Origin of the sequence: Vibrio sp. 10N.247.311.13, from assembly GCF_041467595.1 — a bacterium.
GTDB lineage: Bacteria > Pseudomonadota > Gammaproteobacteria > Enterobacterales > Vibrionaceae > Vibrio > Vibrio crassostreae_C.
The window spans coordinates 1-40,577 of record NZ_JBFSUX010000044.1; the positions used below are offsets into that span (position 1 = coordinate 1).

Sequence of the window (40,577 nt, forward strand, 5' to 3'; positions counted from 1 at the left end):
TCCAGCTAAATATCCGTTTAGATTCAAACAGTAATGCTTATCCGAACGGCATTGAACGATATCGTTGGGCTTCATTTATAAAACTTTAACCTTCAAAGTGTTACTCATCTGGCTGCTTGGTTCTAAGGTCTACATACGGCCAATAATGATGTCCAACACGAATCAACAATGTTGCCGCGGCCAAGATAAATGCCGCTAAAGATAACCAAACGATCAATACCGCATCGAGTTCTTTCATGCCCAAAGTGATGTAACGAGCAATCGCCATCATCGCGATATAGATTGGGTATCGCACTGGGATCTTACCGTTCATCACAAACTGCTGAACCATCGCCAACACTTCTAAATAGATAAACATCAGCAGAATGTCGGTCAATTGCACTCGGCGTTCAGCGAAGACATGCATGAACTCTTCGACCATCGCAAACAAGGTCGCGAGCGTGATCGCCACCAGCAATACCGCTTCCATAATGTGGAATACTTTTAAAAACGGCTTACTAAAAGATTTAGGTAAGTGAGAAGGCATAGTCATCTTCAAAAAATAATTAATCCAGTCTCTACAATAGCATGCATCAATATAAGTCGCGTACTGTCAAAGCACCGACTTTAGGCTAACGCCATCAACTCATCGGTAACCAACATTAAGAAGCAACGGTAAAAAGCAACAAATACAAAAATGGCCCCGCATTCACTGCAGAGCCATCTGTTTGTCTTTTACTTAGCGACTTCTTAGTGACTAATTAGCCTTAAAGCAGAATCAGGTAAGTTAAGAACACCACACACAGTCCGTAGATAAGCGGGTGTACTTCTTTGCGCTTACCTGCCACAACCATTGTGAATGCGTAGCTGATGAAGCCCATCGCCATACCGTTCGCTGGAGAGAAGCTTAGCACTGTGAACATGATGGTAAAGAAGGCTGCAATGCGTGACTCTTTCTTTTCCCAGTTGATCTGACCAAGACGACCTACCATGTAGATGCCGACTACTACCATCGCCGGTGCAACCATTGCAGCCGAGAAGATAGAGAAGATTGGGTATAGGAATAGCGAGATTAGGAACAGACCAGCCACCATGACTGCTGCCAAACCCGTTTTTGCACCTTGAGAAGAAGCGATGCCAGACTCAGAGAATGCAGTGATCGATGTGGTACCAAGAATTGAACCAATCACAGTACCGCCCGCATCTGCTACTAGAGCCGATTTCGCGTTTGGCACCTTGCCGTCTTTATCGATGATACCCGCATCACGGCCAACGCCGACAATGGTGCTCAAGCCATCAAAGAAATCGACAATCAAGAAGATAAGTACGATGAACAGTAAGTCGAACATTTTCTCTGGCGTGAAAGCAGAGAAATCGAAGATAGCGCCGAAGCTGCCAGCCATGCTTGGTGGCATAGCAATGAACTGCTCTGGGATTGGTGCGTTTGAAGTACCCATGAAGACGTCAGCAAGAATCGTCAACACAATAGCTGAAACGAACGAGATGAACGTTGCTAGCTTGATGTCGCGAACCATACAACCCAGTGCGATGAAGATGCTCACATAAGCGATGATCACTTTTGGATCGGAAATGTCGCCTAAGCCTACCAATACGAATGGGTTAGAAACGATGATGCCCGCATTCTTAAGACCTAAGAAAGCAATGAACAGTCCGAGAGACACGGTAATCGCCAACTTCAAATCTTCAGGAATCGATTCAATCATCGATTTACGAATATTGGTCAATGAGAACGCAAGGTATAAAATACCAGATAGGAAGATACCGAACAGCGCTTCATTCCAAAGCACGGCAACAGATCCACTTAACAGCAGACCTTTGAAAAAGCCGTTCATACTCATGCCCGGCGCTAGCATTACAGGGTAGTTGCCCCAAATGCCCATAATTAGGGTTGCGATTGCCGCAGACAGAGCCGTTGCAGTAAACACGGCACCTTTGTCCATGCCTGGAATATCACCCAAAATTGCTGGGTTAACCGCCAGAATGTAACTCATCGCCAAGAAAGTAATGAAACCCGCATACAGCTCAGTGCCAATCGTGGTTTTTCTTTCAGTGATTTTAAACATCGAATCAAGCGAGCCAGAGGTGTTCTGGGCTTTCAGGGTGGAATCGGTACTCACAACAAAACCTTTGCAATAAATTAAGAATTTGGTGATTCAAATGCTGTGAGAATAGAGAGGTCTCTACACTAAAAACTGTAGTCACCAAGGTAGGCTCGGTAGTAGAAACATCTAGTCTAGTAGGGTCTATTGGCCCTTCGAGATGATTTTTGCAGCGAGTTGTTGGGGATTTCGACAAGACAGAGACTTTGATGTGTAGCTAGCCTACATAAGAAGTCGATAACGCAGTAGAAATCACCAACAAACGCTGCCCGAAGGGTTCGGCTAAAATAGTTTTATGCTTTGTTAAGGAGTCTTTACTTAGAATGCTAGGTTACAAACTCCTTGCCGCGCCTAAAACGATTTTTTCTCGAACAAAACTCCATCGCGAAAGGTCAACAGACCCTAGATATATACAGCATTTAATCGTTTGCGCGGATTGTAAGGATTGAGATTAAAACTTCAACAAATTTTGTCCAGATCACATAAAAAAGTACCGATGACGAGTCATTACATTTATACAAAGATCCTTGAGAAGATCATTCGCTAATAAATAACGATCAAGCCAGTTGTTCTCAATCATCTAAATATGCTACTCTTCGCCTCCATTTTTCTGACCTAATTTTCACCAGTTGCTTCTATTAGTTTTACTCGTTATCTCTTTATAGACGTAACCAACGGCACAATTAGTAGATGCGCCATCGGAACAAAAATTAGAGTCAGTGCTATCTTTTAAAGTGTAGGTTTATTGCCTTCACTCAATCCAACCAACAGTGGAAATATACAGATGGGCAAAGGTACTCTTTACATCGTATCTGCACCTAGTGGCGCAGGTAAGTCGAGCTTGATCTCAGCAATGCTAGAAACCAATCCAACCTACGCAATGAAGGTATCTGTTTCACACACCACTCGCGGTATGCGCCCTGGTGAAGAAAATGGTGTTCACTACCACTTCGTAGAGAAGCATCATTTTGAAGACCTTATTACTAAAGGTGAATTCCTAGAGTACGCTGAAGTGTTCGGCAACTACTACGGTACTTCACGCGTTTGGATTGAAGAAAACCTAAACCGCGGTATCGATGTGTTCCTAGATATCGACTGGCAAGGTGCTCGTCAGATCCGTGAACAAATGCCTCAAGCGAAGAGTGTATTCATTCTTCCACCATCAAATGGTGAGCTAGAGCGTCGTTTGAATGTTCGCGGTCAAGACAGCGACGAAGTTATTGCGAAACGCATGAGCGAAGCAAAATCAGAGATTTCTCACTATGCAGAATATGATTATGTGATCGTGAATGACGACTTTGATGCAGCCCTAATGGACTTCAGAGCTATCATTCGTGCGGAACGCTTAAAAGAAGATAAGCAAGCAGCGAAATACAGCGGCATGCTTACTGCTTTATTAGCGGAATAATCTAGATCCCCTAGATTTTCTATTGAGATAAGTATACGGTGATCTAGAAAGTATCTAGTTAAACTTGTATACTTTCTCGTCATCAAAAATTTATTAGTTAATTACTATTTGGAGTCCTCATGGCACGCGTAACTGTTCAAGACGCTGTTGAAAAAGTTGGCAACCGTTTCGACCTAGTTCTTATTGCGGCTCGCCGCGCACGTCAAATGCAAACTGGCGGTAAAGATTCACTAGTGCCTGAAGAAAACGATAAGCCAACGGTTATCGCTCTTCGCGAAATCGAAGAAGGTCTTATCACTAAAGACGTACTAGATGCTCGTGAACGTCAAGAGCAACAAGAGCAAGAAGCGGCTGAACTTGCAGCAGTAAGCAGCATCGCTCACACTCGTTAAGAACGTCATTCGAACTAATTAACCTTCCGGGCCTTTAATTTGTATCTATTCGATAGCCTCAAAGACGTTGCCCAAGAATACCTAACAGAGCCTCAAATTGAGGCTCTGCGTCAATCTTATGTGGTAGCGAGAGACGCCCATGAAGGGCAAACCCGCTCAAGCGGTGAACCATACATTATCCACCCTGTAGCTGTTTCAAGAATCCTGGCAGAAATGCGTCTGGATATCGAAACCCTGCAAGCTGCTCTGCTTCATGATGTCATCGAAGACTGTGATGTCACTAAAGAAGATCTAGAGGAAAAATTTGGCAATACCGTTGCTGAATTGGTTGATGGTGTATCTAAGCTGGATAAGCTTAAATTTCGTGATCGCAAAGAAGCGCAAGCAGAGAACTTCCGCAAGATGGTTCTCGCCATGGTGCAAGACATCCGCGTTATCTTGATCAAATTAGCTGACCGTACTCACAACATGCGCACGCTTGGGGCACTTCGTCCTGACAAAAAGCGTCGTATTGCTCGTGAAACCCTAGAGATTTATTCTCCACTAGCTCACCGTCTTGGTATTCATAACATCAAGACCGAACTAGAAGAGCTGGGCTTTGAAGCCCTCTATCCTAACCGTTATCGCGTACTTAAAAACGTAGTGAAAGCTGCGCGTGGTAACCGTAAGGAAATGATCCAACGTATCCATAGCGAAATTGAAGGCCGCCTTGAAGAGGTCGGTTTGCCTGCTCGCGTACTTGGTCGTGAAAAAAACCTGTTCTCCATCTACAACAAGATGAAAACTAAAGAGCAGCGCTTCCACACCATTATGGACATCTACGCTTTCCGCGTCGTGGTTGATACCCCAGATACTTGTTATCGCGTACTTGGTCAGGCTCACAGCCTGTACAAGCCTCGCCCTGGCCGCATGAAAGATTACATTGCGGTACCAAAAGCCAACGGCTACCAATCTCTGCACACGTCAATGATCGGCCCTCACGGGGTGCCAGTTGAGGTTCAGATTCGTACTGAAGATATGGATCAAATGGCAGACAAAGGTGTCGCAGCGCACTGGTCTTACAAAGGCAATGGGGCACGTAGTAGCAACGGCACGACCGCACAGGTTAAAGCACAACGTTGGATGCAGAGCTTACTTGAGCTGCAACAAAGCGCAGGTAACTCATTCGAATTCATTGAAAACGTTAAGTCTGATCTGTTCCCAGATGAGATCTTTGTGTTCACGCCGAAAGGTCGCATTGTCGAACTTCCTGCGGGCGCAACAGCGGTCGATTTTGCTTACGCGGTACATACCGATGTCGGCAACATGTGTGTAGGTGCTCGTGTAGACATGAACCCTTACCCACTGAGCAAATCGCTGAAGAATGGCCAAACCATTGAGATCATCAGTGCTCCGGGCGCACGCCCAAATGCAGCATGGCTCAACTACGTGGTGACATCGCGTGCACGTACTAAGATCCGTCAGGTTCTGAAAACGATGCGTCGTGAAGAGTCGATCACGCTAGGCCGTCGTCTACTGAATCATGCACTTGGCGAACACTCTATTGGCGATATCGGCCAAGAGAATATCGACCACGTATTGTCTGATCTTCGCCTAGACAATGTTGAAGACTTACTGGCATCGATTGGTCTTGGTGAGCTGATGAGTATCGTTATTGCTCGTCGTCTACTGGGTGATGCTGACGAACTGACTGAAGTGGAAAACAACAGCGACACACCAAGGAAGAAATTGGCTATCCGTGGTGCTGAAGGTCTACTACTGACGTTCGCTAACTGTTGTCACCCAATTCCAGATGATCACATCATTGCCCATGTATCGCCAGGTCGTGGCCTTGTGGTTCACCGTGAAACGTGTCCAAACGTTCGTGGTTACCAGAAAGAACCAGACAAATACATGGCGGTTGAATGGTCTGACGATTACGACCAAGAGTTCACTGCTGAACTTCAGGTTGATCTGCAGAATCACCAAGGTGCACTGGCTGAGTTAACTAACGTTATCTCGAAAACAGGCTCGAACATTCACGGTATTTCAACTGAAGAACGTGATGGACGCCTGTACACAGTGACTATCTTGCTGACCACCAAAGATCGTGTTCATCTTGCAAGTATTATGAAAAAGCTACGTGTGATGCCACACGCGCTGAAAGTAAGACGTCGTAAGAACTAACGTTTAAACTTGATAATAGTTTTGCCAAGAATTTAAATCCCCTTAATGCTTTATCGCTTAAGGGGATTTTTATAACCGTAATCCTAGTATTTACCGCGCTCCCTCCCATTCCTGCCTGTACAAAAATCCAGTAAAATGCTTGAATAGATCATCTCTCTTACGTTTATGAGCCTTGTTATGTCACAGCTTTTATCTGCTATCCCTCTCAACTCTTTATCTGGAGTCGGCGCTAAAGTCGCAGAGAAACTAGAGAAGGTTGGGCTTAACAATGTACAAGACCTGCTATTTCACCTGCCTTTGCGCTACGAAGATCGAACGCGTATCTATCCAATCGTAAAACTGCATGCTGGTTTATGGGCAGCAGTGCAAGGCAAGGTAATGCACGTCGATACCATTTTCGGTAAACGTAAGATGCTCGCAGTAAAGATCAGTGATGGTAATGGCACTATTACACTGCGTTTTTTCAACTTCACTGCAGGCATGAAGAATAACTTTGCCGAAGGCAAACAAGTGCATGCTTATGGTGAGATCAAGCGCGGTAATATGGGGCTTGAGATCGTCCACCCTGACTACAAATTCTTTGCGCCGAGGCAACAGCCAGACGTTGAAGCCAATCTGACTCCGGTGTACCCAACCACCGAAGGGCTAAGACAAGTCACGCTGCGTAATCTTACCGATCAAGCCTTAGAGCTAATCGACAAGGCCGCAGTTAACGAGCTTCTCCCATCAGGTTTATACGACCACCAAATTACCCTCGCACAAGCACTGCATACCATTCACAGGCCGCCCCCGGGCATTGACCTAGAGCTGTTTGATGAAGGCAAGCACCCTGCGCAACTGCGCCTAATTATGGAAGAGTTACTGGCTCAAAACCTGTCTATGTTGTCTGTTCGTAGCAAAGGGCAGCAAGACAAGGCAATGCCTTTTCCTCCAGTAAACACCCTTAAAGATAAGCTACTGGCTCAGCTGCCGTTTTCACCAACCAATGCCCAAGCACGAGTGACCAAAGAGATCGAAGCTGACTTGGAAAAGCCGCATCCTATGATGCGTTTAGTGCAAGGTGATGTGGGCTCTGGTAAAACCTTAGTCGCCGCACTGGCAGCCGTTCGCGCACTCGAACATGGTCAGCAAGTAGCACTTATGGCACCCACTGAACTACTCGCAGAACAACACGCGATTAACTTTGCCAACTGGTTTGAGGCAATGGGTATTCAAGTTGGATGGCTAGCAGGTAAGCTCAAAGGCAAAGCTCGTGAAACTGAACTAACACGTATTGCCAGTGGCGAAGCGCAAATGGTGGTCGGTACTCATGCCCTGTTCCAAGAGCATGTCGAGTTCAAAAACCTTGGTTTAGTGATCATTGATGAGCAACACCGATTTGGTGTCCACCAGCGATTAGAGCTACGTGAGAAAGGCGCAAAGCAAGGCTACTACCCACATCAGTTGGTCATGACCGCTACCCCAATCCCACGAACGTTAGCAATGACGGCCTATGCCGACCTCGAAACTTCGATTATTGATGAACTGCCACCGGGACGAACCCCAATTCAAACCGTGGCAATTCCTGATACCAAGCGCGATGACATTGTTGAACGTGTGAAAAATGCGTGTCTCAATGAAGGCAAACAAGCCTACTGGGTATGTACGCTGATTGATGAATCGGAAGTACTGGAAGCTCAAGCTGCAGCTGATACAGCAGAAGAGCTACAACGCAAACTGCCTGACGTAAAAATTGGTTTAGTCCATGGCCGTATGAAACCCGCCGAGAAACAAGCGGTGATGCGAGAGTTCAAAGAGAACAAGCTGCATCTATTGGTTGCGACAACCGTGATTGAAGTTGGTGTGGATGTTCCGAATTCGAGCTTAATGATCATCGAGAACCCAGAACGTCTTGGCCTAGCGCAACTGCACCAACTGCGTGGCCGTGTCGGCCGAGGTTCGGTCGCAAGTCATTGTGTATTGTTGTATCACTCTCCGCTGTCTAAAACCGCTCAGAAACGCCTAGGTGTGCTACGTGAAAGTAACGATGGCTTTGTGATTGCACAGCGCGACTTAGAAATCCGTGGCCCCGGTGAATTGCTCGGTACCAAACAAACTGGCTTGGCTGATTTCAAGATCGCCGATCTAATTCGTGACCAACGTTTGATACCTGAAGTGCAGCGTATTGCGCGTCATATTCACGATAGCTACCCAGACAATGCTAAGGCGATCATCAACCGTTGGTTGGGTGAACGCGATGTTTACTCTAAGGCGTAGTTAACACTAAGGCATAGTTAACACTGAGACCGTATTCAAACGTAAAAAAGGCTTCCTCAAGGAAGCCTTTTTAGTGTGCGTTACTTTCATCAAGCAAGAGCGAGATTCCCTATTCGCTCGTTCCTCACGATAGGGAATGACGATCAAAGTAAACTTTCATCATCAAAGTCCATGGTTAGCAATTCGTCATCCTCGGAGAGGGAAGAATGACCGAGTCGGGGATCTCTTAACCGTTCCCCGAACCGAACTTATCGTCATCAAACGGACCGATGATAACTAAGGCTTAACCGGGAAACTGATCTGCGCTTTTAAGCCACCTTCACTGCGGTTATTGACCACAACAGCACCTTGATGCTGGCTAACGATACGTTTCACAATTGCTAAGCCCAAGCCCGTTCCTTCGCTACCACGAGCCGTGTCACCACGCGTGAAAGGTTCAAACAGCTTTCCGATCTGGTCTTGTGGAATACCCGGCCCGTTATCTTCTACCGTCACCCAAGCAAGCTTGTTATCCGCCGTCATACCAGTTGATACCTTGACCCAACCATTACCGTAACGCAGCGCATTCACCACCAAGTTGCTCACAGCACGCTTCATTGCGATCGGGTTGCCCAACGCAGGTTTCATGGTTTCTGGAATATCGGTTTCAATCTGGACCTCATAGCCACCTTCAGAGCTAGAGACTTCTCGCGCAATATCATCGACAAACACCGCTTGGAATGAGTCTCTGTCAACAGGCTTTAGGTAATCCATGAACTGACTGATGATCTCGTTACACTCTTCGGTATCACTGATGATGCCTTCCGCCAAATAGCTGTCTTCTGGCGACATCATCTCGGTTGCTAAGCGAATACGCGTTAACGGAGTACGTAAATCATGGCTGATACCCGCCATCAACAAGGCGCGGTCTTCTTCTAGCTCTTGGATGCCTTTCGACATCTGGTTAAAGGCTCGAGTTACCGAGCGAATCTCTTGTGCGCCTTGAACTGGCAATGGCGGTGGAATATCACCTCGCCCGACACCTTGCGCCGCTTTCTCTAGCGCGATCAACGGACGGTTTTGCAATCGGATAAACAGCCAACCACCTGCGACAATCAACAGCGCCATGATCAGACTGTTACGAAACAGTGGTGCAAAATCCTCTTCTTGCAGCTCTGATAACGGAATACGAATTAAAGAGTTGGGTAACTGCGCAATGTCCATCCAAAGCACATAGCTCTCTTTACCCAAGATCAGCCGCACTTCAGTTTCAGAACCCAGCTCCTTGGTCATCTCCTCACTCATCAGGTCGATTGCGACCGCATGGTAATACTCACCCGCCGCTTCGCTGCCCTTGGCGTGAACGGTTACCCCGAGCTGTTCAAGCACACGCTGACGCAATGGCGCATCGATCTCGATATCACTGCCTTGGTCCAATACCAGGTTTAGCTCGTGAGCCAAAATCTTATTAAACTGCTGCAAACTTGGCATCAACGCATAGTTAAACACCGCGTAATAAGAAAAAATTTGGCTAGCGACCAATAGCGTTAAGAAAAGCACTATCGACTGAGTAAAGGAGCTACGTATACGCATGGGGTACCCGAGATGTAGAAAGATAAAGAAAGTGTTATATGACTATAACTCTAAACCATTGTGCTGAATAGAAAACGGGCCATCGCATATTAATGAGATGACCCGTAAGATTCACAGAATCGATAAAGCTACTGTAGAGCTTATTAAGCTGAATTACACAGCTTTGCCATCTGGAACGAATACATAACCCAAGCCCCACACCGTTTGGATGTAGCGAGGTTTGCTTGGATCTTCTTCAACTAGACGACGCAGACGTGAAATCTGAACATCGATAGAACGTTCCATTGCTGAATACTCACGGCCACGAGCCATGTTCATCAGCTTATCGCGAGACATTGGCTCACGAGCATTCGTTACCAAGGACTTAAGAACCGCAAATTCACCCGAAGTAAGCGGCATTGGCTCTTCACCGCGGAACATTTCGCGAGTACCTAAGTTCAAGCGGAACTCACCAAACTCAACCACAGACTCTTCTGTGCTTGGTGCGCCCGGCGCTTCAATGACTTGGCGACGCAGTACAGCTTTAATACGAGCAAGCAGTTCACGTGGATTAAATGGTTTTGGCAGGTAATCATCAGCACCCACTTCCAAGCCCACAATGCGATCCACTTCATCACCCTTTGCAGTAAGCATCAGGATTGGTAGCGAGTTGTTTGCGTTTCGTAGACGACGACAGATCGATAGACCATCTTCGCCCGGCAACATTAAATCCAATACCATCAAGTGAAAATTTTCACGGGTTAACAGGCGGTCCATCTGCTCACTGTTTGCCACGCTACGCACTTGAAAGCCCTGCTCTGACAGATAGCGCTCTAACAGTGCACGTAAACGAGCATCGTCATCGACCACTAAAATTTTGTAGTTTTCTTGCATGTAATGGTTCCACCTATTAAAGCTTAAACCTAAGGTTAAGCATTCTTGGTAAATTGTATATTGGTATAAGACATTAAAAATGTAACATTATTGGAGAAAAAGTCGCCTAAATAATTGTTAACGTATGTTGCCTTTCTATATATTCTATCTTAGATCATCATTTCATTAAGTCAGATTTATGAAAACCAAACTTATTACTCGAGAAGGTTATAACAAGCTCAAAGCAGAACATGACCACTTATGGCACGAGAAACGCCCTGAAATTACTAAGATAGTCACTTGGGCGGCAAGCCTTGGAGATCGCTCAGAAAACGCAGATTACACCTTCAATAAGCGTCTACTTCGTCAGATCGATCGCCGAGTGCGTTTTTTAAGAAAGTTCCTACCTGATGTCACGATCGTTGATTACTCGCCACAACAAGAAGGTAAGGTGTTTTTCGGTGCTTGGGTCGAAATTGAGAATGATGATGGGGAAATTAAGAAGTTTCGAATTGTCGGCCCAGAAGAGATCTACGGCGATGCTAAAGGCTATATCTCTATCGACTCACCAATGGCTAGAGCTCTGCTCAAGAAAGAAGTAGATGACGAGTTTACGGTAAAAACACCGGAAGGCGACAAAGAGTGGTTCATTAACTCGATTCGCTACGCAGACAACGAATAACCAAACTTAATAAACACTTAGCGATAAACTGAGTGTTCAGCAAACCCAAACTCCAGATAAAAGAAAACCCCGCAAGGCTTTCGCCTAGCGGGGTTAAGTCTCTATCGCAGCAATCCGGCTACTGTTTATCTCTTCGAGATAAGGTGCTCCCTGCATCTTTCCTTGATAGTGGCTAAATCCTTTAACCAATTTCCTTTTTGTTCATCGCCATCCTAGCGGTGTCCATTCTAGCCTGTCATCCTGACTGGCGAATCTCATCCAGAGATTATCACTTCCTTGCTGACCACTCATCCTAAGTAATCAAATCTTCATCCTGAAGATACCTAGTCCATTAGGCTTTTTCCTGTTCCTGCCAACTCCCTGTCGACAAGTTAAATATTACGGCAAATGGCCGTGTTTCCTAGATAGTCTTAAAAAACATTTCAGGTGAGAAATACGCCCACAAACACACAATCAAATAAAATCAGCAACTTAGTGTAACATCAAGACGATTTCATCGGTCTAAAGCGACTTAGTCTCACATCACTTGTAAGAGATCTCGCACAAAGCGGGTATCACAAACGGAAATTCGACTTCTGACAGGATAATTACACAGTCATAGCTAGAAAAAGCGTACGCTCACCCCCATGTATTTGTCACGATATTAAATAAGAGATTCATCGGATGAGCCAAGCTATCTGTCGACTGATTGCTGAAGAACTGAATGTTCGTTCAGAGCAAGTCATCGCCGCAGTCAACCTAATTGACGACGGTAACACCGTTCCCTTTATTGCCCGCTACCGTAAAGAAGTTACGGGTGGCTTAGACGATACCCAACTACGTAACCTTGATAGCCGCCTTTCATACCTTCGCGAGCTAGACGATCGTCGCCAAACGATTCTTAAGTCGATTCAAGACCAAGGAAAACTCACGCCAGAACTCGAGCGTGATATCACTCAAGCAGACAGCAAGACTCGCCTAGAAGATTTATACCTGCCATACAAACCAAAGCGCCGTACTAAAGGCCAGATCGCGATTGAAGCGGGCTTAGAACCACTTGCCGACACACTGTGGAATGAACCACAGCACGATCCAGAAACGGAAGCGGCGAACTTCATCAGCAACGATAAAGGCATTGCCGATACCAAAGCTGCTCTCGATGGTGCTCGTGCGATCATCATGGAACGCATTGCGGAAGACGCAAACCTACTAGAAAAGATTCGCCAACACCTAACACGCAACTCAGAGCTAGTCGCTCGTGTAGTGACAGGTAAAGAGCAAGAAGGCGAGAAGTTCAAAGACTACTTCGAGCACAACGAAACACTCAGCAAAGTGCCGTCTCACCGTGCACTTGCCATGCTGCGTGGCCGCAATGAAGGCTTCCTAACACTGGCGATGAATGCCGATCCTGAGCAAGAAGAAGGTGTACGTGGTTCATACTGTGAGAACATTATCTCTGATCACTACGGCATTACTCTGAGCTGTGCTCCTGCGGACGTGTGGCGTAAGCAAGTGATCAGCTGGGCATGGCGCATCAAGGTTTCTATGCACATGGAAACTGAATTGATGGGCGCAATGAAAGAGCGTGCAGAGATCGAAGCGATTGAAGTATTCGCAACCAACCTAAAAGACCTACTCATGGCAGCGCCAGCTGGTCCTCGAGCAACCTTAGGCTTGGACCCAGGTTTACGTACCGGTTCGAAAATCGCTGTCGTGGATTCAACCGGTAAGGTTTTGGCAACAGAAACTATTTACCCTCACCCACCTCAAAAGCAATACGACAAATCGGCACACGTGGTTGAGCAGATGGTTCGTCAATTCAATGTTGATTTGATTGCGATTGGTAACGGTACGGCTTCACGCGAAACCGACAGCTTTGTGGCTGACGTAATTAAACGCGGCAACCTAAAAGCGCAAAAGATCATTGTTAGCGAAGCGGGCGCATCGGTGTATTCCGCGTCTGAACTAGCTGCAAAAGAGTTCCCGAACATGGATGTATCAATTCGTGGTGCGGTGTCTATTGCTCGTCGTCTGCAAGATCCACTGGCAGAGCTAGTGAAGATTGACCCTAAATCGATCGGTGTGGGCCAATACCAACACGATGTGAGCCAAACTATGCTCGCTAAGCGCCTAGATGCGATTGTCGAAGACTGTGTAAACGCCGTAGGCGTTGATGTGAATACAGCGTCTGCCGCGCTACTTACTCGCGTAGCCGGCCTTTCTAGCACTATCGCTCAGAACATCGTGGATTTCCGTGACGAGAATGGTCGTTTTGAAGCGCGCACTACGTTGAAGAAAGTGGCTCGCTTAGGGCCAAAAGCCTTTGAACAGTGTGCTGGTTTCCTACGTATTATGGATGGTAAGAACCCGTTAGATGCATCATCGGTTCACCCAGAAGCTTACCCAGTAGTGAAAAGCATCGCTGAGAAAAACCACAAAGACATCAAATCTCTGGTGGGTAACACAGACTTCTTACGTGGCTTACACGCCATCGATTACACCAATGAGAACTTCGGTGTACCAACGGTCAGCGACATCATCAAAGAGCTCGATAAACCGGGCCGTGACCCTCGCCCTGAATTTAAGACTGCAACCTTCGCCGATGGCGTAAACAGTGTTTCAGATCTAGAACCGGGCATGATTTTAGAAGGTGTGGTATCGAACGTGGCTAACTTTGGTGCCTTCGTTGATATTGGTGTTCACCAAGATGGCTTAGTGCATATTTCAGCGCTCACCGATCGCTTTGTCTCTGACCCACGTGAAGTGGTTAAAGCGGGCGACATCGTGAAAGTGAAGGTGATGGAAGTGGATGTTCAGCGTAAACGTATTGCACTAAGCATGCGTATGAAGGACGAGCCTGGACAAGACAACCGTGCTCAACGTTCAAGTGCACCTCGTACACAAAACCGCTCGAATCAAAACTCGCAAGGTGGCCAACGCCGTCGTGAAGAGCCGCAACAAAACGCTGCAATGGGTGGTGCATTCGCAGCTGCTTTTGCTAAAGCGAAAAAATAATCCAATAGCGCATTTGAAAAACAGATTCGCCTAAAACAGAAAACCTGCATCCCTTAGGGTATGCAGGTTTTTTTATTATGTGTTCAAAAGAGACATCGAAGCTTGGTTGTATTCTTCGTGTTTATACTCAAAATAATTGGAGTTGCAGCTAGGCAACCTTTTCCCTACAAAGGAATGAAGTTCAGCCCTATGAGCATAGGGGTTCTATGTGATTAGGGTGAACTTACGCAGTTAACAACGCTGCAGCTTCAAGTATGAAGAGTATAATTATAATACGACCAACATCTCTGACGGAGCATGAGGCGCAACAGCATGACCATAATGATACTTTATGACCTTACGTCGTTTCTCCATCTGTCCTTCCTGAATCGCCGCATCTAAAACATGCTTTGGCAGGCGGAAACGCATGGTATAACCTTTGCCTTGATCAGCACTGTATGTTTTCAGTGCCAATAAGCTGAACAGCCGATCAAAAGGGTCTTGTGGCTCTTCTTGGCTAACCGAATTGGCCTCTGACTCGTTCTCCATTTCATAACCTGGATGGTCTGAAGGATCCCAAGCCGACTGCTGCCTTCGTTTATCGTCTGATTTTACCTTACGCTCTGCATTGGTTCTCGCCAATGCTACTGCGGGAGCAACAGGCTCTCGGACTCTATTATCACGCGCAACTTGCTCTGTTTGCACATTAACGGACGGGGCGATTAGTGGCACACTCACTGCAGTTGCAGGTGACACAATCATCGCGAACTCTCCTCAAGAATCGCCCATCGTTTTTGCTATAACGCTGTTGTACTGTGAGTCAGCACAACAGGCATAGCCCAACTTACCGCAATCAGCTCAGGAGAGAGTTAGGTCTGAGTATCAAGCAACACGTTGGTGTTATACCAATCGTAGTAAATAACTGATCATCCTAGCTTGTTAAAATGCTCGATAACGGCGTTAAATTTTTTGATTGTAGAATAACTACTTATCGAAACTACTTGTCAAAAAAAAGCTGCCTTGTTCTCAAGCCTTTTACCTACGCTATTTTTGAACACTTACTTACTGTGATTGGTATTAGCTTATATATCGACCAAGCCGGATATATATTTAGCAATTATTTTTGTGCGAAGCTGACAAGCTCACTGCAAAAGGCATCCGCTTCGGTCATAAACGGTGCATGCGAAGACTGGGTAAATATGTATTGCTCGGTATGAGGCAAGGCTGTGCCTAAGTCTTTCGCAACCTTGATTGGCACCAATCCATCTAATCGACCATACAAGCGTAGCATTGGTACTGAAATCTCAGGCAGTTGTTCACGCAGATCGACATCCGACAGCATCTTTAATCCTGCCAATAATGAGTCAGGGTTCGGCAACGGGCGAGACAGCACCGCTTGCTTGAGTTGTTTTACATCTTGCCTTGCTGAAGGGCTGCCCATGGCTTGCAATGCCATAAAGCGTTCGATGGTGGTTTGGAAATCTTCAACCAGTTGCTCGGTGAATGCGCTTAATACGTTGGGCTGAATGCCTCGCCATAACACGGGCTCTTTTGCAGCGGCGAATTTGGGAGAACTGGCGACAGTCACCAGCTTGCTCACGTAATCTGAGTGATGGAGAGCCATGTGCGTTGCGACCAAGCCTCCAAGTGACCAACCCACCCAAATCGCTTGCTTTGGTGCTTCGGCCAAAAGCTGCTGAGCAATCTCTTCAAGATCTTGAGCGTGGCAGTGCGCGCTGTGTCCATACCCTGGTAAATCGACAACATGCACTCGAAAATCAGCTTGTAATGCATTAACGGTTTGTTGCCATACCGCACCGTTCATTCCCCAGCCGTGAACCAGTACTAAATCAGGCCCTTGCCCAGAAACATGCCAATATAACGCGTCACTCATTCTCAATATTCCCTACTTTTTCCATCAGCGATAATCCGCGCTTTTCAGTATGGTGAGCAAAAGGAACACCATAACCCAAAAGCATCACGAGCTATGTTATCCGATTGGCTACAAAAACACACACCACGTCTGGTCACACCTCAATGCCACCTGTGCAAACTTGATAAACTGCCCAGTGATACACATCCTCGATGGTGTAATTCTTGTCTCAAACTCTTTCAGCCAGTACCACGCTGCCAACGATGTGGTTTAAAAACACTGCTCACAGTAGAGCAGTGCGGACAGTGCTTATCTCAACCTCCACCTTGGCATCGCCTCTACTGTGTCGGCGATTACACCTTCCCTACAGCAGGTTACATTCAGCAAATGAAGTACGCTGATAAGTTTTGGTTTGCACGTGATCTATCTAAGCTATTGGCATCACGTATCGAATATCCTGCTCCGCTGATCACCAGCGTGCCGCTGCATTGGCGTCGATATACTCATCGCGGCTTTAATCAAAGTAAGCTGCTAGCCGACTACACGGCTCAAGAGCTTGGCGTTGAAAGTGATGTGCTCTTTCGTCGAATTCGCTCAACGGCTTCACAGCAGGGGCTGACTAAATCCGTACGATTACACAATCTAAAGAGCGCTTTTGCGCTGCGAAAACAAGACGTTCAAGGAACTATCCCCTCTCACGTCGCGATAATTGATGATGTTGTAACCACCGGCAGTACTGTGTATCAATTATGCCAATTACTACTTGAAGTGGACGTTAAAAGGATTGATATTTACTGCATCTGCCGCACTCCTGAGCCCTCTGGATAAAAGCTGTGAATCACTACTTGTACAGCAATCCAACAAAAAAGGGCTGAATTACAAATCTGACAGGAGTAGAATGGCGCTAATAACCTACAAATCTACTCAGGTATTCGTCGTGTCAAATATTACTATTACAGAAACAGCTCAAACTCACTTTGCCAATCTGCTGTCACAGCAGCCTGAAGGTACAAACATTCGTGTGTTCGTGGTAAACCCAGGCACACAAAACGCTGAGTGTGGTGTTTCTTACTGCCCAACAGATGCTATCGAAGCGTCTGACACAGAGCTTAAATTCGAAGCTTTCTCTGCATACGTAGATGAGCTAAGCCTACCGTTCCTAGATGAAGCTGAAATTGACTTCGTTACTGACAAAATGGGCTCTCAGCTAACGCTTAAAGCACCAAACGCTAAGATGCGTAAAGTCGCAGACGATGCACCACTTCTAGAACGTGTTGAATACGCAATTCAAACACAAGTTAACCCACAACTTGCTGGTCACGGCGGTCACGTTAGCTTGGTAGAAATCACTGAAGACGGCGCAGCTATTGTAGCATTCGGTGGTGGTTGTAACGGTTGTTCTATGGTTGATGTAACGCTAAAAGAAGGCATCGAGAAAGAACTTCTTCAACAGTTTGAAGGTGAACTGACTGCTGTTCGTGATGCAACTGAGCACGATCGTGGTGAGCACTCTTACTACTAATCACTGATTTAGTGTTAGTTGTTATTTGAAAGGTTGATGCGCAAGCATCAACCTTTTTTGTTATGTGGATAAGCAAGTTAGGACTATCGCGTTCTCTCTATACTCTTTTGCTATACAACCATATTTTCACCTCGTTACCATCTTGAGTAAGGTATTCAAGTGATCGTAATCGATTCCTGCTTCAATAATTTTCGGATATGAAAACTCGGATCTAGGAACTCAAGGTCATTTCCCCTATATTAGAATGACTTTATAAGAAAGAATTCCAATGAGCTAAGGAGCGAGCGCAATGACGAAAAGGACCAAGCCAGAGATTTTGGCTAAACAAACTGTCGCTCAATCAAGACTATTCTCTATCGAGTCTCTCGACTTACGCTTTTCAAACGGCGAAGAGCGCACTTACGAACGCATGAAGCCCAGCGGGCGCAACGCAGTGATGATGGTTCCTATTACTGAGCAAGGCGATATTCTATTAGTACGTGAATATGCAGCGGGAACTGAACGCTACGAACTTGGCTTTCCAAAAGGGCTGATTGATCCAGGTGAGCAGCCAAACGAAGCCGCCGTTCGCGAACTCAAAGAAGAGATAGGCTTCGGTGCCAACAAGCTTACTCCGCTGAAGGAAGTGATCCTTGCACCCTCTTACTTCTCTAGCAAAATGACGCTGTTTATTGCAGAAGACCTCTACCCAGAAAAGCTAGAAGGTGATGAGCCAGAGCCTCTCGATATTGTGCGCTGGCCACTTGCTCAAGCCGAAGAACTGTTAACACATCTCGATTTCTGTGAGGCTCGGAGTATTACAGCCCTGCTTTTAAGCCTTCGTGTATTAAACAATAACTAGAACATTCAGGCTCGCTCTAAGAGTAAGAGAACATTTATGCCAATAACAAAAGATTTGTCTCACCTCCTACCCTCTGTCATTGAGATTGCTCGCTCTGCTGGTCAACTCATCTTAGAGATCTACGAGAAAAAGGATTACGAAGAGTTCATTAAGAGTGATGACACTCCAGTAACCAGTGCCGATCTTGCAGCACATAAGCTGATATTAAAAAAACTCAGTGAATTGACGCCTGATATTCCCGTATTATCCGAAGAAGACGCCGACATCAGCCTAGAGCAACGCTCTCAATGGGATCGCTACTGGTTAGTTGACCCACTGGACGGCACCCAGGAGTTCATCGCACGAAGTGGTGATTTCGCGACAATTATCGCCCTAATCGAGCATAACAAGCCAGTGATGGGCGTGGTATACGCACCCGTTTCAGGTGTGAGCTATTACGCTTACAGTGGCAAAGGCGCTTGGAAGATCCCAGACCTTAATGACAGCGTGAAAATCAAAACGCATCGTCACGAGCTGCCAAACCAGTCAATCGCCATGGCGATCAGCCGTCGCCAGGACATCAATCGCATCACTAGCCGTATGAGCTCAGCATGGAATTATGATTTGGTTCCTCTAGGCTCAGCAGCGCTTAAGGCCTGTTTAGTCGCAGAAGGCGCTGTGGATTGTTATCTGCGCCTTGGACCAACCGGAGAGTGGGATACCGCCGCAACGCAGTGCATTGTTGAAGAAGCTGGCGGACGTATCTTAAGTACTCAACTAGAACCGCTTTCGTACAATGAAAGAGAAACGCTAGAAAACCCGAACTTCATTGTACTCGGTGATGCAGATTTACCGTGGGTAGAAATTTTGCAAGGCAAAGACTAGGCGAGTTTGCTCCCTTTAACTGTCAGATATCCTCTAGATTCTCAGAACAAACAAAACGGGCACCTCAGTGAGGTGCCCGTTTTTTATATCTCGTAATTTAGTGACCCTTAGCCGTTTAGCTAAAAACGACCTTGATAAGTAAACTGGTACTTACCTTGGCTATCAGGATTACCCAACCATTTAAGCTGATTTTGCATCGTTGGCGGGAATTCAACACCCGGTTTAAACCACGCTGCAGATGTGTAGCGCTGGTTAGATGTTAGACTCGCTGAGAACTCACTGTCTACTTGAGTGCTCTTCTGAACGCCTTTGGCTGCAATTGTACTGTCTTCACAGGTTATGTCCGCAATCACAGGACCAAGGTCTAATGAACCAACAGGTGAATCGACTGCAGCACCAGACCAAGCCACAGTACCTTCACCAGACTGACACCAAGGTTGAGCATGAACCGCATGCTTGATCGTCAGCTCAACCTTTCCACCAATTGAAACCGGGACTGGAATGGCTGGGGCGTATTTCATCACGTTCATAGCAGGCATTGAGGCCACTAAGTTCTCTGCATACGCGCCACTCATGCTGTACCCGACACGCCCTTTACCTGACAAGTTCATGTCGCTGTTACGACCAAAACGAACCGCCAGTTCTGCTTTGGCTTGAAATAGCTTAGAAAACTGGAAGTCCCACTGCACTGAACCGTAATTAACACGCTGCCAGGCGATATTATTGGCGCTGCCCTGCCAAACCGTTCCTTCAACACCTTCAATATTCAAGCCACGCACAGCCGGTGCATGTTTGAGTACAAAAGAGGCCGGTAGATGCAGCAACAAGCTGACCGAGAAAAAGACGATAAAGATGCTACTGAAGAGCAGGCCATACTTAAAAGATAAACCGCGTTTCACATTAACCTCGTTTAAACTGTAGTCGGTTGACCTCAATAACCCCTGGGTTATCGGAGCGATCAATGTCCATAAACTCTACTTCGACACCCTGCTTCTCTTTCAAGTATGTCAGCCAATCTAAGAACTGATTAAAAGGCACAGGTTTCACCCACACTTGCAACATTTCGCCACGTGGTTGCACGCGTATTAGCTCGATATTAAAGCGACGCATAGAAGCTGGTACAGATTGATTCAGAGGTTGACTGGCACTAATGCCGCCACTGCCTCGTAGTTCAACCACTTCATTGGCTTTATTGGTTACCCAAGCCAGTAGTTGCTTCTCGCTTTGAATGCGGGTCTGCGCAAGTTCAGCTCGCTGACTGAGTGGCTGGATTAGCCCCCAATAAACGACACCGACCACCAATAAAATTGAGCAACCAATCACTAATCGTTGCTCTCTTTGACTTATTGAAGTCCACCACGCTTGGAGTGGCTCAATCATATTTCTCATCACTGATCTCCTTACGCAGTTTATTGACGGGGTTTAAGGGTAAAGCTACCAAATACGGCATCACCATTACGATTCAATGGCCCTTGCTCAACGGTAAACTTCTCTTCAAGTTTCACTCGCGCAGTCTCGAAATATTGGAAGTCAGTACTTTTCGCTTCCAATCTCACCTCTGAGCGGTTGCCGTCGTAGCGAATACTATTCACTTCGATGGCTTTCACTTGTCCTAAAGTTTCTGGCAGTAACGCTAGCCATCCAAGTAAGGAATCACCATCACCCGAGCCACCATACTTCTTAGCTTCGTCGTTCATCTGGCGCTTAAGGTAGCTGACCGTCGGAATACGTTGCTTGCCCGGAAGTACGCTTCTAAAAATACGTTCACTCTCCGTTCGGTACGCTTCGGCTTGTGCTTCGTACTGCTGAACCTTTAAGGCTTGCTGAGTGACGATCACCGCCACCAGCAAACAAGCTGCGATCGCTACTTTTTGCCATACACGCCAGTACTTACTGAATGAAGATTTGGTTTTAAAGGTGCCCGTCAGTAAGTTTACGCCACTTGTAATGGCTTGTTGGCTCAGTAAAGACATCACCAGTTCAGCAGGTTTAGCTTGCCACTCAATGCCACTTTGCAGTTGAACGTCATCACTTGGCAGTGCGGTGTAGCTAAAAATCGTTGGTGATTGCTCTTCGTCATCTAAGGCAACCCAATCGCTTTGTAAGAACATCGCTAGCCACGCCTCATTGATCGACACTGCTTGATAGTTGCTTTGACGCAATAACCAATGTTGGTCGATCTGCAGCGCACTGATGCCCTGATCTTCTAAAGGCAACGCTAAGGTATCAGGCAATACTTTACGAAAGATAATGTTCGCTTCGCGGAAAGTATCCAGCGCCTGCTTAAGCCAATCACGTTCCACACCACACACTGTCGCGTGCGTTGCGTCTTTCTCTAAAATAGTCAGGTGTAAGTCTTCGATATCTTGTGCGACTTCGTCTTCTAATAAAAACGGCAGCATAGAATCGAACTGGCGAGCAGCACCTTTCGGGATCTCAACACGCTTAATTAAGCATTCATTTCCCGGCAATAAAGCGATACAGCTACGCTTTTCAGCGTAAGGCGTTAACTCATCCAGCTGCTCCCAGCTAGACAGTTCGCCACTTGCTATCACTTCTTGTTGGCTTGTCGACCAAACTAACCACTGCACAGGGCTTTGTGGTTCGCTACTCAGTCGAACGGTCAGAAACTCGCTCACTGATTCCTCCAAAACGACGGCGTACTACCGTCACTGTTTCTCGATTACTACTATAGAAAAGCGTCCGTATACGTACACGTGACTGCTCAACTAATACCTCTGCATCTAGCTCAAAATAGGCGCTATCTACAGTTAAATATGCTTTCGCTTTTTTGCTGACTTCGGCACTCACACCCACAATAGCAGGCTCAGCCATAAACGCATCCACCGTATCCCAACCATCGAATGGGCGTTTGTCTATCAGCTGTTTGGCATCCGATTCACTTAAGCCGGGGGCAAACATCGCTTCCAATAACGGCGCCAGCTTTTCCGTAAGAGTATTCACATTCAAACGGAAATCGTCGCTCGGCAGAGCACAAACAAAGGGGCGAACCTTATTCATCACCTCACCAGTGACTTGATAAACCGAGCGTAGCTCGGACTCATCGGCCATTAAGCCATTCGCTGCCAAATAAGATGGCTTCATCGCCTCATAAGTACTGTCTTCTACACCAGCTGAAGAGGTGGTTCGGGTATCACTATCAACAAATTCCCAGCTTGAATGTGCAATAACCTCGGCCTGATAAGGCTCAACATCTTGGTTTTCCAACAAGGTTTGCCAAACCGTAATTAAATAAGGTGTTTGGTTACTTGAAGTCGTCGCCACACCAGCCAACGCATTGAGATTAAAACATGCCTGAGCATCAACAATACGGCCTTTAACTTGACCATAATCCAACGGGTATACCTGTTCTTCTAACGCCCATGGTTGACTCAAGTTGACGGTATCACTGTCTTTGTAGCTTTGCCTAATGCCGTCTTGCACCAGCGCTTCGACACCAATGCTGTACCAGTAAGCCTGTTGGTAATTCAGTTGATTGCCCACGCGCTTAAATTGAGTAAACAGGCGTTCCGACATACTGCCTGCGATGGTTGCCATTATCGCCAGTAGCATCAGGATAATGATCAGCGCAACACCTCGCTGCTTGCGCCCCATGGCAGACCTTGTCAGTGCAAACTTATTAGTTCGATGAGTCATTATTCCCCTCATTACTACTTGAAGAGTCACTGTTTGAAGAATCATCGGCCTGATCTAGCGTGCCACCAGGGGTGAGATAAATACGCTCTATCTCACCATAATCTTTCAAGGTTAGCTTTAACCTTACCGCTTTCGGTAGCGATTTGTCGGCTTGCCACTCTTTCCCCCAGCGGCTTCCGTCATAAAACTCGAATTCCAAGCTTTCAACATCATCAAGCAAAGGCGTAATCACACCTTCTTGTCCTGCAGGAGTATCGGGGTAGCGCCACCACACACGCTCAAGCGTTTCTTCTTTAATGCGGTAACCCACTTTGGTGACTTCTCCGCGAGGAAACTGCTGCTGTGGGTTATGCCAGCCAAGGCGAGTAAACATGATGCCAACGCTGTCGGAATCCAGTAAATACTCTTTAATTAAGATCAGCTTAGATGATGCTTCTTCACCGTTGGTACGAAATTGTCGCACCGCCATCTGGCGAAAATCATTATCTAAAATGACTAAGCTACGTTGCAGTTGATTTAAACGAGCACTGCGCTCGATTGAAAGCTCGTTGCTGCGCTGAACCTGATTTACTACCTGATAAGCCGCCATGCTTAACGTGGCAAAGATAGCGATCGAGACCAAAACCTCAATTAAGGTAAAGCCTCTCCCTTTCGAAGATAGTCCTTGTTTACGAGGCACACGCTTATTGGCGGACATGCTCTTACTTAGCGACTTGCTCTTAGCTAACGCCACGCTTTTACTTGACCACATAGCTGCGCACCGTGACCACTGGAGAAGCTTGTTTACTGGTTGCCACACTCACATCAAACGCCTTTAATAAATCATCGCTAGTATCGATTGGCGTGACCTTCCAAAACCACTCTCTCTCGGCCAACTCTTGTGTGCCCTGCGCTTTTTTTAGCTTCTCAGGATGCAACATCACCAAAGCCATTTGATTATCAACGACCATAGCCGCGAAGGTTTTTTCTTCTAGATAACTGAGGGTATTGATGTGCTGAGTGACAGCACGAATCACACTGATCGCCGCAGTCGCAAAGATAGCGAGTGCAACCAATACCTCAAGCAGCGTCATTCCTCGAGAACCAAGGGTCATACCACGAGAACGATAAGGAGAACGGTTATTCCTCTTCATCTTCTTCTCCCGGTTCTAGCAGTCGAATCACACCATTGTCCAATACTCGAATACGCCAACCATCTTGTATGGTGTCTCCGGTATTTGGATAAAACGACAATACAAATGGCGTCATTTCAGCACTCGACAAGATGTAGATCTGTGGTGGTTTCGGCTTCTTTTCCTCTTCAAGATCAGCAAACATATCTTCATCAAACAAGCTTCCTGGGTTGAACAACCGATCATCGTCTTCCCATGCGCCACCACCTAAGGTCAGTGACAATGCGAGTTCTTCCGGTAGTTCAGTTAAAGAGGGGATTTTTTCAAAATCGACTTCTTGCCAGCCTTCAGACTTAAGCGCCATCAGTACATAGGTCGATTTCTTTTCATCAACTCGAACGCCAAAATCTAAGCCGCTCAAAATAGCCTCTTCATTGAGTAATTGAACTCGCTGATAAAAGCTTTGAGCGTATTTTTTAGCAACATCTTTGCTATTGGTAGGAATGGTCGCGATCACCGCAACCGCCGTTACTGACAGTAGTACCAACACCAAGAGAATCTCAATCAAGGTGAAACCTGGCTGTGTTTGCTTAGTTTTCACCTTTAGACTCCATCTGTTTACGTCCTACCATCAATAACGTATCAAGCATCAATAACGAATCAAACAATAAGCTGAAGCTTATTGGAAATCCTGCATGTTCCAGTTGCCGATATCCGCCGCAATACCTTCACCACCTTCTTGGCCATCAGCACCAAGAGTGAAAATATCAATAGTGCCGTTATCACCAGGGCTTAGGTATTGGTACTCGTTACCCCATGGGTCGTTTGGCAGACGCTTGATGTAGCCACCGTCGCGGTAGTTACGAGGCTCTGGGCTGCTTGGCTTAGAAACCAATGCATCAAGACCTTGATCCGTTGTTGGGTAAACGCTGTTATCCAGTTTGTACATATCTAGCGCGTTCTCTAGCGCCACAATATCAGTGATGGCTTTTTGTTGGTCAGCCTTCTCTTTGTTACCCAATAGGTTAGGTACAACAAAGCTCGCCAATACGCCAAGGATAACCACAACAACCATCACTTCTAATAGGGTAAAGCCTGATTGTTTCTTCATTCTGTTTTTCATTATTTTCTCCAAATTACAGACAGCGAGTTGAAGGTAATAATGTCCTTCTTCTCGTTAATCCAAAAACTAACGTCTTATGAGCAGTTGATTAACCACTCATCAAATTATTCATTTCAAGCATCGGCATCAGAGTCGCCATCACAATGAACAGCACTAAGCCTGCCATCAAAGCGATAAGTGCTGGCGTAAAGATACCTAACGCGATATTCACGGTCGATTCAAAGCTTTGATCCTGGTTATCTGCCGCTCTTGTTAGCATTTGCTCTAACTGACCACTCTGCTCACCACTGGCGATCATATGCAGCATCATTGGAGGGAAGAGTTTGGTTTGATCGAGCGCTTTACGCAGGCTTGCCCCTTCTCTAACACTGTCTGACGCCTGCAGTACTTGTTGCTTCACATGGTGATTCGACATTACATCAACCGCAACCTTCATCCCCTCAAGGATAGGAATCGCACTCGAGGTACAGATAGAGAGTGTTCGTGCAAAACGAGAGGTATTAATTCCTTTCGCGATCTTGCCGATCAGTGGAATGCTTAATAGCTTGCGATCCCAACTCATGCGAACACCCGGCTTTTTCAGAGCGGTCTTAATCAACACAATCACACCGATGATCAACAACAGTAATTGGATGCCCCAATTCTGGATAAATTCACTCGATGCCAATAAAAATTGTGTCGATTGAGGAAGTTCTTGGCCCATTTGGATAATCGGTTCAACGATCTTAGGTACCACGGTTGCCAGCAGGAACGAAACAATCGTCACCGCAAACACCACCAGCACCACAGGGTAGATCATCGCTTGCAGCAACTTAGAGCGCATCTTCTGACGGTTTTCTGCGTAATCAGCCAGTCGCTCCAATACCGCATCTAAGTGACCCGATTTCTCACCAGCCGCGACCATGGCTCTAAACAGTTCATCAAAGATATGTGGGTAATCAGCCAAGCTATCGGCTAGCGAATAACCTTCCGTTACCTTCGAACGAACCGCCAGTAACATGGTTCGAATACGTGGCTTTTCAGATTGCTCCGCCACGGCTTTCAAGCACTCTTCTAGCGGCATGCCTGATTGCACCAAGGTGGAAATTTGGCGAGTAATCAAAGCAAGGTCTGGCGTGCTGATACCACGCTTAAAGCTGGTCGAAGGCTGTGCACCTTTCGTCGTTTTAGCTTTAGCTTCGGTCATCTCAACCGGCATCAAGCCTTGTTCTTTTAAGCGCTGGCGAGCCTGACGAGCGTTATCCGCTTCAATCGAGCCCTTTTTGCTCTTACCCTTGGCATCCAGCGCTTTGTATTCAAATGCCGCCATACTAGACTTCCTTGGTCACACGCATCACTTCTTCTAAGGACGTTACCCCTTTCAGAACTTTGCTCAAGCCATCATCTCGAATACTTGGTGTTGTGCCACGAATTGCTTTCTCAATCGCCTGTTCGCCAGCCTCACTGTGAATCAGCTCTTGTACTGAGTCATCAATCATCAGCAGCTCATGAATACCAGTACGACCTCGATAACCCTTATGGCCACACTCTTCACAACCTTTGGCATGGTAAAGCGTCAGGCTTTCTTTCTTCTTCAACCCAAACAGTTTCTTCTGCTCTTTATCGGCTTCATAAGGTTCTTTACATTCGTTACATAAAGTACGAACCAGGCGCTGAGCCAAAACACCCAGCAGCGAAGAAGAGATCAAGAAAGGTTCGATGCCCATATCACGCAGACGCGTAATTGCACCGATTGCCGTATTGGTGTGAAGGGTCGACATCACTAAGTGACCGGTCAAAGAGGCTTGAACAGCGATCTCTGCGGTCTCTAAGTCACGTATCTCACCAATCATGACCACATCGGGATCTTGACGAAGAATCGCACGTAAACCACGCGCAAAGGTCATATCAACCTTAGGGTTCACTTGTGTTTGACCAATGCCATCGATATCGAATTCGATCGGGTCTTCAACGGTTAAAATGTTTCGTTCATTGCTGTTGAGTTCTTGCAGGCCTGCGTACAGGGTCGTCGATTTACCTGAACCTGTCGGGCCGGTCACCAAGATAATGCCGTGTGGGCGCTGAATCAGCTTACGGAAGTTTTCATGGTTTTCTGCTGTCATACCTAAACTGTGCAAGTCTAGACGAGTGGCGTTTTTGTCCAACAGACGCATTACCACACGCTCACCGTGCGAAGAAGGCATGGTTGAAACACGAACATCAACCGCTCGGCCACCAATACGCAAAGAAATACGACCATCTTGTGGCACGCGTTTTTCCGCAATATCCAATTTAGCCATAACCTTTACACGTGACACGAGCAGCGGAGCCAGTTTACGGCTCGGCGCCAACACATCACGCAGCACACCATCAATACGGAAACGGATCGACAGTGATTTCTCAAAGGTTTCGATATGAATATCCGAAGCACCCTCTTTGATCGCCTCACCCAGCATCGCATTGATTAACTTGATGATTGGTGCATCATCTTCTGATTCAAGTAAGTCTTCGTCTTGAGGCAGTTCTTCCGCTAGTGAGAAGAAATCATCACTATCAGCACCAATGTCTTCCATGAGCTGACGAGCTTCCGACGAGTCACGCTGATAAGCATCGGTCAGTTTTTTATCAAACTCATCGAGAGTAATCGCTTGTGGCGTGAAACCATTTTTCACAACACGACTCACTTCAATGATCGCCGCCGATTTCAGTGGCTCAACATAATAAAGTATCGGTGCGCGCTCTGGATGTTGATACTCCAACACCATCTTATAGCGATTCGCAAAGCTAAACGGCAAGCGCTGATAAGTACGTGCCGCCCCTACCAATTCAGCCATTATTCTGTTTCCATCTGATCAATGAAGGCTTGAAGTTCAGCCGGGTAATTCATGCTTTCGCCAAATTTAGGCAATACCGGGATGTTATCGTCTGCCATTAATTTCAGTCCTTGCTCAGCCTTGTACAACTGCTCAGCACGGATGAAGTTGTATTTACGCTGCGTGATACCATCGGCTGTCATACCATCACGAATAATGGTTGGTTTGATGAAGACCATTAGGTTCTTTTTCTCAACCTGAGTACTGGTTGATTTGAACAGGTGTCCTAGAACAGGGATATCGCCCAAGAACGGCACCTTAGATTCACTTTCCAGCGCTCGCTCGTCAATCAAGCCACCCAGCACCAGCATTTGACCGTCTTGAACAATCACTGACGTATTTAGCTGACGCTTAGCAAAACGAACATCTACTGCCCCGTTTGCGCCTAATACGTTCGATACTTCTTGTTCTATTTGCAGCTGAACTGAGTCACCTTCATTGATTTGTGGCACGACTTTTAGCTTGATACCCACTTCTTTACGTTCAACCGTTTGGAATGGGTTATCGTTACTTGAGCCTGCGGTCGAGCCAGTTAAAACAGGCACCTCTTCGCCCACAATGAACGACGCTTCGCCGTTATCCATCACGGTGATACTTGGAGAAGATAGGATATTTGAATTTGAATCGGTCGCTACTGCACTGATCAAGGCAGTCCAGTCACCCATCACTACGCTCATTGCCGCGCCATTAACGCCAGAAAGAGCAGAAGCTAACGTTGAGTAGTCACCGGATTCTGTGGTCGTTTCATTACGCAAAAAGGCGCCATTATCATCATACACTGCGGTGGTCGTTTCAGTGTCTTTCGCTTCTTCTAAACCAACCATTACGCCACCGATTGACGCACCTGTGTTGCCATACTGAATCACAGCACCAGTATCAAGGTTACCCCATTGCACACCAAGGTTAATGCCATCACCCTCTGCCATCTCGACAATTAGGGCTTCAATCAATACTTGAGCACGACGAATATCCAACTGTGCGATCACATCTTGAAGCGCATTCATGATGTCCGGTTGTGCGGTAATCACCAACGAGTTGGTATCACTGTGAGCGGAGATCATCACTTGGTTACGTTGCGATGAGCTGCCTTTGGTTGAAGATTGCTTTTCTGATTGCAGGTTGTCCGACACGCCTTTCAGCACATCGACTAAATCTTCTGCTTTGGCGTATTTAAGGTAAATTACTTGGTTGTTGCCCTTGGTTGCCATTTCCACATCAAGCTGTTCAATCAACCTTCTTAAACGGCTACGTACCTTAGGGTCACCTGAAATCAGAATCGCATTGGTACGTTCATCGGCAACTAATTTAGGTTGTAGAAATGCAGGTGTGTTTTTCGCATCAGTGGTTTTGCTTAACGCATCAACGATACGTACCATTTCTGCCGCAGAAGCATTCTTTAGCTCAACGACTTCAATCTCTTTATCACCCGCTTGGTCAACACGCTTGATGATTTCAGCTAAACGGTTTACTACCGCCGCTCGGCCTGTAATAAGGATGATGTTGGCTGGGTCGTAGTGCACAACGTTACCCGCGCCTGCATTGTCGTTTAGTTGACGAAGCAGAGGAGAAAGTTCACGCACCGAGACATTACGAACCGTCACAACACGTGTCACCACGTTGTCGCCTTTGATCGTATCACTGTCTCCAACGACTGGAATTGCCGATGTTTTCGAATCCTTGGCTTTGATGATCTTAAGAACACCCGAGTCCATTTCAACGACCGCGTAGCCATACACCTCTAATACGTTTAAGAAGAAGCTGTAATATTGCTCTTCATTGAGTACGTCATAACTGCGCACATCAATTTTCCCGCGTACCGAAGGTTCAACGATGATGGTCTTCTCTAAGTTGCGGCCAACAATATTAATAAACTCTTGAATGTCAGTGCCCTTAAAGCTGGCACTAAAATCACTCGCGATGGCTGCGGGTGTGCAGATCAAGCTTCCTGCCAATAACCATGCACTTTTCTTAAACCAATGCTTCACGTACTTCTCCTACACTTTCGTCCTTCGTTAGACGCAAAGTTTTAAAATTCAATAAACACTTCATGTTGTTGACCATCTCTCTCGACCACCAGATTTAGCTCTGTTAGTTCGGAGATAGAACGGAATATGTTGCCCATAGCAGCAGGGTCTGTCAGGTCTTGTCCATTTAACTGAGTAGCAATATCTCCGTTTTGGAGCCCTACTGAGTTAAAAAGTTCTGAATCTTTGCCAGGGCTCACACGATAACCAATCACGCTATCGTCGCGCTTCACCTGAGACAATCGAACATATTGGAAGATTTGTTGCGGATCTTTCATTATTTTCGCTTTAATTTCATCAAGCTTCTCTTCTGCTGAAGCCGGATTATTACCACGAACCGAAGAAGAGCTACGAGGTGGCGCAGGCGCTGATACGGCCAGACGCTTGTACTCAATACCTTCAAGCATCAAGGTTTCGTCTCGTCCTGAGTTATCAATGATAACGCGATCGATTAATACCGCTTTTAACTTGGCTCGAGTACCTTCAATCTCTTCATTAATTCCGTAGGTCGCTTGCGTGCCGCGATTGGCGATCACCGCTAAGCTCAGTTTTGGATTCGAGCTCGCTACTGCACCCACTAAAACGAGATTTAATCGCGTCTTAGGCGCATCTTGGATAACTTGCTGTTCAACCACAGCGGGCGTGCTTGGGTTGTAAGCACCAAACATGTTGCTCTGCTGCAAAGAAGAGATATCAAGGGTCGATTGAGGTGCTGAAGACGATGAAGCGGTTGCTGCCCAAGGCACAACGGTTTGCTCGGCAGGTTCGATAAACCATGCAAGCTGTCCTAAGATCCATGCGGAAGCTGCAATCAATACACAACAGGTCGCTAAGCTTAGTTTCTGCTGAAGTACAAATCCATTCTCTAATAAGCGGCTCAACATAGGAGAATTCCCTACGCGATTTTTGAGCTCTAAAAAGTTCACTTTCCTAGTCCCTTTTCATGACGACAAACGCTGCAAATCATTAAACTTTCAGCTTTTTTATTCATTCGTTCGATACCAAGCTTATTTAAGCAATAAGATCCTGAACTATATCATAGCAAATCGATAAATCGGCATAACATGGCTATTTTGTATTATGACTTGAAAAAAATGCTAACCGCCTCCACTTTAAGCTTCTACTTAATGTGATAAGCATCATCAAAAACATGTTGCGCACTGTTCATTACAGTTAAACCGCATTCATTTCTCACTTAATAAGGCACAGCCCTATATGAAAACTGCTAATGAAGCTGTCAGACTCGATAAATGGTTGTGGGCAGCTCGTTTTTACAAAACCCGGTCTATTGCTCGCAACATGGTCGATGGTGGCAAAGTCCACTATAATGGTCAGCGCAGCAAGCCAAGTAAAATTGTCGAACTTGGGGCTGTGATTACACTGCGCCAAGGTAATGAAGAAAAGACGGTAACGATCGAGAAAATCTCAGCCCATCGTGGTGGAGCTCCGATCGCTCAAACCCTCTATGAAGAAACCACCGAAAGCTTGGCAAAAAGAGAAGAGTTTGCACAACAGCGCAAGCTAAATGCTCATAGCCCAGCCCCAGAACGTCGCCCAGATAAAAAGCAACGTCGTGACATCATCAAGTTCAAGACTCAATAAGCTAGAAGGAATAGCCAAATGGCAGACCCAATGTCTACAAGTAATGTTTTAAATCGCTACCTATTTGAAGACCTATCAGTACGTGGTGAATTGGTACAGATGGACGAAGCGTACCAACAGATTATTTCTAGCAAGGAATATCCAGCTCCAGTACAAAAGCTGTTGGGTGAGCTACTGGTTTCAACGACGCTACTAACGGCGACCCTAAAGTTTGAAGGTTCGATCACGATGCAGCTGCAAGGTGACGGCCCAGTATCTCTAGCAGTTATCAATGGCGACCACGATCAGAAGATCCGTGGTGTTGCTCGCTTTGAAGGCGATATCGCAGACGACGCTGGTCTACACGACCTAATGGGTAAAGGTCACCTAGTGATCACCATTGATCCTAAGAAAGGTGAGCGCTACCAAGGTATCGTTGGTCTTGAAGGTGACACGCTGGCACAAGTGCTTGAAGGCTACTTCGCTAACTCTGAACAGCTTAAGACTCGTCTATGGCTGCGCACTGGTGAGCATGAAGGCAAAGCACACGCTGCAGGTATGTTGCTACAAGTAATGCCTGACGGTACTGGTACTCCAGACGACTTCGAACACCTAGAGCAACTAACAGACACCGTGAAAAACGAAGAGCTATTCACTCTAGAAGCGAACGAACTGCTTTACCGTTTGTACAACCAAGAGAAAGTACAGCTATTCACACCACAACCGGTTGAGTTCTTCTGTGGCTGTTCACGCGATCGAAGTGCAGCAGCAATCATTACTGTTGCTCAAGAAGAGATCTACGACATCCTAAGCACCGAAGGAAGCGTTGGTCTACACTGCGATTACTGTGGCACAAACTACTCGTTCGACAAGAATGATGTTGATGCACTGTACGCAGAAGCAGCAGATAAAGGCAGCAATACGGTTCATTAATTTACAGCGTACCAAAAACACGTAATTTACCCCAAAAAGGTCAGCACTCAGCTGGCCTTTTTTGTGATCAAAATAGCGCAAACTCCGTAACATCTCGTAATAAAATCACCGCTTAATTTTAATCAATTAATAATGTTCTCGCCCCTAGCGCAAAGGTTTGCGTACAGGATAGACTAGTTGGGCCAATATGTGACGAGACGCTTAAAACCCCATGGTTAATGTGGATATTTTTTGAGCTATATCCCTGTTTCCCCCGAGTCTCGTTGCTAGCATGGTGAGCAGATAACAATAAAAAATTAATACAAAATCCCTACAAAATATCCTACAAGGAGCACCTATGACCGTTATGGAACATACAAAGGCTGCACAAATTGATCTAACTAAGCACGGACTGACTGGCGTTACTGAAGTTCTTCGTAATCCTAGCTACGAGCAGTTATTCGTTGAAGAAACACTGCCAGGTTTGGAAGGCTACGAAAAAGGCGTAGTAACGGAACTAGGCTCTGTTGCGGTAGACACTGGTATCTTTACTGGCCGCTCACCAAAAGATAAGTACATTGTTAAAGATGACACGACCCGCGATACCATGTGGTGGTCAGATCAAGGCAAAAATGACAACAAACCGATTACAACTGAAGTATGGAATGAGCTGAAAGAGCTTGTGACAACTCAGCTATCTGGCAAGCGCCTGTTTGTCATCGACGGTTATTGTGGTGCTAACCCTGATACGCGCTTAAGCGTGCGTATTATCACTGAAGTAGCGTGGCAAGCGCACTTCGTTAAGAACATGTTCATTCGTCCAACTGACGAAGAGCTAGCAACGTTCGAACCTGATTTCGTGGTAATGAACGGTGCTAAAACAACTAACCCTAACTGGGAAAAGCAGGGTCTAAACTCTGAAAACTTCGTTGCTTTCAACCTAACAGAGCGCGTTCAAATCATCGGTGGTACTTGGTACGGCGGTGAGATGAAGAAAGGCATGTTCGCAATGATGAACTACCTGCTTCCTCTGCAAGGCATTGCTTCAATGCACTGTAGTGCAAACGTCGGCGAGAAAGGCGATGTAGCCATCTTCTTCGGTCTATCTGGTACAGGTAAAACTACGCTTTCAACCGATCCTAAGCGTGAGCTAATCGGTGATGATGAGCACGGTTGGGATGACGATGGTATCTTCAACTTCGAAGGTGGTTGTTACGCGAAGACGATTCGTCTATCTAAAGAAGCAGAACCTGAAATCTACAATGCAATCCGTCGTGATGCACTACTAGAAAACGTAACGGTTCGTGGTGATGGTTCTATCGATTTTGATGACGGTTCAAAAACTGAGAACACTCGTGTTTCTTACCCGATTCACCACATCGATAACATCGTAAAACCAGTATCAAAAGCCGGTCACGCTCAAAAGGTTATCTTCCTGACTGCTGATGCATTCGGTGTACTACCACCCGTTTCTAAACTGACTCCAGAGCAAACGAAGTACCACTTCCTATCTGGCTTCACTGCGAAACTAGCGGGCACTGAGCGTGGTATTACTGAGCCAACGCCAACGTTCTCTGCGGCATTTGGCGCGGCATTCCTAACTCTTCACCCAACTCAGTACGCTGAAGTGCTAGTGAAGCGTATGGAAGCGGCTGGCGCTGAAGCTTACCTAGTGAACACAGGTTGGAACGGTACTGGTAAACGTATCTCTATCCAAGATACTCGCGGCATCATCGACGCTATCCTAGATGGCTCAATCGACAACGCTGAAACTAAGGTTATCCCTATGTTTAACCTAGAAGTACCGCTAGCGCTGCACGATGTTGACCCAGCGATCCTTGACCCACGCGATACGTACACTGACCCTCTACAATGGGAAAGCAAAGCGAAAGATCTAGCAGAACGCTTCATCAACAACTTTGATAAGTACACAGACAACGCTGAAGGTAAATCACTGGTTGCGGCTGGCCCTCAACTGGACTAACCCAATCATCTGCTCGGGCTTAGCCAAAAGCGAACGCCCAATTTAAAGTGATATTTTTGTAGCAAGCCCCTCTTTTGAGGGGCTTTTTTGTTGCTGCTTGCCCCTTTTTGTTCCACTCTGTTTTGAGACTATTGAAATTTAAGGCTTTCAGGGAATGAAAAAGGTATTCATGGTGTTCGGTATTGTGTTGGCTATCGCCGTTGCAACTATCGCAGCGTTGCTACTAAGCCTGCAGACTCAATACCGTGCGGATGTTGCTAACTTTTTTATCAAGCATACGATTGAACAACCTGTACTCATTGAAGATGTTGAGTATCAGGCGCCTTATCACATCACCTTAATGGGCATTACCCAAAACCAACCAGAAAAGCAGACCCCTCTGTATATCGACAAGATCGATCTTTGGTTCAGCCCCAGCTCGATGACAGAAACCAAACTGGTCTTTGACTCTGTTTTGATCAGTGGCCTGCAGTTAGAGGCAGACGATCTAAAAACACTGACTTCTTTATTTACCCAACCAAACATAAAGCTCCACCAGCTGGCCATCAACAATCTCGACTTTTCGACGCCAGAGTTTAATGCGCGAGGCATCGACCTGCAGATCTCCGACCCAACGTGGAACAACGACAACTCGCTGCTACCTTATGGAAAAACCCAACTTTCTGCCTCACAGCTGTATTGGCAAGGTGAAGCATTCGATAATCTGTTGATTGACCTGGACCTCAAGCCGAGTGACAGCACCCTTTATGGTGCTTCGTTTGACTGGCGTGGCGCCAAGATTTCCGGACAAGCAGAGCAGTATCAACAAGATTGGTCGTTGGTGAATGTGACCGTCGATGGCTTACGACTCAATCAGAAACAGACCCAAAACCTACTAAGCAAAGAATGGGATGTGGCAGGTATTCAGATCAATCACATCAATAGCTTAGATATTCTACGTAGTGACGTAGAGTGGCAAGATGGCCACCTCGCAGCCTTTGATGCCTCATTAGAAAATATCCAACTGCCTTTTGAAATCTGGAAACAACAGAAAGCCATTTTTTCTCTACAGGCAGAAGGAGTGACCATTGATGATGACATGTTCATCGAGCCAAGCCTCAAGCTCAACCTAGAAGCAAACCGGATTCTGATTGAGGATTTCTATACTCAATTCCTGCAGGGCACTGTTCAGCTCAATGGCGAAGTCGCCCCTAGCAGCATTCAATTGGCGCAGCTCGACCTGCAAGGCATCAAGTGGATTACCGAAAACCAAGATAGCCCTCTACCGGCCGCTCGCCTATTGCCTTGGCTCACACAGCTCCAGAACGTCGAGATTAACCGACTTAATATAGAACGCAGCCAACTTATCCAACTCGCACAACAACCTTACTGGCAGGTCTCTGGATTACATGTCGAGGGGCATCACGTTCAACTGCTGCAAGATAGAAAACTGGGCCTGTGGCAAGGGAAGCTGATGGCGAGCGCTAATGATGCCAGCTACCAAAATATTCTCAGCGCACAGCCTGTGGTTGAGATGAATAGCGAACAAGGGAAATGGACGCTGACACGTCTGTTTGCACCACTCAGGAATGGCTACATTGAAGCCAATGCAACACTCGACTTTAACCAAATCAGCAAGCCATGGAGCTTAGATATTTCTGCCGATGGGCTACCGATAGCGCCTATGCTGCAGCGACTTGAATTACCACTCGATGCAACCGGTTATGGCGAGTTTGAACTTCAAGCCGCAGGTTTATATGGCGACTCTCTGATGCTCGGTTACTCAACCACAGGGCAACTCACTGGCAGCGTTCGCCAGGGTGTGATGACCTTTAATGACAAGCTTTCTGAAACATCGACTGATAACGTGTTTGAAATTCCAGAGCTTAATGCGCATTTTGACCGTGGGCGCTTCACTCTCGAACCGATGCACATTATTGGTGCATCAGCAGCAGAGCAAGGCGAACAAAGGGTTCAAACGCTCAATGGCGAGGCTTCTGGAGAACTCGACTTGCTTAAAGCTGAGCAACACACCCTCTCGATTACCCTATCGGACCCATGTCATCAAATCTCAGGAAAGCTCACCCAAGCTGAGTATTCGGAGATTAACGACTGCCAACAAAAAAGTGCCACTCCTCAGGAGTAGCGCTTTCAGTCAATATCGACAGCATTACCGGTGTTAGCTATTCGCTCACATTGGTATCTGTCGAGAGTACCTTTTTGTAGTCTGGGATCAGCATATAGGTTCCCGTAAACTCTACCGCTTCCACATCGCCGCTATGAATGGTCACGTGAATGATGATACGTGCCTTTCTTCCTGACGCAAGGCGATCCAAGTCGCCACTGATCCCATCCAATGAAGTAGAGGCAACAGGGTTTTGCTCAACCGGGTGACGATAACGAATATTACTGTCTGCCAGCACGATATCACCGGTCAGTCCGCGTTCTTTCATCAATAACCAAGTCATCCCCCAACCAGTTAAGGTCGCTAAGGTAAAGGCAGAGCCTGCAAACATGGTATTATGCGGGTTCAAGTTGGGATTCAGCTGAGCACTACACTCAAATTGGTAACCCGTGTATTGGTTGATCTTGATGCCCATCTTGTCACTGATCGGGATCTGATGTTCCCAGCGCTGCTGAAGCTCATTACACCACTCAGGCTTGCGTAGAACGTCTGCCATTGGGTCAAGATGCTTAACCATCTGTTGGTGACGCACAGGGCCACGTTGATCATTAATCTCACCGCGACGTTCAAATTCATTCTTCTCATAGAATGAGATCGCATCTTCACGTGCATTACACACTAAGCGCTTAGCACCCTCTTGGCGAGCCAATGACTCAAGTGCGACTAGAATCAACGAACCCATGCCTTTACTTTGGCGAGATTTCTTCACCGCCATATAGCGGATCTGACCTTCCAGATCTGGGGTGATATACAGACGACCAATCGCCATCGGACGACCACGGCCATCAACAATCATACGATGGTGACTCATTGGGTCATATTCATCGCGCTCAGAACCTACCGGCATTCGCCAAGGTTCACGGAGCATCTGCCAACGAAAATGATAATACTTGTTTAGCTGATTTTCGGTGGTCGGTGTTATGAGTTTAAACATGCTTATTCCTTTAAGCCTAAACCTGCAGCCAGAATGTCACTGGGCCATCATTAACCAAAGACACTTTCATGTCGGCTGCGAATCGGCCACGTTCCGTTGGCAACACTGATTCACACTGGTCAGAGAAATAGTTGTAAAGACGCTCAGCATCTTCTGGGTGAGCACCACGAGAGAACCCTGCTCGAGTCCCTTTCTTGGTATCGGCCGGCAGAGTGAATTGAGACACCACTAATACCTTACCTTCTACCTGCTTCACGTTGAGGTTCATTTTATCGTCTTCATCTCCAAAGACACGATAAGTGGTCACTCGTTCCATCAAACGTTTAGCTTTGGCTTCATCATCACCTTTTTCTACGCCTAACAGAACCAATAAGCCTTGCTCAATCTCACCAACTACTTCGCCATCAACACGGACGGCAGCTTCACTTACTCTCTGGATCAGTGCTATCACTGTTGTTTCCTTGCTCTGTGATTTTGTCTTTATCCGACGAGTGTACCATTTCTTTCGAGTCACTCCACTGTTCCTGCTCACCCAATGCAGCGGTCACCTCAGCACCCACCAGCACAATCAACCAGCACAAATAAACCCAGACAAAAAGAATTGGTATTGCCGCCAATGCGCCATAAATCAACTGGTAAGAAGGGAATTGAGTAATGTAGGCCGCGAAGCCTTTCTTACTGAGTTCGAACAACAGAGCCGCCACTAGAGAACCTGCAGCCGCATGAGAAAAGTGTATCTTTTTGTTGGGAACCAACAGGTACAGACCGAAAAACGCAAAGAAAGAGAGAATCAAAGGAAGTTTGCGAATCACGGTGTTAAAGGCGCCAGACACCACTTCGTTTTGCAACAAGCTCAATGATGTCACATAAGAAGTGGCTGCAATGCTCGCCCCAACTAAAATAGGTCCAAGCGTGAGCACCATCCAGTACATAGAGAAAGACAGCACCGCTCGTCGCTTCTCATCGACACGCCAGATGTAGTTTAAGTTCTTATCAATATTCGAGATCAGCATCAGCGCTGCAATGAATAAGAACACACTACCGACCGCCGTCATTTTTCCGGTATTGGCAACGAACTCTAACAAGGCACCGTGTACGGCATCCCCAGACGCGGGAACAAAGTTGGTAATAACGAAGTTTTGAATCACGATACCAACATCAGCAAAGATGGAGAATGACGACAAGATAGAGAGCAGAACCGTCAACATCGGTACGATCGAGAGCAAAGTAATGTACGCCAAGTAGCCCGCATTCACGTTGACTCTATCATGCGTCATTCGCGCCAAAAGATAGCGAGAAAACTGAATACTGAGTGTGGCGACCTTTTTTATCTTCAACTTGTAACTCCCTTGTAACTCGTTCATAGTCCTAATTAATATTCCGTTACTTAACTATAGGAAACTAGGATGCCTTATTTAATAGTTATAGTCCTCTCTATTTTTACTCTTACTGGATGCCAGTCAGCTTATTACTCCGCCATGGAGCAAGTGGGTTACCACAAGCGTGACATTATGGTCGATAGAGTGGAAGACGCTAAAGAGTCGCAGCAGGATGCTCAGGAAGAGTTTACCAGCGCACTTGAAGCCTTGAGTAGCCTGACTAATTTCAGTGGCGGCGACCTTGAAGACATGTACAACCAAATCAACGATAAATACCAAGACAGCGAGAAAGCCGCGCAAAATGTCAGTGACCGCATTGCTGCGATTGAAGATGTGTCGGATGCGCTGTTTGAAGAGTGGCAGAGTGAGTTAGATCTCTACACCAGTGATTCACTGCGCCGCTCGAGCGAGCAAAAGCTTCGTGAAACTAAATTGTCTTACCAAACGATGCTGTCAGCAATGAAGCGCGCCGAGAAGAAAATGGACCCCGTGCTCAATACCCTTCGCGACAACACGCTTTACTTGAAGCACAACCTCAATGCGAGCGCTGTCGGCTCGCTGCAAGGTGAGTTTATGAGCTTAGAAAAAGACATCGCCTACGCAATAGAACAGATGAATGCTGCGATCGCCGAATCGGATAAGTTCCTTGCTCAACTAAACCAGAAATAACGCCCGTAGGCACAAATAAAGATAAGCCCGTATGAACCCAATCATTATTACTGGCGGCCCTGGCGCCGGAAAAACCACACTGATAAATGCGTTGGCTGGTGCGAGTTACCCCACCTTCGCAGAGTCCTCTCGCCAGTTAATAGAACAGCAAAGTCAGCTTGAAAACGGTATCTTGCCTTGGGTAGACCTTCCCGGCTTTGCTCGCCTATGTTTAACCGTCATGAGCGAACACAAAGACCAAGCCAGTCAGCATCCTGTTGCCTTTCTCGATCGCGCTATTCCAGACATTTGTGGCTATTTGGCTCAGGCTAACCTAGAGATAGATGCGGCCTACCGAGAAGCGAGCCAAGGCTATCACTCACAAGCCCTATTCTGCCGCCCAGAGGCTTCTATCTATGTGCAAGATGAAGTGCGCCCTTATCCGTTTGAAGAAGCCTTAGAGATTCACCACGCGTTAGAAAGAGTCTACCAAGAACTTGGTTATGAGGTGGTTGAAGTGCCGTTTATGCCAGTCGAAGAACGGCTTCAATTCGTTGAGCGTTACTTAGGTATCAAAAGCTAGATCCCCAACTCGGTCGTTCCTCCCTCTTGAGGATGACGAAATCTCGTTTAACCGTATCTAAACAAACTAAAAATCGAGTAGGAGGAGGCCTCACGGCCTCCGTCCTCTCACACCACCGTACAAG

37 protein-coding genes are annotated in these 40,577 nt (G+C 46.5%); 16 read left to right on the forward strand and 21 right to left on the reverse strand.

Annotated elements, in window-relative coordinates; translation table 11 throughout:
* Positions 1 to 100: 100 nt before the first annotated feature.
* Together AB6E52_RS16405 and AB6E52_RS16410 are read right to left on the reverse strand one after the other, a co-directional pair.
* Positions 101 to 526 (reverse strand): phosphate-starvation-inducible protein PsiE, encoded by a 426-nt coding sequence (locus tag AB6E52_RS16405; protein WP_017062464.1) that lies wholly within the window; start codon positions 524 to 526, stop codon positions 101 to 103.
* A 220-nt stretch (positions 527 to 746) separates the two neighbouring features.
* On the reverse strand, positions 747 to 2,117 hold the full coding sequence (locus AB6E52_RS16410; RefSeq protein WP_017062465.1) for an NCS2 family permease: 1,371 nt from the start codon (positions 2,115 to 2,117) through the stop codon (positions 747 to 749).
* A 766-nt stretch (positions 2,118 to 2,883) separates the two neighbouring features.
* Between AB6E52_RS16410 and gmk the strand changes: the two genes are divergently transcribed.
* From gmk to recG, 4 genes are all read left to right on the forward strand, one after another.
* Positions 2,884 to 3,507, forward strand: coding sequence for a guanylate kinase (gene gmk / locus AB6E52_RS16415; RefSeq protein WP_017062466.1), 624 nt, complete (start codon positions 2,884 to 2,886; stop codon positions 3,505 to 3,507).
* Between the two features lie 119 nt (positions 3,508 to 3,626).
* The gene (rpoZ, locus tag AB6E52_RS16420; protein ID WP_009848003.1) at positions 3,627 to 3,899 is read left to right on the forward strand and encodes a DNA-directed RNA polymerase subunit omega; all 273 of its coding nucleotides are present in this window, start codon (positions 3,627 to 3,629) and stop codon (positions 3,897 to 3,899) included.
* A gap of 39 nt (positions 3,900 to 3,938) precedes the next feature.
* Entirely contained in the window at positions 3,939 to 6,065 is a 2,127-nt protein-coding gene (gene spoT, locus AB6E52_RS16425) for a bifunctional GTP diphosphokinase/guanosine-3',5'-bis pyrophosphate 3'-pyrophosphohydrolase (RefSeq protein ID WP_102321000.1), read from the forward strand.
* Positions 6,066 to 6,242: 177 nt separating this feature from the next.
* Positions 6,243 to 8,321 (forward strand): ATP-dependent DNA helicase RecG, encoded by a 2,079-nt coding sequence (recG, locus tag AB6E52_RS16430; RefSeq protein WP_017066313.1) that lies wholly within the window; start codon positions 6,243 to 6,245, stop codon positions 8,319 to 8,321.
* Positions 8,322 to 8,597: 276 nt separating this feature from the next.
* On the opposite strand, the gene envZ is transcribed toward recG, so the two are convergent.
* Both envZ and ompR read right to left on the reverse strand, forming a co-directional pair.
* Complete coding sequence (envZ, locus tag AB6E52_RS16435; RefSeq protein ID WP_102320999.1) at positions 8,598 to 9,893, reverse strand: two-component system sensor histidine kinase EnvZ; 1,296 nt, start codon at positions 9,891 to 9,893, stop codon at positions 8,598 to 8,600.
* A gap of 153 nt (positions 9,894 to 10,046) precedes the next feature.
* Entirely contained in the window at positions 10,047 to 10,766 is a 720-nt protein-coding gene (gene ompR / locus AB6E52_RS16440; protein WP_008218409.1) for a two-component system response regulator OmpR, read from the reverse strand.
* A gap of 178 nt (positions 10,767 to 10,944) precedes the next feature.
* Here ompR and greB point away from each other — a divergent pair, with 178 nt between their 5' ends.
* A complete protein-coding gene (gene greB / locus AB6E52_RS16445; protein WP_017062470.1) occupies positions 10,945 to 11,427 on the forward strand; it encodes a transcription elongation factor GreB in 483 nt (160 codons plus the stop codon).
* A 663-nt stretch (positions 11,428 to 12,090) separates the two neighbouring features.
* A complete protein-coding gene (locus AB6E52_RS16450; RefSeq protein ID WP_102320998.1) occupies positions 12,091 to 14,421 on the forward strand; it encodes a Tex family protein in 2,331 nt (776 codons plus the stop codon).
* A 267-nt stretch (positions 14,422 to 14,688) separates the two neighbouring features.
* On the opposite strand, the gene AB6E52_RS16455 is transcribed toward AB6E52_RS16450, so the two are convergent.
* Complete coding sequence (locus AB6E52_RS16455; RefSeq protein ID WP_017063078.1) at positions 14,689 to 15,162, reverse strand: hypothetical protein; 474 nt, start codon at positions 15,160 to 15,162, stop codon at positions 14,689 to 14,691.
* 355 nt (positions 15,163 to 15,517) lie between these two features.
* The gene (bioH, locus tag AB6E52_RS16460) at positions 15,518 to 16,294 is read right to left on the reverse strand and encodes a pimeloyl-ACP methyl ester esterase BioH (RefSeq protein WP_017063077.1); all 777 of its coding nucleotides are present in this window, start codon (positions 16,292 to 16,294) and stop codon (positions 15,518 to 15,520) included.
* 93 nt (positions 16,295 to 16,387) lie between these two features.
* Between bioH and AB6E52_RS16465 the strand changes: the two genes are divergently transcribed.
* The 4 genes from AB6E52_RS16465 (at position 16,388) to cysQ (ending at position 19,500) form a co-directional block, all read left to right on the forward strand.
* Positions 16,388 to 17,101: a ComF family protein gene (locus AB6E52_RS16465; protein ID WP_170962350.1), complete on the forward strand. Its 714-nt coding sequence runs from the start codon at positions 16,388 to 16,390 to the stop codon at positions 17,099 to 17,101.
* 109 nt (positions 17,102 to 17,210) lie between these two features.
* The gene (gene nfuA, locus AB6E52_RS16470; RefSeq protein ID WP_004741449.1) at positions 17,211 to 17,795 is read left to right on the forward strand and encodes a Fe-S biogenesis protein NfuA; all 585 of its coding nucleotides are present in this window, start codon (positions 17,211 to 17,213) and stop codon (positions 17,793 to 17,795) included.
* 289 nt (positions 17,796 to 18,084) lie between these two features.
* The gene (gene nudE / locus AB6E52_RS16475; RefSeq protein WP_017062476.1) at positions 18,085 to 18,636 is read left to right on the forward strand and encodes an ADP compounds hydrolase NudE; all 552 of its coding nucleotides are present in this window, start codon (positions 18,085 to 18,087) and stop codon (positions 18,634 to 18,636) included.
* A 36-nt stretch (positions 18,637 to 18,672) separates the two neighbouring features.
* Positions 18,673 to 19,500: a 3'(2'),5'-bisphosphate nucleotidase CysQ gene (gene cysQ / locus AB6E52_RS16480; protein ID WP_017062477.1), complete on the forward strand. Its 828-nt coding sequence runs from the start codon at positions 18,673 to 18,675 to the stop codon at positions 19,498 to 19,500.
* A gap of 119 nt (positions 19,501 to 19,619) precedes the next feature.
* Here the strand turns inward: cysQ and AB6E52_RS16485 are convergent, their stop codons facing one another.
* From AB6E52_RS16485 to gspC, 12 genes are all read right to left on the reverse strand, one after another.
* On the reverse strand, positions 19,620 to 20,399 hold the full coding sequence (locus AB6E52_RS16485) for a type II secretion system protein N (protein ID WP_102320996.1): 780 nt from the start codon (positions 20,397 to 20,399) through the stop codon (positions 19,620 to 19,622).
* A 1-nt stretch (position 20,400) separates the two neighbouring features.
* Positions 20,401 to 20,889: a type II secretion system protein M gene (locus AB6E52_RS16490; RefSeq protein ID WP_017062479.1), complete on the reverse strand. Its 489-nt coding sequence runs from the start codon at positions 20,887 to 20,889 to the stop codon at positions 20,401 to 20,403.
* A 20-nt stretch (positions 20,890 to 20,909) separates the two neighbouring features.
* Positions 20,910 to 22,139, reverse strand: a complete 1,230-nt coding sequence (gene gspL, locus AB6E52_RS16495) for a type II secretion system protein GspL (protein WP_102320995.1) — start codon at positions 22,137 to 22,139, stop codon at positions 20,910 to 20,912.
* On the reverse strand, positions 22,108 to 23,157 hold the full coding sequence (gene gspK, locus AB6E52_RS16500; RefSeq protein WP_102320994.1) for a type II secretion system minor pseudopilin GspK: 1,050 nt from the start codon (positions 23,155 to 23,157) through the stop codon (positions 22,108 to 22,110). Before gspK ends, gspL begins: the two co-directional genes overlap by 32 nt.
* Complete coding sequence (gene gspJ, locus AB6E52_RS16505; RefSeq protein WP_065585035.1) at positions 23,141 to 23,908, reverse strand: type II secretion system minor pseudopilin GspJ; 768 nt, start codon at positions 23,906 to 23,908, stop codon at positions 23,141 to 23,143. The genes gspK and gspJ overlap by 17 nt, the downstream gene beginning before the upstream one ends.
* Positions 23,895 to 24,290, reverse strand: coding sequence for a type II secretion system minor pseudopilin GspI (gene gspI, locus AB6E52_RS16510; protein WP_048612449.1), 396 nt, complete (start codon positions 24,288 to 24,290; stop codon positions 23,895 to 23,897). Before gspI ends, gspJ begins: the two co-directional genes overlap by 14 nt.
* Positions 24,277 to 24,870, reverse strand: coding sequence for a type II secretion system minor pseudopilin GspH (gene gspH / locus AB6E52_RS16515; RefSeq protein ID WP_017062484.1), 594 nt, complete (start codon positions 24,868 to 24,870; stop codon positions 24,277 to 24,279). The genes gspI and gspH overlap by 14 nt, the downstream gene beginning before the upstream one ends.
* Positions 24,871 to 24,948: 78 nt before the next feature.
* Positions 24,949 to 25,392 (reverse strand): type II secretion system major pseudopilin GspG, encoded by a 444-nt coding sequence (gene gspG / locus AB6E52_RS16520; protein ID WP_017062485.1) that lies wholly within the window; start codon positions 25,390 to 25,392, stop codon positions 24,949 to 24,951.
* An 88-nt stretch (positions 25,393 to 25,480) separates the two neighbouring features.
* Positions 25,481 to 26,701, reverse strand: coding sequence for a type II secretion system inner membrane protein GspF (gene gspF / locus AB6E52_RS16525; protein ID WP_102320993.1), 1,221 nt, complete (start codon positions 26,699 to 26,701; stop codon positions 25,481 to 25,483).
* Position 26,702: 1 nt separating this feature from the next.
* Positions 26,703 to 28,205, reverse strand: a complete 1,503-nt coding sequence (gene gspE / locus AB6E52_RS16530) for a type II secretion system ATPase GspE (protein WP_102320992.1) — start codon at positions 28,203 to 28,205, stop codon at positions 26,703 to 26,705.
* Positions 28,205 to 30,229 (reverse strand): type II secretion system secretin GspD, encoded by a 2,025-nt coding sequence (gene gspD / locus AB6E52_RS16535; RefSeq protein WP_102320991.1) that lies wholly within the window; start codon positions 30,227 to 30,229, stop codon positions 28,205 to 28,207. Before gspD ends, gspE begins: the two co-directional genes overlap by 1 nt.
* Before the next feature lie 41 nt (positions 30,230 to 30,270).
* A complete protein-coding gene (gene gspC, locus AB6E52_RS16540; RefSeq protein WP_102320990.1) occupies positions 30,271 to 31,152 on the reverse strand; it encodes a type II secretion system protein GspC in 882 nt (293 codons plus the stop codon).
* A 331-nt stretch (positions 31,153 to 31,483) separates the two neighbouring features.
* On the opposite strand from gspC, the gene hslR reads away from it, so the two are divergent.
* The 4 genes from hslR to AB6E52_RS16560 all read left to right on the forward strand — a co-directional run bounded on the left by hslR (position 31,484) and on the right by AB6E52_RS16560 (position 36,870).
* Positions 31,484 to 31,870: a ribosome-associated heat shock protein Hsp15 gene (gene hslR, locus AB6E52_RS16545; RefSeq protein ID WP_017062490.1), complete on the forward strand. Its 387-nt coding sequence runs from the start codon at positions 31,484 to 31,486 to the stop codon at positions 31,868 to 31,870.
* A gap of 18 nt (positions 31,871 to 31,888) precedes the next feature.
* Positions 31,889 to 32,782: an Hsp33 family molecular chaperone HslO gene (gene hslO / locus AB6E52_RS16550; protein ID WP_019826486.1), complete on the forward strand. Its 894-nt coding sequence runs from the start codon at positions 31,889 to 31,891 to the stop codon at positions 32,780 to 32,782.
* Between the two features lie 337 nt (positions 32,783 to 33,119).
* Positions 33,120 to 34,745 (forward strand): phosphoenolpyruvate carboxykinase (ATP), encoded by a 1,626-nt coding sequence (gene pckA, locus AB6E52_RS16555; RefSeq protein ID WP_017062492.1) that lies wholly within the window; start codon positions 33,120 to 33,122, stop codon positions 34,743 to 34,745.
* Between the two features lie 154 nt (positions 34,746 to 34,899).
* Positions 34,900 to 36,870: an AsmA family protein gene (locus AB6E52_RS16560; RefSeq protein ID WP_102320989.1), complete on the forward strand. Its 1,971-nt coding sequence runs from the start codon at positions 34,900 to 34,902 to the stop codon at positions 36,868 to 36,870.
* 37 nt (positions 36,871 to 36,907) lie between these two features.
* Here AB6E52_RS16560 and AB6E52_RS16565 read toward each other — a convergent pair whose 3' ends face one another.
* Genes AB6E52_RS16565 through AB6E52_RS16575 form a run of 3 tightly spaced genes read right to left on the reverse strand, consistent with a single transcriptional unit; the run spans position 36,908 to position 39,207 of the window.
* Positions 36,908 to 37,843 (reverse strand): bifunctional GNAT family N-acetyltransferase/hotdog fold thioesterase, encoded by a 936-nt coding sequence (locus tag AB6E52_RS16565; protein ID WP_048612442.1) that lies wholly within the window; start codon positions 37,841 to 37,843, stop codon positions 36,908 to 36,910.
* A 16-nt stretch (positions 37,844 to 37,859) separates the two neighbouring features.
* On the reverse strand, positions 37,860 to 38,294 hold the full coding sequence (gene dtd / locus AB6E52_RS16570) for a D-aminoacyl-tRNA deacylase (protein ID WP_004735590.1): 435 nt from the start codon (positions 38,292 to 38,294) through the stop codon (positions 37,860 to 37,862).
* Positions 38,266 to 39,207 carry a virulence factor BrkB family protein gene (locus AB6E52_RS16575; RefSeq protein WP_019826491.1) on the reverse strand — a complete coding sequence of 314 codons (942 nt, stop codon included), beginning with the start codon at positions 39,205 to 39,207 and terminating at the stop codon, positions 38,266 to 38,268. Before AB6E52_RS16575 ends, dtd begins: the two co-directional genes overlap by 29 nt.
* 42 nt (positions 39,208 to 39,249) lie before the next feature.
* On the opposite strand from AB6E52_RS16575, the gene AB6E52_RS16580 reads away from it, so the two are divergent.
* Both AB6E52_RS16580 and AB6E52_RS16585 read left to right on the forward strand, forming a co-directional pair.
* Positions 39,250 to 39,891 carry a DUF2959 domain-containing protein gene (locus tag AB6E52_RS16580; RefSeq protein ID WP_029235101.1) on the forward strand — a complete coding sequence of 214 codons (642 nt, stop codon included), beginning with the start codon at positions 39,250 to 39,252 and terminating at the stop codon, positions 39,889 to 39,891.
* 31 nt (positions 39,892 to 39,922) lie between these two features.
* Positions 39,923 to 40,453: an AAA family ATPase gene (locus AB6E52_RS16585; RefSeq protein ID WP_102320988.1), complete on the forward strand. Its 531-nt coding sequence runs from the start codon at positions 39,923 to 39,925 to the stop codon at positions 40,451 to 40,453.
* Positions 40,454 to 40,577 lie beyond the last annotated feature (124 nt).

Excerpts from the sequence above, each read along its gene's own strand:
- AB6E52_RS16405 (WP_017062464.1), bottom strand. The coding sequence starts at position 526 with ATGCCTTCTCACTTACCTAAATCTTTTAGTAAGCCGTTTTTAAAAGTA.
- gmk (WP_017062466.1), top strand. The coding sequence starts at position 2,884 with ATGGGCAAAGGTACTCTTTACATCGTATCTGCACCTAGTGGCGCAGGT.
- rpoZ (WP_009848003.1), top strand. The coding sequence starts at position 3,627 with ATGGCACGCGTAACTGTTCAAGACGCTGTTGAAAAAGTTGGCAACCGT.
- recG (WP_017066313.1), top strand. The coding sequence starts at position 6,243 with ATGTCACAGCTTTTATCTGCTATCCCTCTCAACTCTTTATCTGGAGTC.
- envZ (WP_102320999.1), bottom strand. The coding sequence starts at position 9,893 with ATGCGTATACGTAGCTCCTTTACTCAGTCGATAGTGCTTTTCTTAACG.
- ompR (WP_008218409.1), bottom strand. The coding sequence starts at position 10,766 with ATGCAAGAAAACTACAAAATTTTAGTGGTCGATGACGATGCTCGTTTA.
- greB (WP_017062470.1), top strand. The coding sequence starts at position 10,945 with ATGAAAACCAAACTTATTACTCGAGAAGGTTATAACAAGCTCAAAGCA.
- AB6E52_RS16450 (WP_102320998.1), top strand. The coding sequence starts at position 12,091 with ATGAGCCAAGCTATCTGTCGACTGATTGCTGAAGAACTGAATGTTCGT.
- AB6E52_RS16455 (WP_017063078.1), bottom strand. The coding sequence starts at position 15,162 with ATGATTGTGTCACCTGCAACTGCAGTGAGTGTGCCACTAATCGCCCCG.
- bioH (WP_017063077.1), bottom strand. The coding sequence starts at position 16,294 with ATGAGTGACGCGTTATATTGGCATGTTTCTGGGCAAGGGCCTGATTTA.
- AB6E52_RS16465 (WP_170962350.1), top strand. The coding sequence starts at position 16,388 with ATGTTATCCGATTGGCTACAAAAACACACACCACGTCTGGTCACACCT.
- nudE (WP_017062476.1), top strand. The coding sequence starts at position 18,085 with ATGACGAAAAGGACCAAGCCAGAGATTTTGGCTAAACAAACTGTCGCT.
- cysQ (WP_017062477.1), top strand. The coding sequence starts at position 18,673 with ATGCCAATAACAAAAGATTTGTCTCACCTCCTACCCTCTGTCATTGAG.
- AB6E52_RS16490 (WP_017062479.1), bottom strand. The coding sequence starts at position 20,889 with ATGAGAAATATGATTGAGCCACTCCAAGCGTGGTGGACTTCAATAAGT.
- gspK (WP_102320994.1), bottom strand. The coding sequence starts at position 23,157 with ATGACTCATCGAACTAATAAGTTTGCACTGACAAGGTCTGCCATGGGG.
- gspJ (WP_065585035.1), bottom strand. The coding sequence starts at position 23,908 with ATGTGGTCAAGTAAAAGCGTGGCGTTAGCTAAGAGCAAGTCGCTAAGT.
- gspI (WP_048612449.1), bottom strand. The coding sequence starts at position 24,290 with ATGAAGAGGAATAACCGTTCTCCTTATCGTTCTCGTGGTATGACCCTT.
- gspG (WP_017062485.1), bottom strand. The coding sequence starts at position 25,392 with ATGAAAAACAGAATGAAGAAACAATCAGGCTTTACCCTATTAGAAGTG.
- gspF (WP_102320993.1), bottom strand. The coding sequence starts at position 26,701 with ATGGCGGCATTTGAATACAAAGCGCTGGATGCCAAGGGTAAGAGCAAA.
- gspE (WP_102320992.1), bottom strand. The coding sequence starts at position 28,205 with ATGGCTGAATTGGTAGGGGCGGCACGTACTTATCAGCGCTTGCCGTTT.
- gspC (WP_102320990.1), bottom strand. The coding sequence starts at position 31,152 with ATGTTGAGCCGCTTATTAGAGAATGGATTTGTACTTCAGCAGAAACTA.
- hslR (WP_017062490.1), top strand. The coding sequence starts at position 31,484 with ATGAAAACTGCTAATGAAGCTGTCAGACTCGATAAATGGTTGTGGGCA.
- hslO (WP_019826486.1), top strand. The coding sequence starts at position 31,889 with ATGGCAGACCCAATGTCTACAAGTAATGTTTTAAATCGCTACCTATTT.
- pckA (WP_017062492.1), top strand. The coding sequence starts at position 33,120 with ATGACCGTTATGGAACATACAAAGGCTGCACAAATTGATCTAACTAAG.
- AB6E52_RS16560 (WP_102320989.1), top strand. The coding sequence starts at position 34,900 with ATGAAAAAGGTATTCATGGTGTTCGGTATTGTGTTGGCTATCGCCGTT.
- AB6E52_RS16565 (WP_048612442.1), bottom strand. The coding sequence starts at position 37,843 with ATGTTTAAACTCATAACACCGACCACCGAAAATCAGCTAAACAAGTAT.
- AB6E52_RS16575 (WP_019826491.1), bottom strand. The coding sequence starts at position 39,207 with ATGAACGAGTTACAAGGGAGTTACAAGTTGAAGATAAAAAAGGTCGCC.
- AB6E52_RS16580 (WP_029235101.1), top strand. The coding sequence starts at position 39,250 with ATGCCTTATTTAATAGTTATAGTCCTCTCTATTTTTACTCTTACTGGA.
- AB6E52_RS16585 (WP_102320988.1), top strand. The coding sequence starts at position 39,923 with ATGAACCCAATCATTATTACTGGCGGCCCTGGCGCCGGAAAAACCACA.